General features: G+C 58.0%; 55 protein-coding genes, 3 tRNA genes and 2 pseudogenes (2 of these 60 running past the window's edge). 26 read left to right on the forward strand and 34 right to left on the reverse strand.

Going from position 1 to position 55,473, the window contains the following annotated elements; translation table 11 throughout:
• Positions 1-61 carry the end of a carboxymuconolactone decarboxylase family protein gene (locus tag AC07O1_RS00560; RefSeq protein WP_494994387.1) on the forward strand. It extends 338 nt beyond the left edge of the window, so the window shows 61 of its 399 coding nt (coding positions 339-399); the start codon falls outside the window, past its left edge; its stop codon occupies positions 59-61.
• A gap of 43 nt (positions 62-104) precedes the next feature.
• A complete protein-coding gene (locus tag AC07O1_RS00565; RefSeq protein ID WP_495087610.1) occupies positions 105-383 on the forward strand; it encodes a hypothetical protein in 279 nt (92 codons plus the stop codon).
• A gap of 36 nt (positions 384-419) precedes the next feature.
• On the opposite strand, the gene AC07O1_RS00570 is transcribed toward AC07O1_RS00565, so the two are convergent.
• Positions 420-908: a SixA phosphatase family protein gene (locus tag AC07O1_RS00570; RefSeq protein WP_495087611.1), complete on the reverse strand. Its 489-nt coding sequence runs from the start codon at positions 906-908 to the stop codon at positions 420-422.
• A 904-nt stretch (positions 909-1,812) separates the two neighbouring features.
• Here AC07O1_RS00570 and AC07O1_RS00575 point away from each other — a divergent pair.
• The 8 genes from AC07O1_RS00575 to AC07O1_RS00610 all read left to right on the forward strand — a co-directional run bounded on the left by AC07O1_RS00575 (position 1,813) and on the right by AC07O1_RS00610 (position 10,859).
• On the forward strand, positions 1,813-2,571 hold the full coding sequence (locus AC07O1_RS00575) for a sigma-70 family RNA polymerase sigma factor (RefSeq protein WP_495087612.1): 759 nt from the start codon (positions 1,813-1,815) through the stop codon (positions 2,569-2,571).
• Complete coding sequence (locus AC07O1_RS00580; RefSeq protein ID WP_495087613.1) at positions 2,571-3,140, forward strand: hypothetical protein; 570 nt, start codon at positions 2,571-2,573, stop codon at positions 3,138-3,140. The genes AC07O1_RS00575 and AC07O1_RS00580 overlap by 1 nt, the downstream gene beginning before the upstream one ends.
• Before the next feature lie 2 nt (positions 3,141-3,142).
• Positions 3,143-6,529 (forward strand): UvrD-helicase domain-containing protein, encoded by a 3,387-nt coding sequence (locus tag AC07O1_RS00585; RefSeq protein ID WP_495087614.1) that lies wholly within the window; start codon positions 3,143-3,145, stop codon positions 6,527-6,529.
• Between the two features lie 82 nt (positions 6,530-6,611).
• Positions 6,612-7,361 (forward strand): multiubiquitin domain-containing protein, encoded by a 750-nt coding sequence (locus AC07O1_RS00590; RefSeq protein WP_495087615.1) that lies wholly within the window; start codon positions 6,612-6,614, stop codon positions 7,359-7,361.
• Entirely contained in the window at positions 7,336-8,517 is a 1,182-nt protein-coding gene (locus tag AC07O1_RS00595) for a ThiF family adenylyltransferase (protein ID WP_495087616.1), read from the forward strand. The genes AC07O1_RS00590 and AC07O1_RS00595 overlap by 26 nt, the downstream gene beginning before the upstream one ends.
• Positions 8,514-8,966 (forward strand): ubiquitination-like system serine protease family protein, encoded by a 453-nt coding sequence (locus tag AC07O1_RS00600; protein ID WP_495087617.1) that lies wholly within the window; start codon positions 8,514-8,516, stop codon positions 8,964-8,966. The genes AC07O1_RS00595 and AC07O1_RS00600 overlap by 4 nt, the downstream gene beginning before the upstream one ends.
• A 167-nt stretch (positions 8,967-9,133) precedes the next feature.
• Entirely contained in the window at positions 9,134-9,697 is a 564-nt protein-coding gene (locus tag AC07O1_RS00605) for a hypothetical protein (protein ID WP_495087618.1), read from the forward strand.
• Positions 9,698-9,863: 166 nt separating this feature from the next.
• Complete coding sequence (locus AC07O1_RS00610) at positions 9,864-10,859, forward strand: hypothetical protein (RefSeq protein ID WP_495087619.1); 996 nt, start codon at positions 9,864-9,866, stop codon at positions 10,857-10,859.
• A 353-nt stretch (positions 10,860-11,212) separates the two neighbouring features.
• Here the strand turns inward: AC07O1_RS00610 and AC07O1_RS00615 are convergent, their stop codons facing one another.
• From AC07O1_RS00615 to AC07O1_RS00625, 3 genes and pseudogenes are all read right to left on the reverse strand, one after another.
• The gene (locus AC07O1_RS00615; RefSeq protein WP_495087620.1) at positions 11,213-11,488 is read right to left on the reverse strand and encodes a hypothetical protein; all 276 of its coding nucleotides are present in this window, start codon (positions 11,486-11,488) and stop codon (positions 11,213-11,215) included.
• Positions 11,472-12,464, reverse strand: a complete 993-nt coding sequence (locus AC07O1_RS00620; RefSeq protein ID WP_495087621.1) for an integrase domain-containing protein — start codon at positions 12,462-12,464, stop codon at positions 11,472-11,474. Before AC07O1_RS00620 ends, AC07O1_RS00615 begins: the two co-directional genes overlap by 17 nt.
• Before the next feature lie 904 nt (positions 12,465-13,368).
• Positions 13,369-13,795 (reverse strand): annotated as a pseudogene (locus AC07O1_RS00625) (tyrosine-type recombinase/integrase); the annotation flags it as partial.
• Between the two features lie 136 nt (positions 13,796-13,931).
• Here AC07O1_RS00625 and AC07O1_RS00630 point away from each other — a divergent pair.
• Positions 13,932-14,390: a hypothetical protein gene (locus tag AC07O1_RS00630; RefSeq protein WP_495087622.1), complete on the forward strand. Its 459-nt coding sequence runs from the start codon at positions 13,932-13,934 to the stop codon at positions 14,388-14,390.
• A gap of 460 nt (positions 14,391-14,850) precedes the next feature.
• Here the strand turns inward: AC07O1_RS00630 and AC07O1_RS00635 are convergent.
• The 6 genes from AC07O1_RS00635 to AC07O1_RS00660 all read right to left on the reverse strand — a co-directional run bounded on the left by AC07O1_RS00635 (position 14,851) and on the right by AC07O1_RS00660 (position 21,186).
• Positions 14,851-14,926, reverse strand: a tRNA-Thr gene (locus tag AC07O1_RS00635).
• A 188-nt stretch (positions 14,927-15,114) separates the two neighbouring features.
• A complete protein-coding gene (locus tag AC07O1_RS00640; RefSeq protein WP_494994383.1) occupies positions 15,115-15,336 on the reverse strand; it encodes a formate dehydrogenase subunit delta in 222 nt (73 codons plus the stop codon).
• Positions 15,333-18,221, reverse strand: coding sequence for a formate dehydrogenase subunit alpha (fdhF, locus tag AC07O1_RS00645; protein ID WP_495087623.1), 2,889 nt, complete (start codon positions 18,219-18,221; stop codon positions 15,333-15,335). The genes AC07O1_RS00640 and fdhF overlap by 4 nt, the downstream gene beginning before the upstream one ends.
• Complete coding sequence (locus AC07O1_RS00650) at positions 18,218-19,780, reverse strand: formate dehydrogenase beta subunit (RefSeq protein WP_495087624.1); 1,563 nt, start codon at positions 19,778-19,780, stop codon at positions 18,218-18,220. The genes fdhF and AC07O1_RS00650 overlap by 4 nt, the downstream gene beginning before the upstream one ends.
• The gene (locus tag AC07O1_RS00655; RefSeq protein ID WP_495087625.1) at positions 19,777-20,253 is read right to left on the reverse strand and encodes a formate dehydrogenase subunit gamma; all 477 of its coding nucleotides are present in this window, start codon (positions 20,251-20,253) and stop codon (positions 19,777-19,779) included. Before AC07O1_RS00655 ends, AC07O1_RS00650 begins: the two co-directional genes overlap by 4 nt.
• Before the next feature lie 621 nt (positions 20,254-20,874).
• The gene (locus tag AC07O1_RS00660; protein WP_495087626.1) at positions 20,875-21,186 is read right to left on the reverse strand and encodes a DUF3077 domain-containing protein; all 312 of its coding nucleotides are present in this window, start codon (positions 21,184-21,186) and stop codon (positions 20,875-20,877) included.
• Between the two features lie 737 nt (positions 21,187-21,923).
• Between AC07O1_RS00660 and AC07O1_RS00665 the strand changes: the two genes are divergently transcribed.
• Positions 21,924-23,060, forward strand: a complete 1,137-nt coding sequence (locus AC07O1_RS00665) for an ImmA/IrrE family metallo-endopeptidase (RefSeq protein WP_495087627.1) — start codon at positions 21,924-21,926, stop codon at positions 23,058-23,060.
• A complete protein-coding gene (locus AC07O1_RS00670; protein WP_495087628.1) occupies positions 23,057-23,554 on the forward strand; it encodes a DUF4411 family protein in 498 nt (165 codons plus the stop codon). Before AC07O1_RS00665 ends, AC07O1_RS00670 begins: the two co-directional genes overlap by 4 nt.
• 305 nt (positions 23,555-23,859) lie before the next feature.
• Here the strand turns inward: AC07O1_RS00670 and AC07O1_RS00675 are convergent.
• The 8 genes from AC07O1_RS00675 to AC07O1_RS00710 form a co-directional block, all read right to left on the reverse strand.
• A tRNA-Thr gene (locus AC07O1_RS00675) sits at positions 23,860-23,934 on the reverse strand.
• Positions 23,935-24,006: 72 nt separating this feature from the next.
• The gene (locus AC07O1_RS00680) at positions 24,007-24,834 is read right to left on the reverse strand and encodes an FkbM family methyltransferase (protein WP_495087629.1); all 828 of its coding nucleotides are present in this window, start codon (positions 24,832-24,834) and stop codon (positions 24,007-24,009) included.
• 200 nt (positions 24,835-25,034) lie between these two features.
• Positions 25,035-26,276, reverse strand: coding sequence for a nucleoside deaminase (locus tag AC07O1_RS00685; RefSeq protein ID WP_495011016.1), 1,242 nt, complete (start codon positions 26,274-26,276; stop codon positions 25,035-25,037).
• 306 nt (positions 26,277-26,582) lie between these two features.
• Positions 26,583-27,812, reverse strand: a complete 1,230-nt coding sequence (locus AC07O1_RS00690; protein ID WP_495087630.1) for a methyltransferase — start codon at positions 27,810-27,812, stop codon at positions 26,583-26,585.
• Positions 27,793-28,482: an ABC transporter permease gene (locus AC07O1_RS00695; protein ID WP_495087631.1), complete on the reverse strand. Its 690-nt coding sequence runs from the start codon at positions 28,480-28,482 to the stop codon at positions 27,793-27,795. The genes AC07O1_RS00690 and AC07O1_RS00695 overlap by 20 nt, the downstream gene beginning before the upstream one ends.
• Positions 28,479-29,174, reverse strand: coding sequence for an ABC transporter permease (locus AC07O1_RS00700; protein WP_494994372.1), 696 nt, complete (start codon positions 29,172-29,174; stop codon positions 28,479-28,481). Before AC07O1_RS00700 ends, AC07O1_RS00695 begins: the two co-directional genes overlap by 4 nt.
• 78 nt (positions 29,175-29,252) lie before the next feature.
• Positions 29,253-30,005, reverse strand: a complete 753-nt coding sequence (locus AC07O1_RS00705; protein ID WP_494994371.1) for an ABC transporter substrate-binding protein — start codon at positions 30,003-30,005, stop codon at positions 29,253-29,255.
• A 14-nt stretch (positions 30,006-30,019) separates the two neighbouring features.
• Positions 30,020-30,793: an ABC transporter ATP-binding protein gene (locus AC07O1_RS00710; protein WP_494994370.1), complete on the reverse strand. Its 774-nt coding sequence runs from the start codon at positions 30,791-30,793 to the stop codon at positions 30,020-30,022.
• A 555-nt stretch (positions 30,794-31,348) separates the two neighbouring features.
• Between AC07O1_RS00710 and gabP the strand changes: the two genes are divergently transcribed.
• Entirely contained in the window at positions 31,349-32,740 is a 1,392-nt protein-coding gene (gabP, locus tag AC07O1_RS00715) for a GABA permease (RefSeq protein WP_495087632.1), read from the forward strand.
• Between the two features lie 85 nt (positions 32,741-32,825).
• On the opposite strand, the gene AC07O1_RS00720 is transcribed toward gabP, so the two are convergent.
• From AC07O1_RS00720 to AC07O1_RS00740, 5 genes and pseudogenes are all read right to left on the reverse strand, one after another.
• Complete coding sequence (locus AC07O1_RS00720; RefSeq protein WP_495087633.1) at positions 32,826-33,284, reverse strand: hypothetical protein; 459 nt, start codon at positions 33,282-33,284, stop codon at positions 32,826-32,828.
• Positions 33,285-33,509: 225 nt separating this feature from the next.
• Positions 33,510-33,917, reverse strand: coding sequence for a type II toxin-antitoxin system tRNA(fMet)-specific endonuclease VapC (gene vapC / locus AC07O1_RS00725; protein WP_495087634.1), 408 nt, complete (start codon positions 33,915-33,917; stop codon positions 33,510-33,512).
• Positions 33,917-33,994 (reverse strand): annotated as a pseudogene (locus AC07O1_RS00730) (AbrB/MazE/SpoVT family DNA-binding domain-containing protein); the annotation flags it as partial. The pseudogene AC07O1_RS00730 and the gene vapC, both read right to left, overlap by 1 nt.
• Positions 33,995-34,107: 113 nt before the next feature.
• The gene (locus tag AC07O1_RS00735) at positions 34,108-34,509 is read right to left on the reverse strand and encodes a hypothetical protein (protein WP_495087879.1); all 402 of its coding nucleotides are present in this window, start codon (positions 34,507-34,509) and stop codon (positions 34,108-34,110) included.
• 34 nt (positions 34,510-34,543) lie between these two features.
• Positions 34,544-35,530 carry an alpha/beta hydrolase family protein gene (locus AC07O1_RS00740; protein ID WP_495087635.1) on the reverse strand — a complete coding sequence of 329 codons (987 nt, stop codon included), beginning with the start codon at positions 35,528-35,530 and terminating at the stop codon, positions 34,544-34,546.
• 280 nt (positions 35,531-35,810) lie between these two features.
• Here AC07O1_RS00740 and AC07O1_RS00745 point away from each other — a divergent pair, with 280 nt between their 5' ends.
• On the forward strand, positions 35,811-36,266 hold the full coding sequence (locus AC07O1_RS00745) for a carboxypeptidase regulatory-like domain-containing protein (RefSeq protein ID WP_495011025.1): 456 nt from the start codon (positions 35,811-35,813) through the stop codon (positions 36,264-36,266).
• A gap of 119 nt (positions 36,267-36,385) precedes the next feature.
• Here the strand turns inward: AC07O1_RS00745 and AC07O1_RS00750 are convergent.
• From AC07O1_RS00750 to AC07O1_RS00770, 5 genes are all read right to left on the reverse strand, one after another.
• A tRNA-Phe gene (locus AC07O1_RS00750) sits at positions 36,386-36,461 on the reverse strand.
• Between the two features lie 102 nt (positions 36,462-36,563).
• A complete protein-coding gene (locus tag AC07O1_RS00755) occupies positions 36,564-36,836 on the reverse strand; it encodes an oxidative damage protection protein (RefSeq protein WP_494994362.1) in 273 nt (90 codons plus the stop codon).
• On the reverse strand, positions 36,833-37,900 hold the full coding sequence (gene mutY / locus AC07O1_RS00760) for an A/G-specific adenine glycosylase (RefSeq protein WP_495087636.1): 1,068 nt from the start codon (positions 37,898-37,900) through the stop codon (positions 36,833-36,835). Before mutY ends, AC07O1_RS00755 begins: the two co-directional genes overlap by 4 nt.
• The gene (locus AC07O1_RS00765) at positions 37,897-40,119 is read right to left on the reverse strand and encodes an AsmA family protein (RefSeq protein WP_495087637.1); all 2,223 of its coding nucleotides are present in this window, start codon (positions 40,117-40,119) and stop codon (positions 37,897-37,899) included. Before AC07O1_RS00765 ends, mutY begins: the two co-directional genes overlap by 4 nt.
• An 85-nt stretch (positions 40,120-40,204) precedes the next feature.
• On the reverse strand, positions 40,205-40,603 hold the full coding sequence (locus AC07O1_RS00770; RefSeq protein WP_495087638.1) for an acetyl-CoA sensor PanZ family protein: 399 nt from the start codon (positions 40,601-40,603) through the stop codon (positions 40,205-40,207).
• A 223-nt stretch (positions 40,604-40,826) separates the two neighbouring features.
• Between AC07O1_RS00770 and AC07O1_RS00775 the strand changes: the two genes are divergently transcribed.
• From AC07O1_RS00775 to AC07O1_RS00805, 7 genes are all read left to right on the forward strand, one after another.
• A complete protein-coding gene (locus AC07O1_RS00775) occupies positions 40,827-42,488 on the forward strand; it encodes an OFA family MFS transporter (protein ID WP_495087639.1) in 1,662 nt (553 codons plus the stop codon).
• A gap of 247 nt (positions 42,489-42,735) precedes the next feature.
• On the forward strand, positions 42,736-43,329 hold the full coding sequence (hisB, locus tag AC07O1_RS00780) for an imidazoleglycerol-phosphate dehydratase HisB (RefSeq protein WP_494994357.1): 594 nt from the start codon (positions 42,736-42,738) through the stop codon (positions 43,327-43,329).
• On the forward strand, positions 43,329-43,967 hold the full coding sequence (gene hisH / locus AC07O1_RS00785; RefSeq protein WP_495087640.1) for an imidazole glycerol phosphate synthase subunit HisH: 639 nt from the start codon (positions 43,329-43,331) through the stop codon (positions 43,965-43,967). Before hisB ends, hisH begins: the two co-directional genes overlap by 1 nt.
• Positions 43,968-44,225, forward strand: a complete 258-nt coding sequence (locus AC07O1_RS00790; RefSeq protein WP_494994355.1) for a DUF2164 domain-containing protein — start codon at positions 43,968-43,970, stop codon at positions 44,223-44,225.
• A 42-nt stretch (positions 44,226-44,267) separates the two neighbouring features.
• Positions 44,268-45,005 (forward strand): 1-(5-phosphoribosyl)-5-[(5-phosphoribosylamino)methylideneamino]imidazole-4-carboxamide isomerase, encoded by a 738-nt coding sequence (hisA, locus tag AC07O1_RS00795; protein WP_495087641.1) that lies wholly within the window; start codon positions 44,268-44,270, stop codon positions 45,003-45,005.
• Positions 45,006-45,014: 9 nt separating this feature from the next.
• On the forward strand, positions 45,015-45,785 hold the full coding sequence (gene hisF / locus AC07O1_RS00800) for an imidazole glycerol phosphate synthase subunit HisF (protein WP_494994353.1): 771 nt from the start codon (positions 45,015-45,017) through the stop codon (positions 45,783-45,785).
• A 61-nt stretch (positions 45,786-45,846) separates the two neighbouring features.
• Positions 45,847-46,602 carry a substrate-binding periplasmic protein gene (locus tag AC07O1_RS00805; protein ID WP_495087642.1) on the forward strand — a complete coding sequence of 252 codons (756 nt, stop codon included), beginning with the start codon at positions 45,847-45,849 and terminating at the stop codon, positions 46,600-46,602.
• 80 nt (positions 46,603-46,682) lie between these two features.
• Here the strand turns inward: AC07O1_RS00805 and AC07O1_RS00810 are convergent, their stop codons facing one another.
• The 4 genes from AC07O1_RS00810 to gpmI form a co-directional block, all read right to left on the reverse strand.
• Positions 46,683-47,465, reverse strand: a complete 783-nt coding sequence (locus AC07O1_RS00810) for a divergent polysaccharide deacetylase family protein (RefSeq protein ID WP_495011030.1) — start codon at positions 47,463-47,465, stop codon at positions 46,683-46,685.
• 1 nt (position 47,466) lies between these two features.
• Positions 47,467-48,777, reverse strand: a complete 1,311-nt coding sequence (locus tag AC07O1_RS00815; protein ID WP_494994350.1) for a S41 family peptidase — start codon at positions 48,775-48,777, stop codon at positions 47,467-47,469.
• A 32-nt stretch (positions 48,778-48,809) separates the two neighbouring features.
• Positions 48,810-50,096 carry a murein hydrolase activator EnvC family protein gene (locus tag AC07O1_RS00820; protein ID WP_495087643.1) on the reverse strand — a complete coding sequence of 429 codons (1,287 nt, stop codon included), beginning with the start codon at positions 50,094-50,096 and terminating at the stop codon, positions 48,810-48,812.
• 136 nt (positions 50,097-50,232) lie between these two features.
• Positions 50,233-51,762, reverse strand: a complete 1,530-nt coding sequence (gene gpmI / locus AC07O1_RS00825) for a 2,3-bisphosphoglycerate-independent phosphoglycerate mutase (protein WP_495011031.1) — start codon at positions 51,760-51,762, stop codon at positions 50,233-50,235.
• A gap of 152 nt (positions 51,763-51,914) precedes the next feature.
• Here gpmI and AC07O1_RS00830 point away from each other — a divergent pair, with 152 nt between their 5' ends.
• From AC07O1_RS00830 to secB, 3 genes are read left to right on the forward strand one after another with little or no spacing between them, the layout of a single operon-like run.
• On the forward strand, positions 51,915-52,328 hold the full coding sequence (locus tag AC07O1_RS00830; RefSeq protein ID WP_494994347.1) for a rhodanese-like domain-containing protein: 414 nt from the start codon (positions 51,915-51,917) through the stop codon (positions 52,326-52,328).
• 1 nt (position 52,329) lies between these two features.
• Entirely contained in the window at positions 52,330-52,584 is a 255-nt protein-coding gene (gene grxC / locus AC07O1_RS00835; RefSeq protein ID WP_007939440.1) for a glutaredoxin 3, read from the forward strand.
• A gap of 41 nt (positions 52,585-52,625) precedes the next feature.
• Positions 52,626-53,111, forward strand: a complete 486-nt coding sequence (gene secB, locus AC07O1_RS00840; RefSeq protein WP_494994346.1) for a protein-export chaperone SecB — start codon at positions 52,626-52,628, stop codon at positions 53,109-53,111.
• Positions 53,112-53,293: 182 nt separating this feature from the next.
• On the opposite strand, the gene trmL is transcribed toward secB, so the two are convergent.
• A complete protein-coding gene (gene trmL, locus AC07O1_RS00845) occupies positions 53,294-53,749 on the reverse strand; it encodes a tRNA (uridine(34)/cytosine(34)/5-carboxymethylaminomethyluridine(34)-2'-O)-methyltransferase TrmL (RefSeq protein ID WP_495087644.1) in 456 nt (151 codons plus the stop codon).
• On the opposite strand from trmL, the gene AC07O1_RS00850 reads away from it, so the two are divergent.
• On the forward strand, positions 53,748-54,188 hold the full coding sequence (locus AC07O1_RS00850) for a hypothetical protein (protein WP_495087645.1): 441 nt from the start codon (positions 53,748-53,750) through the stop codon (positions 54,186-54,188). The genes trmL and AC07O1_RS00850 overlap by 2 nt on opposite strands.
• A gap of 698 nt (positions 54,189-54,886) precedes the next feature.
• Here AC07O1_RS00850 and ntrC read toward each other — a convergent pair.
• Positions 54,887-55,473: the final stretch of a nitrogen regulation protein NR(I) gene (ntrC, locus tag AC07O1_RS00855; protein WP_495087646.1), read on the reverse strand. The gene runs 850 nt beyond the window's last position; 587 of the gene's 1,437 nt are visible here — the last part of the coding sequence; the start codon falls outside the window, past its right edge; it ends in the stop codon at positions 54,887-54,889.

Genomic DNA, 55,473 nt, shown 5'->3' on the forward strand with positions numbered 1-55,473 from the left:
GCAGGAAACGCTGAGTATCGTCCGGTATGTCAAAGATCACTCGCAAGCCAAGGCCGCTTAAGCCGTTGCGCGAACCTGCCCTTCGGCAGCTGACGAAGGATAAGTTGATTGCAATCACCAGCGATGGTCCAAGGACCACCGCTCGGTGGCAAGGGGCTGTGCTGCGAGCCATCGGCGAACTAATGCAATACAGCGATACCGCCCGCGAAGAAAACCAGGACCTGCGCATTCCCTTCGCCAAAGCACTTCATGACCTCTATGTGGGACAGAAGTCCGACGCCGAGTTGACGGAAATGGTGTTGCTGATGCTGGAAGTGGAAACCGCCCCCTTTCTCGGCAAAGGGCCCCAGGCGGGAGCAGCATCTGGGAGCAATGACCTCTGAGAAAACCTCTGAGAAGTGGACTTTTCCAGAATTTCCCTAGGATTTTTTTGGATAGTCGAGCGCCACTTGTGCGGGCTCGATCTCGCCGATTTCTGACCATGACTTGGCTTTGAACCTGAACTCGGCGACGGCGCACGTTGGCATGACGATGATCTCGCTGGAGAGCCGCTGCGCGAGTTCGACCAACGCGGGGTTATGACCAAAGATCATCACTGACTTCAGCCGGTCGCCCAGCGTGCGGATGACCTCGAGCAAGTCATTCGCCTCGGCGGTATACAGCCGATCGTCCACGACGATGTCCTTGCGCCGGTAATCGAGCTTCCTGGCGATGATCTCCGCCGTCTCAAGCGCACGCACGGCCGGGCTCGACAGGATCAGATCGGGCCTCAGATCGCGTTTGGCCAAGCGCTCACCGATCTTGGGCGCGTCGCGTCTGCCGCGATCATTCAATGGGCGGTCTTTGTCGGGCTGCGCAGCGTCATCCCAACTCGACTTGGCATGGCGAATGAGAAATAACATTTTCATACCGCCTCCGGTATCTGCGGAAAGTCCGACCAAAGGGGTCGTAGTGATTAATCTAAATTAAATCACCACATAGCCTTATCGGGGCGTTCCCTCTAGAGAAAAGGGGACTAAGAGAAGAGGGGACTGATTCTGGCTGCAATGAGTACACCCGGTCGACGTAGCAGCGGGCGCAGCCTGCGATCTTTTCCAGGTAGGCAACCGCATCCGCGTTGGGGTCGAAATCTGAAGATCAAAAGATCGCAGCCTTCAGCGCCTCTTACGGGGGGGCAGTTGGATTTCTGAATGCCAGAAACAACAAAGGCCCGCATTTCTGCGGGCCTTCGTTTTGTATGGTGGCACCAGACGAACGGTTTGTTGCTGTGAGGGCAGGGGATTCGCGGGGCTGGAATTTGGTGGATTTTGCGGCGTACCTCTAAGGGTAGCTATAAATAAATCAGCTAGTTATGGCGTTTGGTGGAATCGAATCGGGGAGTTGCTGTTTGGCAACACTTACACGGCATGGCAGTGCGATAACCACCGCTTCATCAGCGTGCCGCTTGGGCATCAGCTACAGCGGCACATACGCTGGCACTGGCGCGGGAGACTTGTCGAGGTAGATCGGCAGCCTCCTGAGAATGATGTTGGCGTTGATGCCATGGCTGATGGCGATACTGGACATCGTGGCGCCTGGTAGCAGGAATTCCTGCACGCCTTGGAGCTTGAGGGAAGTAAGAGCTTCGTTTGCTCATGAAAAATCTAGCTCTAAAGGTGGTCGCGTCTGCGGAACTGGCGGGCACAACTGCCCTTAATGCTGAAGTTCGAAAGATGTACTCGCCATCCGCTGATACAGCTGTGATCAAACACTGCTCCGATGCTACATTCAGGGCCGAACAGAAGGTCTTGGGCACGGGAAAAAGGAGTAGTCGTGGCACGTCCCCTTCGTAAGGTCAAACTTGATGGAACGCTGTATTCCCGACGTCCGGCCGTCGAAGCTGAAATCCAAGAGCTCGAGGTCATAGGCGCTGCTGAGCTTGAGCGTAGAGTGCCCGACTGCTCACGGACCTCTCCCGATTTTGTCTCGCCGGAAGCGTTAGTGCATTTTGTGCGAAATGTAGAACCCGGAATTCATCGCGAAACACTCACCGAGCGCTTGCTTGAGCGCCTCCACCTTCTCCTGCCGCGCGCTGATGACGCTTCGCTTACGAACGCAAACATCCGAGATGATGTGGCTGACCATTTCATTGATCTGCTACTTAGCGACCGAGTTGCTTATGACGACCGTCTGGACTACTACGAGATCAATTTCAACTCGGCTGTCGCCAGGGACCGAAAGGATGCGCGTGATCGTCATTGGAAGCATGAGAATCGCTTTGACGAGCTAGAGGTGGACGAGGACGAGGGGGCCCTCCCTATAGCTGCTATCGGTGGCTACGAACCCTTTGATCCAACCGAGCTCGATCAAAAATCTTACCGGCTTCAGCTCGATGATGCGATTGATGGTCTACCTGAAATCCAAAAAAGAATCATCGAGATGATCCGCCATGACATTCCTATCGACTCGAAAGATCCCTCTGCCGTTACCATCAGTAAAACGCTGGGTAAGAGTGAAAAGACTATCCGTACGTACCGTGACAAAGCTTTCGCAAGCCTGCGGTCGCGCCTTGAACTCAAGGGGAAACTGTAATGACTATTCGTTCGCCAATTGCTAGCGAAGACGTTATGAACGCTTTCGCAATGGACTACGAGCCAGGAACTGACGTACTTAGACGATACCTGTCAGATTATCCTCAATTCGCTATCGAACTCGTGGATCTTGCAAGGGAGCTGTCCCGCGAGGTCGATGAGGATCTTCCTCTCAGTGCCAACGAGCTGGCTGCTGTGAGCGCTAAGATGGGGCGGCTTCGCGACTCCGTTGTGACTGTGGAGCTCTTGCAGTCGGCACCGCCGAAGGTTTTTGCTAAAGCAGCGAGGGAGCTCGGGTTGCCTATCCAAGTTGGCGTAGCTATTCGCGAGCGACGAATAGATTCGGTGGTATTGCCAGAGAGGTTTCTTGCGCGATTAGCTAGAGCATTGAATGCATCAGTTTCCGTTGTTCAGTCATTTCTCGTTTTGCCAGCCCAAGCATCGGCGCTTCGTGCAAACAAATCTGATGACAAGCCACTCGCAGCCGAAAAAGTTCCGCTTGAGCGTCTGCTCAAGGAATCAGGACTGGATGAGGAAAGCATTTCACGGATCCTCCAGGGCGATGACTAACCATGGATCATATAGAACTCGCTCGCCAGTGCGCCGAGCGTCTGCATGATGAAGCTGTTGAGCAAGGCAGCGATCCTTGGTCTCCCTATCAGTTCGCGAAAGAGATTGCGGAGAGGCGCGGCATCACGGTTGAGACGTGTGTTCCCGGCGCGTCGATTCTTGATGGAGCTCGAGCGACTTTCGACGCTGAGCTACTACTGATCGTTCATGAAAACTCAGGAACACCGTTTGAACAAGCCTTCCTGGTCGCCCATGAAATTGGGCACGCAGTTTTAGGCGACGGTGAAGATGGGGATGGATTTGTGTTTCAAATCGAACCCGCGCGAACCTCTGAGATTTCGCCAGTCGGCATAGAGCGGGTCGTCGATTACAGCCGCCGGCAACGTCGGGAGGTTCAGATGGACCTCTTCGCAAGAGAGCTGTTACTGCCAAGGAGTCGAGTCGTCGAGCTGCACGTCACTCGACGCCAAACGTGTTCGGAGATCGCAAATCGGTTGGGGGCCCCCTTCGACGTGATTGCGCAGCAAATGCTTGATGCGCTTCTGCTTCCCCCTGTACCAACAGTTGCTTCTGAAGCTCCTACTGAAATTCCTCTTAATGATAAACAACGAATTGCGGCCTCTCATCGGGGAGAGGCATTTCTTCTCCAAGCTGGGCCAGGTACTGGGAAAACCCGTACGCTCGTGGCGCGGGTTGAGAGCTTACTCGACGATGGCGTTGATCCAAGACGCATCCTTCTCCTGACGTTCTCAAACAAAGCCGCTGCCGAAATGGCCGAGCGGATTGCGCTAAAGCGACCCAAAGAGGCAGCGGCTCTTTGCATTGGAACCTTCCATAGTTTTGGCCTCGATATTCTCAGGCGATTCAACGACCGCTGTGGCCTTCCGGCTGATCCTCGTCTGATGGATCGAACCGAAGCCGTAGAGCTGCTTGAGAATGAATTTCCTAGGCTAGGCCTGACGCACTATCGGAACCTCTACGATCCATCCCAAACTGCTGCTGACATCCTGACCGCGGTATCACGTGCTAAGGACGAAGTTGTCGATCCGGCAGGGTACCTTGGCCTGGCCAAAGCGATGGCAGAAACCGCAGGTGATCCAGCCGCGGTAGAGGCTGCGGAAAAAGCTACGGAGGTTGCCGAGGTTTACGCTCGCTATGAAGAGCTCAAAGCACTCGCAGGTTGTGTCGACTTTGGCGATTTGGTCATGCGCCCAGTCCAGTTGTTAGAGGGGGATGCAGCAGTACGGACGCAGTTACAGAGTGACTACGATCATATCCTAGTCGACGAATACCAAGACGTGAACCACAGCAGCGTTCGACTCATCAAAGCACTCAAGCCGTCAGGTACAAACCTTTGGGTGGTGGGGGACGCCAAGCAGTCGATCTATCGCTTCCGCGGTGCCTCGTCCTTCAACATGGCCCGGTTTGGGCGCGAAGATTTTCCAGATGCGGTGCGAGACCGACTGAAGATCAATTACCGTTCTGCAGGTGAGATAGTTGGTGCCTGCTCTGCTTTTGCCGCAGGAATGTCGACGGCCGATGGAGACGAAAGTCTTGTAGCAGATTGCGGGCGGTCAGGAAATCTGCCCGAAGTCATCACGGTGGATAACGGTTCTTTCCTAACTCCTGCGATCGCTGATCGCATTCAAGAGCTTCTGAAATCGGGCTACAGTTATAGCGACCAGGCGGTTCTCTGCCGCGGCAATGATCGACTTTCGGACGTTGGGCGTGAGCTTGAGCGGGCTGGCATTCCAGTGCTGTTCCTTGGAAGCCTCTTCGAACGTCCAGAGGTTAAGGACCTGGTTTCGATACTCTCGCTGCTTGTGGATCGACGCGCAATGGGGTTGATCCGAACCGCTTGCTGGCCCGAATTTGCGATGTGTTTAGAGGACGCTGTTCGAGTTTTTGAAAGTCTGCGAGAGGCTGATTCGGAGGTCGGAGCCTGGCGCGTTATCTCTCCAGTGGAGCTGACGTCTGCTGGCCAAGCAGCCCTTTCTGAGCTCAACTCCGCCTTGGCGGGCTTTGATGCTCGCTCTCAACCTTGGAAGGTACTGACAACCATTTTGCTCGACCGTACGAGATTTGCAGCTCGTATCGCATCTTCGTCAGGGGTTTCCGACCAGGCGAAAGGTATCGCGATTTGGCAATTTATGAACTTCGTGCGTGCGCAGCCCAACGGGCAGGGGCTTCCTATCCAGCGGCTTTCTGATCGTATAAGGAGGCTGGTACGACTGCGGGATGATAGAGATTTGAGGCAGCTTCCTTCAGCAGCCCAGGGGATTGATGCTGTCCGTTTGATGACAATCCATGGTTCTAAAGGATTGGAGTTCCCGGCGGTTCACATTGCTGGCGTTAACAAAGACTCCATCCCGGGAGCGTATCGGACATCAAAATGCCCCCCACCTTCGAGCATGGTCGCTGGTGCTCAAGGGGGCGCGGATGACATTACGCGGGCTGCCCACAATGAGGAGCAGGAGTGCTTGTTTTATGTCGCCATGTCCCGTGCGAAAACCTCTCTGTCGTTCTATGGCGCGACCGGAGCATCGAATGGGCGCACGCGCGCGCTCTCGCCGTTCCTCGATCGGATGGGCCCCATTAAGCAACTTGCAGTCACACCTAAGACCGTATTGCCTCCCGCCCCAGACTCCGTGGCAATACCCGTCGTGTTCTCAGGAATTCCGCGTTTTAGTTCCGACGCGGTATCGCTTTACGATTCTTGCGCGCGGCGCTTCTTCTATACGCACCTGCTTCAGGTTGGCGGCAGACGTAAGATGAGTTCATTCATGCAAATGCATGAGGCCATCCGCGAGGTCTATCGCAAGCTTGTCGCCCAGGGCAACCTCCCAGTGGGCGATTGGGACGAGCAGCTTTCTCAAGCTTTCGTAACTCACGGGCTTGCGGAGCACGGCTATGTCGATGACTACCGTGCGATGGCCTCCAGCATGCTCCAGTACTTCATGGCATCAAGGGCTGGGGCTCAAGTGGAAACATCGGCTGCGCTCCGGATTGTGCTGGACGGCCATGAGATTGAGGTAACGCCAGATGACGTACTGTTGAGAAATGGAAAGCGAGTTGTACGCCGAGTTAGAACCGGTCATGCGCCTAGCAGTGATGGTAAGGATGTAGGCTCCGCTGCATTCATACTCGCAGTCCAGTCGGGTTTCCCAAACGCCGAGCTGGAACTGGTTTATCTCGCGGATGCTGAGAGCAAACCATTGAAACTCACGCCAAGAGAACTGAGTAACCGAAGGGTAAAAATCGCCGAGATTTTTCGCGAAATCCGAGGTGGCCAATTCCGAACCAACGCGTCGGATGCTACCTGCCCGAACTGTCCAGCCTTCTTCGTATGCGGTGAAGTCCCTGCAGGTACGCTCTCCAAACTTTTTTGAAAATAGTTTACCGGCGACAGCCAGTCGGTCCGATTAGTGGGATGTAGGCGAAATGATTCGCCACATCACGCTAGAGGACTGTATGAAAAACACACATTTTGAAGACGTTGGCGACGCAATCCGTGAGGGTCGTCCATTGCGAGAAGCTTCCGCCTATCGCATTCGTTTTGGCTTGGAAGGGCTCAACTTCCGCGACATTGACGTACCCGATCCCGTTCCGACTGGTCGGCAGATTCTGGACAGCGCCGGCCTTGACCGTCGCAGCGATTACGTCCTCTACGCCTTGCTTGTTTCAGGCGACTTCGAGGACGTACGTCTTGACGAAACGGTGGATTTGCGCGGCAAGGGCGCAGAACGCTTCATCGCGTTCAAATCCGATCGTGACTTCAAATTCGTCCTGAATGACCGGCAAATGGCGTGGGGGCACCCAACCTTGGACGCCAGTGTTCTCTATGGCCTGGTCGACGTCCTGCCCGAGGAGGCGATCTTTCTGGAAGTTCGGGGCGGTGAAGACCGTCTCATTGAACCCGAAGAGCAGATCAATTTGGACGCTCCAGGAATCGAGCGATTCGTGACTGCCCTGCGCCCGCAAAAAGGCTACGTCATCGTGGTCAACGCTGTCGAAGAGGTCGTACCGGACAAGCGTGTCACCTTCGAGCAGGTGGTCAAGTTGTCGCATCCGAACGCGCCGGCAGAAGCCAACGTAAAGTTTTCGATGACGTACCGCAATGCTGCCTCGCACCCACACGCTGGTGAGCTCGCTGAAGGCGGTTCCGTTGAAGTCAAAAAACAAGGGACGATCTTCAATGTCACACGCACTGTTCAGTCTTAACGCGGATTTGGCTCGGTTGCGAACTGAGGGGTATTTCGTACGTATACATGGAAACCTCCTTGTAATGCGGGAAGTACCATATGTCGACTCTCAATGCCGCGTACGCACAGGAACGTTGGTGTCTAACCTGGATTTGGCTGGAGACCGGACCCGTAAGCCGGAGACCCATGTAATCCACTGGGATGGTGACTTCCCTTGCAGCGCAGTTGGGACGCCATTGCCAGGCATCTCGCACGCAGCGCCCAACACGGATCTCGGGTACGGACTTACTGCTAAGCACAGTTTTTCCAGTAAGCCCGACGCCGAGGGATACCCGGACTACTACACCAAGATGGCTACATACGCGACCATCTTGGCGGGGCCTGCGGCGGTTCTACAGCCGGGTATCAGCCCGCGGTTGATCCGTGGAACGGATGAGGAAGATGAGGTCAGCGTCTTCAACTATCTCGATACCGCATCTAGCCGTGTAGGTTTAGGTGCGCTCGCCAGTAAGCTTGAAGGCGAGGTGGTAGGGATTCTGGGAACGGGAGGAACTGGTGGATACATCCTCGATCTAGTTGCGAAAACGCCGGTTAAGGAAATCCGGCTTTTCGATGATGATGATTTTCTGTCCCACAACGCATTTCGCGCCCCTGGGGCGCCATCCCTCGAGGAGCTGCGTGATGCCCCCAAAAAGGTGTTCTACCTGAAGAGCATCTACGAACGGATGCATCGCGGGATAGTTGCTCACCCAGTGAAGATGAAACCGGAGACCTTAGGACTACTTGACGGCATTACGTTTGCTTTCATCAGCATGGATGCTGGGGAGGAAAAGAGGGCGGTGGTTGCGAAGCTCGAGGCTCTTGGCGTCGCATTCATTGATGTCGGGATGGGCCTCGAACTCAACAACGGTAGTCTGGGTGGGATCCTGCGCGTCACGACGAGTACGCCGGCACAACGCGAGCATGTCCATGCGGGACGTATCTCTTTCGCAGGAGGTGGAGGCGAAGACCTGTACGCGTCAAATATCCAGGTGGCCGACCTTAATGCCTTGAATGCATGCCTTGCGGTTGTGAAATGGAAAAAGTTGCGCGGATTCTATCGAGATCTGGAGTGCGAGCATCACAGCACCTACACGACTGATGGGAGCATGCTGCTCAACGGAGATCAATCATGATCCGGCATCTTAGCCTTGAGCACCGTTTCGTGCGAAATGTTCCTCGTGAGTTGGAACCCGGCATCTTGTATATCTCGATGGACTACGCAACCGCAGTACATTCGTGCTGCTGCGGTTGTGGCGAGCGCGTTGTGACTCCTTTCAGCCCGACCGACTGGAAGATGACGTTTGATGGGGAGTCCATCTCGCTTCACCCTTCAGTAGGCAACTGGAATCAGAGTTGTCGATCGCATTACATCGTTCAACGCGGACGCGTCTTGGAGGCCGGCCCTTGGTCGCAAGCCAGGATCGAGGCGGAGCGGGTGCGCGACAAGGCTGCCAAAGCTGCACATTATGGCTCCGAAACGAAGGTTGGCTCCGATACTAAGGATCTCTCCAATGAGCGGAAACCGGGTACAACACCAACGCATCGAATCTGGTCCCGATTTAAATCGTGGCTTGGGCTTTGAGTGTGGGGGGGCGGTCTGGCAATGCTCGGTCAGTAAAATGAATTACAAGCAGCCTAGGGCGGATATCTGTTTTAGGCTGAGCCACGCCGACCCTGGTCGTCGTTTCAAGGTCTTTGGATTGACGACGAGCTGAGAAGGTAATTCGAACGTCGTGAGGAAAAATTAGCATGACGCTACCTGCAACGCAGTATTGCATTGAAAAGCACAAGCACCATTACGGTAAATGGTGCGCCGCCGCTGCATATGGCCGAGGCTTGGCTGGAGGAGGTAATGCCCTGGCATTCAAGCTAATAGAGCTGAGCGGCTTGGACCAGGTTACTGGGCCAGAGGACATCGGCCAGAACGTCGACAAATGGCAGGTCAGCTTCATGAAGAAGATTGAGGTGGAGGCGAAGAGCCTCGGTGTAACCGATTTCACCTTCGGCCGTGCACAGAAACTGGTAAACATTTATTTGAAGACGGTCTTGGTCTGCGGCGGTCACCACCAGCACCCACGCGTCGTGTTGCTCCACCCGCCACTGGATTTTGAACTGTTCAAAGGGCTGCGCAGTTTTTTATCGAAGAATCGATCCAATATGAGCAGAGCGCGCTCAGCATTCATAGCTGCCCAAAAGCGTAATCCGCGATGGACAAAATTTTCTGAGGATGATTACGAGGCACATATAGCGGCTATTAAACTGATAATGGCAGGCAGGCCCCTCTATCAAGTCGAAGAGTACTGGAAGCTTTGAATATGTCAGGCGCTGCAGCGATAAATAAGCGAGCCATTAAATAGTTTTGTCAGCATGGATAAGTGTCCAGGTATCAGCTTGATCCCCTACCTAGCTATGGCTTTATAGCGGTTTGGGACATCTGCGCTTGGCAACAATCAGGCTGATTAGTATTCGAGAAAATCAAATGGATAAAAATATTAGTCAAGAAATTAAGCAGCACCTTGAGAAAATACGACATGAAGTGCAGGGTGGGGAGCAGGATCTGGTCCATGGGCGTCAAAGGTCGCTGAAGTATTACGTACGAGATATCCACCAGCATCTCAGGGAGTGGCTTTCCCTTCAGGGCTACGCAGAGGGCCGACGACGTTACGAGCTTAGCTGGGCGCTTGGGCTCATTGGCATTTTAGGTGTCATACTTGCTACTACACGGTCGGCCACCAGTGATTTCGACTGGGTGCGAGAACACACTGTTGCGTTTCGCTTATGGGCTGTCGTCTTTTGCACAATCTTCATCGGCGTATCTTTGGAGCGATCAAATGTTATCCGAGCGCTTTGGGGTTTTGCCAGTACCAAGTTCTTGGTGTCTGTCATACTTTCGGGAGTGGTGCTGTACTCAAGAGGAAGCGCAGCGACTTACGTGAATGGTGTCTTTCATGTGGATGCCTCCGCATTACCCATCACGCTGGTGTTTACTACCGGCCTGCTAATCATAAAGCTGGTGCTGCCGTTCATTCTCACCGTCGCACTGATTCTTTCTCTGGTACATGGATTTATTGGTCTAGGCTGGGTCAGAGGTAAGTTGGCAGGTGTAGAAGCGCACGAGCCTCCTTTGTACTCGGTGCTCTCTTTTTTTGTGTCCTGTGTAATTCTGTACTTCGGCTGGAGCTGGTCCCATGCCCAAATAGCAGATTCCAGGGTGTCGGAGAAGGTTTATCTCATGGCTCATGCACTTGACTTCAACTACTCGCATGAGTGCAGCAATGTCGCTCCTAATCGGCCCGTGATATTTTTGGGCGCCGGCCAAGAGGCAGTTCTTGTTGCCCCTTACAAGCTTCAAAGCTTCGACTTTGCTGAATTCTTTGAAGGGGGGGAACCGATTCCGACCGATTTCATACGTCTTCGGTGCGAGTACAAGTCTGCGCCTGGGGCCGAGCAATCGAGCTTGAATTCCGGACTTTGAGATCAGTGAGATCGACAGCTGCTAGGATGAGGGTTCGAGCCACGGGGCACGCGAACCAGCGAAGAATTCCGCCATCTTGGCGGTTTTTTCGTTTCTAGGTTTCTAGGTTATATCCAGGCGAGCGTGCAGGCAGATGAAAGACTGACCTAGCGCAGGTGGAGTAGCTTGCCGGGATGGGGCAAAGCCAAAGCTGTGGAAGTGTGCGGAGGATTTATGATCTGGGTCCTGTAGAGTTCCTCATGTCCCGCGCAGCCTGGCAACAGCGGCTACGAACAAGTTTGGTCGATTTCTGCATGCGATGAAAGGCCCTTCCGCGTCGATTGCAGCCGGTCTCTTTGGGGAGCTGTCTCTGCTCAAAGATCGAAGACCCATGAGGCCTCTAAGCGTCGAACGATTACTCTGACAGTGAGCAGATAATAATATCGCGTGTCCTCACTACGCTGTTCCAAGCGATGCTTTAGAAACCAATCCAGATGCTTCCGCTTCCAACCCCAAGGTGTTTCCCGCTGCCACCGCTCAGCTATAGCAGCCTGGATAACTCTCGCCTGCCGCAAGTGCCGCTGTCGAGTCGTATGTGACCCAGTCAGCACGCCGGCCAAGAACACCTCCATATCAAACGCTTTGGTCATACCGGCCCCCAATGTAGGTAGCGACCACATCAATCCGACCATGCCCCAGTTCTTGACTGATCTGCATGCGAGCCTCACGGTCAAGATTCCGGTCGATGACGTGGCACCGGCCACCATTAACAGGTGCGCGATGCCGGGTGATCTGCTCGTAGCGTTCGCATGCAAATGCCGCCCTCAGCTCGTGAAATCCTTTGAGGTTGTGGGCGTGCAGGACTTCTCGTGCGGGCCCGGCAACTCCTTGTAGAACGGTCTGGTAACTCTCGCTCGGCGCAACCAGATTGCGGCTGCCGGCTGGCGTGACCTGCGCAGCGAAGCCCAGCGCATCACGAACATGTTCATCCACCACAATCCACCGAGGCGCCGAAGCACCAGCCCGGCCACCCTTGGTGCCATCCTGGATGTTGATCCTTCCGAGGTCGTTGGCCTCTCGGCTAAGGCGTGGCAGATCAGCGAGGATCGCCTCGCGCAATCTCATGCCCGTGGACCGCGCCAACTGAACAATCGCGGCCGCCCGCCATTGACCGCAGCTGCATAGCGCATCGACGATCTGTTTCACCTGCGCGTGGTTCTGGCCTTGCGGCACTGACTTACGTACCCCGCAGCGCTGGATGCCCAACGCCTTGCTAGGGTTGGGCACCGTCACATACTGATCGCCGCGAAGCGCAGCCATAGTCCGGTTCACACTGGACAGGCGGTTCTGCGCAGTACTGACGGCAAGTTCACCGCGTGCGACTTGGCCACGGACGTAAATCGCGTAATCGGCCAAGGCCTGTCGATCAATCTGCCGCGCATCATTCACCTTGGGCCCGTCCTCAGACCGGCACCACTTCACGAACGCCTGCCATCGATCGCTATGTGCCTTGACCGTGCCGTAGTGCCCACCGCCGAACATGTCCTTCAGCGCTTGCGGACCGGCATAGCTCAATTGCCTGCCATACCCGAAATTTCGCCCATCGCGTTTTCCTACCAGTGCCATACCCATTACCTCTTGGCTGATCTCCCGTTTCCGCCCCACGTCATCCCGCCAAGAATGCTGAGTGTTATCAGGGATCAAGGCCCCTGCGACCTGTGGGGATGTCCTCTAACGCGGGACTGGTGGCTCCTTACGGCCAAGAGCTTGGGCATCTCATGATCTGGCCCCCTGAGCACCGTTACCGGTGGGCGGGTGGAGGCTGCACTGGCTGACGAGACCAGCGCCGCGAGATCCTGAGTCGGGTGAAGGCAGTGATGCGATGACCGGGGCATGCCTGACTGTCAGTCAGGTGCAGTCCTTCCGTGGGCTGCGGCACCATCATCTGCATCGCTGTTGCGGGTGACTTTTCGGTGTTTGTCACGCCGATTGTCACGAGGGGGAATGCCGCAAAGCCTTGTACGAGTTGGGCTGCAGCAGTGGTAGGAGCGCCCGTCTCTTTCCGGGAGAAAGAGACGGGCGCAGGTTGGCGCAAGGAAATGGCCACGCGGATAGGTTGCTGCAGGGCAGCTATGAAAGGGGATGAGTTGCCGCAGTGGGCACACTGATAAAAGTAGGCATCCATCACATCGCTGTGACCGTGCGAGCCGCCGGACGCTAATCGCACTTTGGGAGAACCACCACGGTGTGGCGTAGCCTTAAAGGTTCTGGCTACCTGGGTTGCTGTCAACGACAGCGCTTTGCCCGATTTTTTCTACGCCTGTGGATAATTCGGGTCAAGGATCGAATTTTCGGGCGTTCTGCGGCTGTGGATGAAATTATCCACCGGTGGAAATCAGTGGTTTTCCACAGATAGTTGCATGGGCTTTAGATTTTTTAAGTGAGGTCCATCCAAACAGGGCGGCTTTGCAGCCCTGTTTGGATGGACCCGCTTGGACAAGCGGATCACTCAGATATGAATACCGAGTGCTTATTCAGTTGCGCCACGTTTTGCTTTTAGGCGAGTGACGTTCGCTCCGGTCTGGTTCGCGAATTCGTGTGGAGTGACATGCTCCTGCCGGTTGGCCTCCAGGTACCGGCTCCACCAGTTCATGATCAGCCTGCGCTCCTCGATGAACTCTGCTTTGTGGATGTAAGCGGCGCGGACGTTGTTGCGTTCCTTGTGGCTCATTTGCCGGCTCAATCGAGATCTCTGACCACAACCCAGACTCTATCAGTGCGTTACGGGCCATCGAATGGAAGCCGTGACTGCAAATTTCCCTCTTGGTGTCGAACCCCATCGTACGCAGTGCTTTGTTCACGGTGTTCTCGGACATAGGTTCCCAGGACTTGGCATCGCCTGTGAGCACCAATTCGAATTTACCGGTGAGCACATGGATCTGTTCGAGGAAGGTCACCTTTGGTTCAGCACTACCTGGACAAATAGCCTTACACAATCCCAACCCGTAACAGCGCCTAGGAACTTGGTTGTACCTCACAATGCCGGCTACTTGTGATCACCCCATTCCGTTCTCGCTGGCTGTGGATTGCTTCTTGTCTGAATTGTTCAAGCTCAAAGAAAATGCGCTGGTCTCTCATCCCTCCGGTTCGCTCAGCTTCGGCACTATTCCTGAAATGCCGGCGTTCGCTTTGCCGGGTGGTGAGATTTACCTCCGGGTGGGGGTACACAAGGGTGAGAACAGAGGATTTGGGATCAGGCATATCTGGGCGGCGCATCGTTCAGATTTGCTCAAGCATGGCTGTGATGGAATCGACGGCGTAGCCACACATGTGGCCCGAATGATTGTTCGTGGTGCTCCGATTTATTGCGAGTTTCGTGATTTGCGCGGGAATCACCGTTTGGCGGTGATGAAGACGCCTGCTGGCTCTCTGGTGTTGGAGCCAAGAAATGAGCGTCGCGGTTTTGGGTATTACGTGATCACATGGTATCCGAAGCGACGTTTGGACGGGACCTTGGTCGGTCGAGTTGTCAGGTCTGCGGGAGCCCCATAAAAAAGGCGCCCTGCAGGGCGCCTTTAATGATTCATGAGGAGTAGTCGCAGCGATTCTTTAGCTCCGGGTCATAACTGACCTTGGGTTCAGGATCCGATGAGCCAGCTCATCGTCACTACTTCAGAGAGTGCCAGTATCTCTGCTGCCGAAATTCCGGGGGGGCGTTACTGGAGCCCATGCCCAGAGATGCGCAATTGCAGTCCTCAACGCTTATTTTCGATCCGGACTGCGAGAGTGTCAATCACACAAACATTTCCGGTTACGAGGTTATCCGGTGGACGATCTTTCCAGGTAGGCAACCGGATTCGCGTTGGGGTCGAAATCTGAAGATCAAAAGATTGTCCGAACACGGCCCAAACCTTCGGCAGCTCCGGGGGGGGGGCGGGATGTTTTTAGGCGTTGGACTTTCTGAATGCCAGAAACAACAAAGGCCCGCATTTCTGCGAGCCTTCGTTTTGTATGGTGCCGGCACCAGGAGTCGAACCCGGGACCTACTGATTACAAGTCAGTTGCTCTACCAACTGAGCTATACCGGCGTGTTGGGCGACGATTATAGCGATTGGTTTGGTTCTGTAAACCCCTGAAATCTGACTATTTTTGCGTGGGGCGTGCTGACGCTTTGTGCTTGGGTGTGTGTGGGTTCTCCGCGCCCTCGAATAGTCGACTTTAAAAGCCTCTGGAACGCCCCTTGGCCTGTCTTCACAGGCCAGGGGATCGTGTGAATCTAAGCCTCCCAGCCCGCCCCACTGACCGCCGCCTGTGCCAGTGGGTGCAAGTCTGCCCCCTGATGCTCCGTCTGCCAGGCCAGCAACTCCTTGCGCATGCCGGGCGTCCAGTACATCTGCAGGTGATTACGCACGCCGAGCACGGCCTGTTGCTGGTCCGGTTCGCCGGCGAAGTACTGGGCGATCTGGTTGGCCATTTTGATCAGGTTGGCGGTGCTCATCGGCGTACCTCGGCTTTTGTTCCGGCGGTGCGTGCCTGGCGGCGTTCGTCGAGCAAGCGTTGTTGATCGTCACTGAATGCCTGGTAGCGTTTTTGCCACTCGGAAGGGTGGTAGACGCGGCTGACTTCCACGGCGGTGACCTTGTACTCCGGACAGTTGGTGGCCCAGTCGGAGTTGTCGGTGGTGATGACGTTGGCCCCCGATTCAGGGAAGTGGAAGGTGGTGTACACCACGCCTGGGGCTACCCGTTCGCTGACCCGCGCACGCAGTACGGTCTGTCCGGCGCGGCTGCCGATGCCGACCCAGTCACCTTCGTTGATGCCACGGCTCTCGGCGTCGGTCGGGTGGATTTCCAGGCGGTCTTCGTCGTGCCAGGCGACGTTCTCGGTACGCCGGGTCTGGGCGCCGACGTTGTACTGGCTGAGGATGCGTCCGGTGGTCAGCAGAAGGGGATAGCGACTGTTGACCTTTTCCTCGGTGGGCACGTAGCCGGTGAGCATGAAGCGCCCCTTGCCGCGCACGAACTCCTCGATGTGCATGGTCGGTGTGCCGTCCGGTGCCGCGGCGTTGCACGGCCATTGCAGGCTGCCGTGGCGCTCCAGTGAGGCGTAGCTGACGTTGCTGAAGGTTGGCGTCAGGCTGGCGATTTCATCCATGATGTCGGACGGGTGCTTGTAGTTCATCGGGTAACCGAGCGCGTTGGCCAGGGCCACTGTGCCTTCCCAGTCGGCCTTGCCGCCCAGCGGTTCCATGACTTTGCGCACTCGGGAGATGCGCCGCTCGGCGTTGGTGAAGGTGCCGTCTTTCTCCAGGAACGAGGCGCCCGGCAGGAACACGTGGGCGAACTTGGCGGTTTCGTTGAGGAAAATGTCTTGCACCACGATGCATTCCATGGCCGACAGGGCCGCGGTGACGTGCTGGGTATTCGGGTCGCTCTGGGCGATGTCTTCGCCCTGGCAATACAGACCCTTGAAGCTGCCGCCCAAGGCTGCCTCGAACATGTTGGGAATGCGCAGGCCCGGATCGGGTTGCAGCGTAACGTTCCAGGCCTGTTCGAACTGCGCTCGTATCACCTCGTTGGAAATGTGCCGGTAGCCGGGCAACTCGTGCGGGAAGGAGCCCATGTCGCAGGAGCCTTGAACGTTGTTCTGCCCACGCAGCGGGTTCACGCCCACGCCTTCGCGGCCGATGTTGCCGGTGGCCATGGCCAGGTTGGCGATGCCCATGACCGCGGTGCTGCCCTGGCTGTGCTCGGTGACGCCCAGGCCGTAGTAGATCGCCGCATTGCCGCCGGTGGCATACAGACGGGCGGCGGCACGGATGTCGGCAGCGGCTACGCCGCAGATGGCGCCAAGGACTTCTGGCGAGTTTTCCGCGCGGCTGACGAACTCGCGCCAGTGGGCGAAATCGCTGCCCTCGCAACGGGCGTCGATAAAGGCCTGGTTGAGCAGGCCTTCGGTGACGATGACGTGGGCCAGGGCGTTGAGCATGGCGACGTTGGTGCCCGGGCGCAGGGCCAGGTGCAGTTCGGCGCGGGCATGCACCGTGTCCACCAGATCAATGCGTCGTGGGTCGATGACGATCAGCCGCGCGCCTTCACGCAGGCGGCGCTTGAGCTGGGAGGCAAACACCGGGTGGGCGTCGCTGGGGTTGGCGCCCATTACCAGGATCACGTCGGCCTGCATCACCGAGTCGAAACTCTGGGTGCCGGCGGACTCGCCCAGGGTTTGTTTCAGGCCATAGCCGGTAGGCGAGTGGCAGACCCGCGCACAGGTGTCGACGTTGTTGTTGCCGAAGGCGGCGCGCACCAGCTTTTGCACCAGGTAGGTTTCTTCGTTGGTGCAGCGGCTGGAGGTGATGCCACCAATGGAGTCGCGGCCGTATTTTTGCTGCAGCCGGCGGAATTCGCTGGCGGCGTAGGTCACCGCTTCATCCCAGCTGACTTCCTGCCAAGGGTCGTTGATGTGCTTGCGGATCATCGGCTTGGTGATGCGATCCGGGTGGGTGGCGTAGCCCCAGGCAAAGCGCCCTTTGACGCAGGAGTGGCCGTGGTTGGCCTGGCCGTTCTTGTCTGGAACCATGCGCACCAGCTGGTCGCCTTTCATCTCGGCGCGGAACGAGCAGCCCACACCGCAATAGGCACAGGTAGTGATCACGCTGCGTTCGGGCTGACCCAGTTCGACCACGCTTTTTTCCATCAGGGTCGCGGTCGGGCAGGCTTGCACACAGGCGCCGCAGGACACGCATTCGGAGTCGAGGAAGTCCTCGCCACCGGCGGCCGCGACCCGGGATTCGAAACCGCGCCCGGTAATGGTCAGGGCAAAGGTGCCCTGGGTTTCTTCGCAGGCACGCACGCAGCGGTTGCAGACGATGCACTTGCTCGGGTCGTAGTCGAAGTAGGGGTTGGAGGTGTCCTTCTGGTCGGCCAGATGGTTGTCGCCTTCATAGCCGTAACGCACCTCCCGCAGGCCGACCTGGCCGGCGACGGTTTGCAGCTCGCAGTTGCCGTTGGCCGAGCAGGTCAGGCAGTCCAGCGGGTGATCGGAGATGTACAGCTCCATGACGTTGCGGCGCAGGGTGGCGAGCTTCGGCGTCTGGGTGTGCACGCTCATGCCTTCGCTGACCGGCGTGGTGCAGGACGCCGGGTAGCCGCGCATACCGTCGATCTCCACCAGGCACATGCGGCAGGAGCCGAAGGCTTCCAGGCTATCGGTGGCACACAGTTTGGGAATGGTGGTGCCCAGCAGCGCGGCGGCGCGCATCACCGAGGTCCCTTCGGGCACGCTGATACTGCGGCCGTCGATGTTCAGGGTGACTTGCACCTCGCTGTTGCGAGCAGGGGTGCCCAGATCGATATCGGTGTTCGGGTCGAAGAGAGTGATCATTGCTCAGCCTCCGAAGGCTGCAGACCGAAGTCGGCGGGGAAGTGCTTGAGGGCGCTGGCTACCGGATAGGAGACCATGCCGCCCAACGCGCACAGCGAACCGTATTGCAGGGTGTCGCACAGATCCTTGAGAATGATCACCTGTTCATCACGACCGCTCTGGTCAGGCGCGGCCAGCAGGCGGTCGATCACCTCCACGCCCCGGGTCGAGCCGATGCGGCATGGGGTGCATTTGCCACAGGATTCCTCGGCGCAGAACTGCATGGCGAAGCGCGCCATGCGGGCCATGTCCAGGCTGTCGTCAGCCACCACTACACCACCGTGACCAAGCATGGCGCCGATGGCGGCGAAGGCTTCGTAATCCAGCGGCGTGTCGAATTGCCCTGGTGGCACCCAGGCGCCGAGGGGGCCGCCAACCTGCGCGGCTTTCAGCGGTCGGCCACTGGCGGTACCGCCGCCGTAGTCTTCCACCAGTTCCCGCAGGGTCAGGCCAAAGGCCCGTTCCACCAGGCCGCCGTGACGAACATTGCCCGCCAGTTGAAAGGGCATGGTGCCCAGCGAGCGGCCCATGCCGTAATCGCGATAGAACTGCGCGCCCTTGGCCAGAATCAGCGGCACCGAGGCCAGCGTCAGCACGTTGTGCACCAGGGTCGGCAGGCCGAACAGGCCCTGCAAGGCCGGGATGGGCGGCTTGGCGCGGACGATCCCGCGCTTGCCTTCGAGAGAGTCCAGCAGCGCGGTTTCCTCACCGCAGATATAAGCGCCGGCACCGACTCGCACTTCCATGTCGAAGGCCTGGCCGCTGCCGCCGACATTGGCGCCGAGGTAACCGGCGGACCGGGCGATTTCCAGCGCCTCGCGCAGGGTGGCCACGGCCTGTGGATATTCCGAGCGCACATAGATGTAGCCGTAGCTGGCCCCGACGGTGATTCCGGCAATGGCCATGCCTTCGATCAGCAGGAAGGGGTCGCCTTCCATCAACATGCGGTCGGCGAAAGTGCCGGAGTCGCCTTCGTCGGCGTTGCACACAATGTATTTCTGCGCTGCCTGAGTGCCGCGCACCGTGCGCCATTTGATCCCGGCCGGGAAGGCCGCGCCGCCACGGCCACGCAGGCCCGAATCGAACACGGCAGTCGCAGTCTGCTCGCCGCCCAGGGCGATGGCCCGGGTCAAGCCCTCGAAGCCGCCATGGGCCCGGTAATCCTCCAGGGACAGCGGCCGGGTAATGCCGGCGCGGGCGAACAGCAGGCGTTGTTGCGTCTTCAGATAAGGCAGCTGCTCCACCAGGCCCAAGGCCAGTGGATGAGCGGACGGCTCGCCTTGCAACGCATCGAGCAGCGACGGCACATCGGCAGCGGTCAGCGGGCCGAAACCGATACGGCCTTGCGGGCTGTCCACTTCCAGTAGCGGTTCCAGCCAGTACAGGCCGCGAGAGCTGGTGCGTTGCAGGTCCAGCGGCAGATTGCGTTCCCGGGCCTGAGTGGCAAGGGCCACGGCCACCTCATCGGCACCCACGGCACGGGCAAGAGAATCACAGGGCAGATAGATACTCGGCATCATGCATCCTCCAGGCAAGCGTCGAGCAGGGCATCCAGACGCTCGGCGCTGAGCCGCGCATGCACCTGACCATCCAGCTCCAGGGCGGGCGAACAGGCGCAGGCGCCGAGGCAACACACCGGGCGCAGACTGATGTTGCCGTCGGCACTGCTGCCGTGGTCGTCCAGTTGCAGGCGTTCACGCAATTGCGCCGCGAGCTGCTCGGCGCCGCGGCTCTGGCAGGACTCGGCCCGGCACAGACGCAGGATATGCCGCGCCGGGGGCGCGGTGCGGAAGTCATGGTAGAAGCTGATCACCCCGCGAACCTCGGCCTGACTCAGGTTGAGGGCATGGGCAATCTCGGGGACGGCGGCATCGGGGATGTACCCGATGCCCTCCTGAATCTCATGAAGGATCGGCAACAGTGCGCCGGGGGAGCCCTTGTGGCGCTCCAGCAGGCTGTTGACCATAGGCAGGTGCAACATCTCATCAGGCATACAGCATTCCTCACGGTCACGGGCAAACCAGGCGGTTGTCGGTTGTCCGAAAGTGTCGGCTGCGGCACTCACACCACGTCACGGTATCGTGGCATTTTCAGGCCGTTGGCCAGGCACCCTGAGCGGGCATCTTGTTGGGCCCGGTGCGATCTTCGCCGCACCTGTTCAGGGCATAACAGGCAGCTTGCCACGCTGCCTTTGATTCATCTGCACCAAAGCGACGTGTTTGGTTCTTTCTGCGACTACCGGTTGAGTCTAGAAGAGTGGAGCCCAGGGTGTCGTCGCTGAATGGTTGTTATGCCTTTTCGCTTGAGGGTTTATGCACAACGGATTGCCGTCGGGGAAGGTGACGGTTGACTTCACCGGGAGGACGTCGATGGTGGAGATTTCGAAACGGGTGTCTCGGCATTTGCGTTGAACTGAGTAATTAAAAGCCCCGAAAACCTCGGGGCTAATCCAAAATTCCAGTCAGCACGCACAACCCCTGTGGGAGCGAGCCTGCTCGCGAAAGCGCCAGGTCAGCCAACATCAATGCTGAATGTACCGCCGCCGTCGCAAGCAGTTCGCTCCCACAGGCTTCATTCCTTACCGACTGGCATCAGAACCACAATTTCCCAGCCACTACCCTTCAGACTTCGCCGCCGCCCGCTTAGGTGTCGGTGCTGAAGTACGATCCCGCGTAAGCACCTTCACCGCATCATCAACCACTGCCTTACTCATCGTCGTCAAATAATGCGCGGCCCAGGCGTGGCGGTCGGTGTCTTTGGCGTAGGCAGCATCTTCGGTAAGCGCCTTGGCGAGAAACAGAAAATCAGAAGCCATGGCTAACGCATCGCCGAGGGGGACGCCGTGAGTGACGTGGAATAGCGGTTGATCTGAACAATAGATGGCAGGTGTTAAGCCGATGGTTTTCAGCTCTGATTTTTCGGTCATTGGCCACCTCCGATGATGGAGAGGCGGTGGGAGAGGGCGGACGGTGGGGTGTTATGCGATTGGGAGTTGCATTGAGGGAAAAGCCACGTTTTGAACGGATTGATGCTGCGCATTATCAGACTCCTTGATATGAGGAGCTGCCACGTTCGTTTCCACACGAATGGGTGACAGCTGTGCGCAGGGTGGAAAACCGGGAATCAAGGAAACCGGTACGCCCGAAGACGTCCCACGCACAGCCGCCATAACTCACGCCGCAGGCACAAAAAAAGCGCCGGCAATCGTGATGGGGGCGCTGTTGCGCCTTGAATTACACGGGTTTCCACACCCGGTCGCTGAATTGGCAGCGACGCCGGAAGGGTATCGCGCAGACCCTTTTCCTGCAACCTTCGGAAGCGCAGGGTGATTATATGGTCAGTCACTGCGGATATTCGGGTGATGAAGGCGGGGCGGCAGGCTGCAAAAAAGGTGTACTTGCGTCATGAAGCGTATTGAAACAGGGCAATGCCATCTGTCTGCGGGTTACATATTTGCGCTTAGGGTCATTGCGAATTTACCTCATAATCGCGCTTCTACCGTCGGTAGCTCTGCTTCTCTACTAATCTGTAGTCGCTGCAACCAGACCTTTAATAGCCAAGGAGAAAGGCAATGCCAGATAACTGGAACCAGCGTCAGACGGATGCATCTGCCAAGGATGCTCTCGAACGTTTACTGGCCCCATCTGATTTGCCTGCGACCCTATGAGCCAAGCCGCCTTCGTCAATCCAAGCCTGCTCACATGGTCTCGTGAGCGCGCGGGTCTCTCCACTGAGCAGGTTGCTAAAAAGCTGCCAGTGAAACCTGATCGAGTAGAGGAATGGGAGGCTGGCGAGACCAAACCAACATTCCTTCAGGCTCAAAAGTGGGCGAATGTCGCTCACATCCCTTTTGGCTTCTTGTTTCTTCAGCACCCTCCAGTCGAACAACTGCCTTTACCTGATCTGCGGACAGTGGGAGGGATTGCTCCTCAACGCCCCAGCCTGGAACTGTTGGACACCGTAAGGGATGCCATACGTAAGCAGGACTGGTACTTGGAGTATCTGCAACACCAGGAGCATCAGCCGCTGGCATTTGTAGGTCGTTTCAATAGCCGATCTCAAGTCAGAGAGGTGGTGGACGATATCCGCCGTATCCTCGGCGTGAACCCTGACATTGCTCGATTGGATTACGAAAAATACAGCCGTGCCTTGATTGAGGCTGCAGAAGCGGCTGGCATTTTGGTTATGCGCAGTGGCATTGCTCTAGGGAATACTCATCGCAAACTTGAAGTGAGCGAGTTTCGGGGTTTTGCCATCAGTAATGCCTATGCCCCCGTTGTATTTATCAACAGTTCCGACGCACCCACCGCCAGGCTGTTCACCTTACTTCACGAGCTGGCTCATATCTGGATCGGTCGCAGTGGAGTGTCTGACGGAAATACCGCAAATGGTCGAGACGAGGAACGTTTCTGCAATGCAGTTGCAGGTGAGTTTCTGGCTCCCGAAGCCCAATTCCGCGCCCTATGGAACGCAGATGTTAACTGGGAAGACAATTTAACTCCGCTAGCCACTCGGTTTCACATCAGTAAATTAGCTATCGGTCGCCGCGCACTGGATCTTGGTTATATAAGCCAAGCGCATTACAGCGCTTACTATCGAATGATCCTCAAGGCTTTCCAGGATGAAAAAGGTGGCGCTGGTGACTATTACCGTAACGCCACCGCGAAAAACAGCCCTCGCCTAAGCAAGGTAGTGCTGACCGAAGCAATGAGTGGCCGGATGCTGCTGCGAGATGCGGGACACTTGCTCGGTGTGCAACCTGCCAAATTAAGGACTCTTGCCAGCAAGATTACGGAATGAATCATTTACTCGACGCTAACACACTGATCGAAGCAAAGAACCGTTACTACGGGATGGCTATCTGTCCCGGATTTTGGCAATGGTTATTACTTGAAAATAAAGCATTAGCTTTAGCCAGTATTACACCTGTAATGGATGAGCTAACAAAAGGGCATGACGATCTGGCGGGTTGGGCGAAGGATAATTCTGATTTCTTTCACGCCATCGCCGATCAGGATACGCAACTGGCATTCGCCCAGGTTGCGGGGCTTGTGGCTGGTCAAGCGCCTAAGATGAGAATAGGTGCTATGGAAGAGTTTTTAGCGGGTGCTGACCCTTGGTTAATTGCGAAATCGATGACTACAGGGGCTACAGTCGTTACTCATGAAGTGCTGAATCTCGACGCTAAACGAAAATTCATAATTCCCAATATTTGCCAGGAACTTAATGTTCCTTTTTTGAATACGTTTGAGTTGTTGCATAGACTTGAAGCACGATTTGTGTTGCCCGAATGAAAATAAGATGGCTTGCTCAAATCGCCCGGGGGTTGGAGTTTTTAGCAGAGTGCACTATGCGCTTTCCGTCTGATTTTCAACGGGTTTCTTCAAGTGTTCTTTAATGAACAAAAATGGGGACACCGTTTTTCCTGAGCAGGCATTGGCTCTGGAAAGGGGGCAGATTTATTTTCGATCTCTCAGAAAGACACCAGGGGAAGCTGCACGGCAAGCTCAATCAGGGCGAGGCCTCTGGGGCACAAGTGCAATCACATCAAACCCCAGAAACAACAAAGGCCCGCATTTCTGCGAGCCTTCGTTTTGTATGGTGCGGCACCAGGAGTCGACCCCGGGACCTACTGATTACAAGTCAGTTGCTCTACCAACTGAGCTATACCGGCATGTCAGGGCGACGATTGTAACGATTGGTTTGGCTCTGTAACCCCTGAAAGCAGGCTATTTTTACACGAGGCTCAAGCGCGGCTGCGAACCAGCACATTCTTGAGTTTTTGAATGGCTCGCCATGACCGGCTGTTTCTCATGGCGTGCAGTTCTGCCTCGGCTTTTTCGGCCCGGCGCCGTTCGGCGATCAGGTCTTTTTCGGTGCCGGATACGGGGTGGCTGAATTTATGCCCGTAGCAAAACTGGAAGTCGTCCAGGTTGCATGGCGGGATGTCGAATGCCGGTTTGAGGTCCAGGTGTTCTTCGGCCAGGTAGAAGGTGTTGATGCCGTCGAACTGCACGGGGTGGTAGCGGGCGTCGGTGACGATTTTTTCCCAGGTCTGGTCGCGGTTCCATGGGGTTTCGATGAGGATGATCCAAGGCCGCCATTTGTTGAAGTCCATGCCGCGCAGGACGGTTTCTTCATGGCCTTCGACGTCGATTTTCAGAAAGTGGATCGGGCCGTTTACGTGTTCTTTGCAGATCGAGGCCAAGGTCCGCGACTGGACGGTTTGGCTGCGCACGTCCATGCCGGCGTCTTTGTGTTGCCTGGCGATGTTTGCATCCAGGGTCGAAAGCCCGGTGCCGGCGATCCCGTAGAAGGTGAGGTCTTGTACGGTTTCTCCGGCCACGCATTGAAGGTTTGTGTCCAAGGGCCGTTGCTGGCAAAGGGCGTCATAGTAGCCCTGGAGCGGCTCGATGTTGATGCCGTTCCAGCCGTGGTCGTAGAACGCCCGGGTGACCGAGTCCAGGGTGGGATCATTGGCCCCGACGTCAATGTAGAAACCGTTTTCGATGTACTTCAGCGCGCGCCACAACCGTATATCTTCGAAATTTTGTGCGTAAGAAATGAACGTCACTGTCTCTTCCTGATAGTCCGAACTGAGTTGGAATGGTGGCGCGCGCGCCAATCGTTTCAGTGCCTGTGTTGCAGGCCCGATGTCAGAGTTTAGCTATCTTGAGGCGGAACGTGTGGTGGCGAAGCGGCCAAATACGGGTGCGGGGCCGCAGGCCCGTTGATCGCTCAACGGGCCTGGCCTTTGCAGGTTACTTCAGCGTGCTACACGCCGTTCTTGACCGCATTGATCAAGTCCTGGCTCAGGACCTGGGCCGGAGCCACTTGCACGCTTTGGGTGTAGAACGGTGGAAGGTCCTGGGCCAGTATCGACAGCGCCTGAGGCGTGACATTACCTGGCAGCAATACGTATTGCAGGTTTGACGGGTAACTCTGGGGAACCGGGCCTTCCATGGTCGAACCGTAGGCACCGAGGGTCATCACCGCTTGCGCGGTGGTGGGGTCGGGAGCGTAGAGGAACACGAAGGTGCCGTATTTTGGGTGCGTCAGGTATTGCTCGGCTTGTTCGCGTACCAGTGGGTCCGGGTCATTCATCAAGGTCCAGCGCATGACGGCGTAGCCGCGGGTGGTTTCCATGAACGCGGTTCTAATCGGTGACTCGTTCTCTACCCCGCCCAGGCACACCAGCAAGTTGCCGAAGGGGTCGAGCAGGGCCACGGAGTTGAAGACGTCGGCTTGCTGTGCGGTCTTGAGCAGTGGCGGCGCCAGTTCGGCACCGGGGTCTCGCGGGTTGGCCGATTGAACGGTCAAGGCGTACGGGCTCAGCCTGGACAGCGCCTTGCGCACCGGGCTGTTGGCCGGGAGTGTCGCGGGGTTCTTCAGCTTTGAAGGTTCCACGCCACTGTTGTTGCTCGCTTCGCGCACTGTGTTGACGCTGGCGTCGAAGATCGAGCCGGTGAGGTAATAGGCTCGCGAATTGATGGTCTGGCCGGCAAACACCGGGCTTTTTGATCCTTGATAGGCACGATTGACCGGATCGCCGACGGCGTAATAGCCCCAGGTGTCTTGCGCCTGCTGACGAATCTGCGGCGGCAGGGACGGGAAGTTGAACTCGCTGTTGTAGTTGACCCCGGCATAGGTATCGATCGCGCTGACGGCGACGTTGAAACCGGCAGTGAGCAGGGCGCCGGCACACATGGCGCAAGGGTCCAGCGTGGTGACGATGGTCAGTTGGCCGGGCGTGGGAAGGTTCAGCGCCGCGACGTTTTCGTAGTACCAGTCGACCAGCTGCCGCTCGCCGTGGGCGGTCGGGTCGTGAGGCAGGAAGTAGGTTGTGCCGCTGCCCGGGAAAGGCATCAGCACGTTGTTGTGTAGTGCGGCGATGACCTCGCCGGTGGCGTTATCGATGATGGCGCCACCGACGGCGAAGGTTTTCTGCATGGCGGCGAGAATGGCCTGATCGGCGACGGTATCTACAGCTTCCTGCGCACTGTTCACTGTGCTCATGGTGTGTGAGCTCCTTGCTGTCCTCTCGCCAGACCATTCTGGCGTTTGAAGACGATAGCTCAGCTTTTCGAGCGCGTTTATGCCCTTTGGCTTGAACGTTTATGCACAACTGAGTGGTTGCAAGTCTGGACAATGCGCCATTTTGTGATCCGGTTCTCATTTGTGCGCAACTGGCTGTTTTTTCGGTTTTTTATTGGCTGAACGAAAATTGAACAGTTGTTGTTTCAGCTCTGAAATGGCTCTGGAATTGGATCCGCGAAAGTTTCATCAACAGAGTTATCCACAGGCTGGGGAGTAAAAAGGGGGCTATTTGCGTTCGGCCAGCAGCATCAGGTTGCGGGGTGTCAGTGGGGTTTGGCAGAACACTCCGAGGCGCACGCGGTAGTTTTGCTCTTGCAGAAAAAGTGCCCGATCAAGCACCAGCCAGAGTTCCAGTGGCCGACGAAACAGGCCGCGCAGCAACTCCAGGTTGCGCACCTGCGCCAGGCGTTGCCAGCCAGCGGTTTCCAGTGCCGGCCAATCCTGCTCGACGGTGGACAAGTCTTTGAGTGCGGCGAGATCACGGCAGTAGTTGGCGAACGGCTTGTCCAGCCAGGCACTGGGCAATGAGGGTGTTGGCAGATACTCGTCGCACCCGCGCAGTTGCCGTTGCAGCAGGTCGAAGGCCAGCCGTCGGGCCATCGAGGTGTCACGCTGGCGCCGTACGCGAGCGCCAGCGGTGACGGTTTCGCTGAGGGGCAGCGCCAGATCATCGAGCGATAGCTGTAGGCCGGATGCCTTGGCCGCGCCTGAAAGTGCCTGGTACTCGCTGCTCTGGATGCGGTTGTAGCAGCAAGGCGCGATTGCCAGTTGCTTGCAGCCCGCTCCGCTGGCCAGTTGCATCAGACGCACGTGCAGGTCACCGCAGGCATGCAGCGCGACCGGGGTGTGTTCGGCGGTCAGGCGAGCAGCAGCGTCCGTTGCCAGGACGTCTTGCTGGACATGGGTAACCGGTAGCTGATGACGCTGGCTGAGCTGTTCACCGGCATCGATCAACGCCGGGTCGTATTCCAGACAGGTCAGCTGTTGTCCGGCGTGCAGCAGGCGGCGCCCCAAATGGCCTTTACCCGAGCACCAGTCGAGCCAGTGTCTGGGCTCCTCGGCAAATTGCAGGCACTGGGCAAAGGCCTCGATCTGCTGCCACTTGCGTCCGGGAACATCGACGTTCAAGCGTCGGGCGGCAGGATCGAGCGGATGGCTGGGCAGTTCGCCGACAGCGCTGAGTGCGGCGGACGTGGCGGCTAACGCTGAAAACGGAGCGGGGGCATCGAGGTGTTGTGGCTGGTTGTGGCTGGCTTCGGCGTCGTCCAGCGAACGTTGCCGTAGCCAGTTGGCCAGCTCGGGATGCTGCGCTTCCCACGGCAGCTGCCGATGGGTAAAAGGACGCGGCCACCACAGCGCCTGATGCTCTATCAGAAACGCGTCCAGTGCCTTGAAACGGGCGAGCAGTTGCTCGCCCGTAAGCACCGGCGGCAGATCAGCGTCCCTGAGAGGCATCGACGCGCAACCAGCGCTCCAGCAGCTTGAAGCCGCGCACCAGCACATAGGCCATCAGCAGGTAGAACATCCCAGCAGCGAAGAAAATCTCCACTGGCAGATAAGTCCGCGCAATGATGGTTCGGGCCATGCCGGTCAGTTCCAGCAAGGTCACGGTGCTGGCCAGCGCGCTGGCCTTGAGCATCAGGATCACTTCGTTGCTGTAGGCCGGTAAACCGATCCGCGCTGCACGCGGCAGCATGATGTAGAACAGCGCCTCTGGGCGCGACATGCCCAGAGCACGCGCCGCTTCGATTTCGCCGGGTGGAATGGCCTGGATCGCGCCGCGCAGGATCTCGGCGATGTAGGCCGCCGTGTGCAGGGTCATGGTGGCGGTGGCGCACCAGAATGGATTGCGCAGGTAAGGCCACATGGCGCTTTCACGCACCGCGTCGAACTGCGCCAGGCCGTAGTAGACCAGGAACAACTGCACCAGCAGCGGCGTACCACGGAAGAAGAAAATGTAGGCGTAAGGCAGGGCGCGTACGTACCTGCTCCGCGACGAGCGGGCGATACCCAGCGGAATAGCCAGCAGCAACCCGAGGATGACGGCGATAGCGACCAGTTCCAGGGTCAGGGTCGCGCCCTGCGCCAGTTTCGGCAGCCATTTGATGATCACGTCCCAGTTCATTGCGTGCTCCTGGCGAAGCCGCGAGCGGCGCGTTTTTCCAAAAAGTGCATGCCGGTCATGGCAAGAATCGTCAGGCCCAGGTACATGAAGGCGGCAACCATATAGAAGGTGAACGGCTGCTTGGACACGGTTACGCCGATTTGCGCGTGGCGCATGATTTCTTCCAGGCCGATGACCGACACCAGCGCGGTGTCCTTCATCAGGATCATGAACAGGTTGCCCAGCCCTGGCAGGGCAATGCGCCACATTTGCGGCATGATCAGCCGGGTGAAAATCCGAAACTTCGACAGGCCCAGGGCCACGCCGGCTTCACGATGGCCTTTGGGGATTGCCAGAATCGCACCGCGAAAGACTTCGGTGGCATAGGCGCCAAAGCACAAGCCAAGGGCGATCACGCCGGCAGCGAAGGCATTGAGTTCCAGATCGGGGTTGCCGAAAAACTCACCCAGCGCCCGCATCAGGTTGACCGTGCCGAAGTAAATCAGCAGCACCCAAAGCAGTTCCGGGATGCCTCGAACCAGCGTCGAGTAAGTACCGCCAAGCCATTGCAACGGCTTGTACGGGGAAGTCTTGGCCAAGGCGCCGAGCAGACCGAGAACCAGCCCCAGGCACAATGCCGAGAGAGCCAGTTTGACGGTCATCAGCGCGCCGGCGGCGAGCGCCGGGCCGAATCCGTAGAGATCGATATTCATGGATTTTTATTCAAATCGCAGCAGGCTTTGCTAAGGACCGGCAACCGCCTGAGGCGGTGCCGGTCGGGCGCGTCAGTATCAATAGATGCTGAACGGGAAGTACTTGTCGTTGATCTTCTTGTAGGTGCCGTCAGCCACGATTTCTTTCAGCGCAGCGTTCAGCTTCTCGCGAATCGGGTCGCCTTTGCGTACAGCGATACCGATCTTGTCGCTTTCTTCCACCGGGTCGCCCTTGAACTCATAAGGCTTGCCGGCATCGCTTTTGAGCCACTCATAGTTGACGTACTTGTCTGCCAGGATCGCGTCGACGCGGCCGGAAGTCAGGTCCAGGTAGGCGTTTTCCTGGGTGTCGTAGAGTTTGATCTCGACCGCGTCACCCAGGTGGTCTTCCAGCCAGGTACCGGCCAGGGTCGCGCGCTGGGCACCGATGACTTTGCCTTTCAGAGAGTCTTTGTCGGTCTTGAAGTCGGTTTTGTCTTTGGCCGCGATGAATTGCAGCTTGTTCGAGTAGTACGGATCGCTGAAGTCGACGGCTTGCTTGCGTTCTTCAGTGATCGACATCGAAGAGATCAGGAAGTCGAACTTCTTTGCGTTCAAGGCCGGGATGATGCCGTCCCAATCGGAGGTGACGATGGTGCACTCGGCTTTCATCTTGGCGCACAGGGCGTTGCCGATTTCGACGTCGAAACCGACGACCTGGCCGCTGGCATCTTTATTGTTGAACGGCGGGTAGGCCGCTTCGATGCCCATCTTCAAGGTTTCAGCAGCGGCGGTGGCGCTGAAAGCCAGGGTAACGGCAGCGGCCAGGAGGAATTTTTTATAGCTCTGCATTGGGTGTTGCTCCGTTAGCGGTTGCTGGACATGAATTGTTTGCAGCGCGCCGAAAGCGGGTTTTCGAACACCTGCTGTGGCGATCCTTGCTCCTCGATCAGGCCTTGGTGAAGGAATACCACTTCACTGGAAACCTGTCGGGCAAAGCCCATTTCATGCGTGACCAGAAGCATGGTGCGGCCTTCTTCGGCCAGCGCGCGGATCACATTAAGTACTTCCTGGACCATTTCCGGGTCAAGGGCCGAAGTCGGCTCATCGAACAGAATGACTTTGGGTTGCATCGCCAGGGTGCGGGCGATGGCCGCGCGTTGTTGCTGACCGCCGGAGAGTTGCGCGGGGTAGGCGTGGCGTTTGTCGGCGATGCCGACCTTGGCCAACAGGGCTTCAGCGATTTCGGTGGCTTCGGCCTTGCTCTGCCCGAGTACGCGGCGCGGCGCTTCGATGATGTTGTCAAGCACGCTCATGTGTGGCCAGAGGTTGAAGTTCTGGAACACGAAACCGATTTCGCTGCGCATGCGGTTGATCTGCCGGCCATCGGCAGCGATCAGCTCGCCGTTTTTCGCGGCTTTGAGCTTGAGCTCTTCGCCAGCCACCAGAATCTGGCCCTGGTGCGGGTTTTCCAGCAGGTTGATGCAACGAAGGAACGTGGACTTGCCGGAACCGGAGGAACCCAGGATCGAGATCACATCGCCGTCGCGTGCGGTCAGCGAGATACCTTTGAGTACCTCAAGCGTACCGTAGCGTTTATGCAAGTTACGGATTTCAAGCGCGGGCGTGGCCTCAGCCATGTGCGGTCCTCATGTGTTCTATTGCGCTCCTGCTGTAGGCGGCCGTCCTGGCGAGGCGGCCAAGCTAGCATAGCGTTTGAATGACAGCCAACAGCGCTACGGGGCGCAAACGGGGGGCGTGTGGGGGGTTGTCGCATCGGTGCAGCAGACTGTCGCGCCATCAACAACCGAACACTCGTTTGAACCTTCATCCCGGCGGGTGTCGCGTAAAAAAGGGCGCGATGGTGCCAGCTTTGGCCGGGTGTTGGAAGCGCTATGCAACCAAACGGCCCCACATCCGCCCCTTAATTGTGCGTGGCGTGCTTTGAGGGTGTGTTTTTGGTGCGCCCATTCATTCTTTAAGTGGGTGGACAGGTAACGTTCTGGCTAAATGCCATTAATCTCAATGGGTTGTGATGATTGTCCGATTGCTCTACAGCCCCCGGAAACTGGCGCAATGAAACATTTTGGCGCAGAACTTGCGTAAAAAATAAGGAACGCTCCGTTGGATTCTTTTTACGAGAAAGTCTGCAGACGGAGTGGACTGAATCGCTCTTCATCGCAAAGGTAGTTTCAATGAGCAATACCCAAAGCTCTAATGGCCTCGAACAGGGGCTTAAACCGCGGCATGTGACCATGCTGTCGATCGCCGGAGTCATCGGCGCCGGCCTGTTTGTCGGCTCCGGACACGCCATCGCAGCCGCCGGTCCTGCGGTACTGCTGGCTTATGCAGCCGCCGGTACTCTGGTGGTATTGGTAATGCGCATGCTGGCCGAAATGGCCATTGCTTCGCCGGACACCGGCTCGTTCTCGACATATGCCGATCGGGCGATCGGTCACTGGGCCGGCTTCACTATCGGCTGGCTGTACTGGTGGTTCTGGGTGTTGGTGATCCCGCTGGAAGCCAACGCTGCGGCAACTATTCTGCACGCCTGGTTTCCCGGCATGGCGATCTGGGCTTTCACCCTGGTCATTACGCTGCTGCTGACGGCGACCAACCTGTGCAGCGTGAAGAATTATGGCGAGTTCGAATTCTGGTTCGCACTGGTCAAGGTCGTAGCGATCATCGGCTTTATCATCCTAGGCGTGCTGGCGATTTTCGGCCTGCTGCCAGGCAGCCAGGTCAGCGGCGTCTCGCACCTGTTCGATACCCAAGGCTTCCTGCCTAACGGCATGGGTGCGGTTTTGGCCGCGATTCTGACCACGATGTTCTCGTTCATGGGCACCGAAATCGTCACCATCGCCGCCGCCGAATCGAAAAACCCGGGTCAGCAAATCTCCAAGGCCACCAACTCGGTGATCTGGCGGATTGGCTTGTTCTACCTGGTGTCGATCTTCATCGTCGTGGCGCTGGTGCCATGGAATGACGCAAGCCTGGCGCAGGTCGGTTCCTACCAGACCGTGCTCGACCGCATGGGTATTCCTAACGCCAAGCTGATCGTTGATCTGGTGGTATTGGTTGCTGTAACCAGCTGCCTGAACTCGGCGCTGTACACCGCTTCGCGCATGCTCTTCTCTCTGGGCAAGCGCGGCGATGCGCCGGCAGTCTCCAAACGCACCAACAACAGCGGCACGCCTTACTGGGCGGTCATGCTGTCCACCGCAGCAGCGTTCCTCGCGGTATTCGCCAACTATGTGGCCCCGGCTGCAGTGTTCGAATTCCTGCTCGCCAGCTCCGGTGCCATCGCTTTGCTGGTGTACCTGGTTATCGCCGTATCCCAGCTGCGTATGCGCCAGAAGCGCATGGCCGCCGGTGAGAAGATTGCCTTCAAGATGTGGCTATTCCCGGGGCTGACCTACGCGGTGATCGTGTTTATCGTCGGCGTGCTGACCCTCATGCTGTTCCAGGAAGAGCATCGCGTGGAAATCCTCGCCACGGGTCTGCTGAGCGTTCTGGTGGTCGCAGCGGGTCTGCTGGTGGCGCGTCGTCGCAAGCTCGAGAAGCGTGGGGCGGCGGTGTTGAATTGATGGTTGATTCAGTCGCGTAACAAAAACGGCCGCTGTCAGGGATGACAGCGGCCGTTTTTGTTTCCGGGTGCTTTAACGAATGGGTTTACTCGTTCGCTTCCAGAAGCACATCGAGTGCCTTTTTGTAGCTGTCCAGCGCAGTCCCGAAATCTGTTATGACTTCAGGGTCTTCAAGCCAGCGCTGGGCTTGCTCACGATCAATACCGTCGGCCCAGATGCGGTAATCAATCAGCATGTCCGCGGCCAGGTGAGTGGCGGCCATTGCCTCGTTCTCGGCATTTTCCATATCCAGCAGCTCAGGCTGCTCGTCGATAATCTTGCTGAGCGAGATGAGCATTCCTATCAGCATCTCTACGCGACTGGTGGTCTCTTCCGCGTCCTGCATGAGGATGAACATATTCAGGATGTCTTCCGGAATTTGCTCATCGTCCATGCTGGTTGGATCGTCGTACATTGCTATGGGTTTTCTGGTTCCCATGCGCAGTTGCTTGGCTTTGGCCTTCGCGCGTTTGGCGCGTTTCTGTTGTTTGTTCAGGGATGCCATTGGTTTCGGTCGTTTTAAGGAGGGGAAGGAGGGATCTGTGGCTATTAAAACGCAGGAGTAAAACCCGATAAACCGTATTTTTTGATGGCTGGCTTCTGAGTTGCGGCAACGCATGTCAGTTCAATACGTGACGCAGTGCGTCACAGTTTGAGCGCCCAGGAAAAACGATGACCCGCAAGTTACGGTGAAGGGTTGGCGTCACGCCGCTTACCCTGCAGCCTGGTTTCAGTAGGCGTTTACCCAGTCTTCAACGCGCAAGCCGCGAACATGTTCAAACTCTCGAAGGTTGTTCGTCACTACAATCAGGCCCTTTGAGCGGGCATGGCCAGCGATCATGTGGTCATACGGACCTATCGGTGTTCCCGCTTCAGCAAGTTCGGACCTGATCATGCCGGTATGCGCAGCTGCTTCATAGTCATAGGGCAGTACGTCAAGCCGGGCGGAGAAACCTTCGATTACCGCCAGATTCTTTTCCGGTGCTGCTGACTTTTCGGCACCGTAGATCAGCTCCATTAGCGTGACAGCGCTGATGCACAGTTGACCATGGTGACGATTGAAAGCCTCGCGCACGATTTGTGGTTTGTTCTTGATGGTGAAGATGCAGATGTTGGTATCGAGCATGAACTTGATCATTAGAACGACTCGCGCTCCTGATCGGCTGGTTGTTCACGACCGGCCATAAAGTCGGGGCTCACACTTTCTCCGTCGAAGGATATACGTAGTGGCTGGCGAAGAATGGAGGGCATCGTGACACCTTCATAACGAAAACGGCCGCCGTCAGTGCAGACGGCGGCCGTTTTTTGTCGATTTGAAAGCGTTAGCGTTACGGCTTCAGCAATGCGTCTGATGCAGCAACGTAATCGGCCTGGAATTGCGGGCTCTCGATCCAGGCAAGCGCCGCTGTTTCGTCCGCCTCGGTGGACCACTGGCGATACTCGATGAGTGCGGCGAGGATGAAGTCGGTCGCGCCTTCTTCACCTTCTTGCTCAAACACCAGCTCAAGCAGCGGATCCCCCAGGAAAACCGCGCACATCGCTTGCTGGCTGGTGGTTTCGGCGGCGCGCATTTTTTTGAACAGTTCGGTCAAGTCAACCGATTCAAAGTCGATGCGATCGTCATTCGGATCCAGCGCTTCGACTGAGGCGCCCGCGCGTTGAGTCCGGTTCTGTTTGGCCTTGGCTTTGGCGCGGGAGGTGCGTTTGTGTTGTTTGTTCGCGGATGCCATGGGCTTCGTTCCGTAATTCGTTGAAAAGGGCAGGTCAAGCGGGTGCATGACGTGGCATTAGCCGCCCGTGTGTACCGGGGGCAAGCTCGCCGTTCTGCAACCAGGACAATGCAATGGGCCATAGTGTGGCTTGGTAAGGGCTGCGAAAAAAGGCGAAATGTCCGACTTCCACTTCGCCGATGTCTTCCGGGGCGATTCGCAGGTGCGTTTTCGTGCTGGCAGTGAAGTAGCCAAGCAGTCGCTCGATGGCTGCGACAGTGCCATAGGGATCGTCGCTGAGGCTGATGGCGAGTGTCTGGGCTGTCACCGTAGAGAATGGCAGTTCGTCGAACATGCGCCCGCTGGGGCGCCTCTCGTACTGTGCGGTCGGGGTGCTCCAGTCCCGGACTACGCCGGCGGGGGTATCTTCCAGCCAGCCCAGGCGCTTGCCGGGAAAGTAGCCGCAGAACATCGTCACCAGCGGCATCAGCAGATGCCACTTGCAGAACATCTGCCAACGGCTGGCGGGGGCATAGTCGCGCCAGTAGGCGAATTGCGCGCCTACGGTCACCAGGCGCCGGATCAGGTGTCCCGAAGCGCCCAGCCCGGCTGCGCAGCCGCCGAAGCTATGGCCGACCACATCAATGGGTTGGCCGGGGAATTCCCTGCGTGCGCGTTGCAATATGGCTTCGAAATCGAGCGCGCCCCAATCCGACCATGACGCGTTGAAGCCACGTAACGATGCCGGTCGTGACTCGCCGATCCCGCGATAGTCGTAGGCGATGACATCGAAGCCGTGGCCAAACAGGTAATCGGCGAAGCGAAAGTAATGCCGGCAGCGCACCGAGGTGGCCGCGTTGATAATCACCACCGGGCGCTCGGCGTTTGCATGAAGATGGCGCCAGGTGAATCCGCCAAGCACGAAGCCATCGGCGGCGGGCTCCTTGAAGGAGTCGCTGGGCCCGGTTGTGACCGACGGTCCCGGTGCCTTGGCAACTGGCGACTGCGACGCTGAAGGCGAGGCTGGACTCTGCAGATTCATGGGCACTGGCTCTTTTTCAGGAGAGACGAAAGAACGATCAAGTTGCTCACTATAGGATCGGCTGAAAACATCGGCAGTCTTTTTTCAGCGGCGCCATTGTCCGGTTCATCGACTCCGGCGTTGTGAAGTCTCACACCCAATAAGCCGAATTTAAACTTTTTAGAATCAGGCGAATCAACAATACAGGGGGAGACCAAACCGGGATGCTGCCGTTTCATGGCATAGCGCGTAGTGGTGGCATCGCATTCATGGGTTCTGTAAGAACCCGGGAGTCGTCGTCATGAAGTCCTTGCGCATACTTGCGTTTTCTGGAGCTGCTGCGGTCATGCTATCGGGATTGCCTGCAACGGTATTGCTGGCTGCCAGCGCAGAGCCGATCGATAGTTCGGCAGTGCAACTTGAGCAACAACAGCAAAACGGTATTGCCTACCTGTCAGGCGGTATTGGTCTGGACGAGTCACGGGCCATTCAGCAGGCCAAGGGATACAACCTGCACATGACCTTTTCCACCGGCCCGGGCAATGAATATATCCCTGATGTCGATGTCGCGATTCAGAACATGCAGGGACATTCAATGCTGACGCTGAGTCAGGTCGGCCCTATCGTTTATGTTCAGTTATCACCCGGTAAATATGTCATCGTCGGCACTCGCAATGGTCAAGAACAACGAAGCACCGTTGAAATCAAAGGCGGGGCTGTTCGTGATCTGGTTTTCCACTGGAAAGATGCCAAATAATCGCTGATGCCTGAAGGTCATTAGTAATTCTTCAAAAACTGCAGACAACAAAAAACCCGCACTGGGCGGGTTTTTTGTGGGCTTTCACGTGGTTTTAGACACCACATGAAAGCTGAATGTGGTGCCCAGAGACGGAATCGAACCGCCGACACGGGGATTTTCAATCCCCTGCTCTACCGACTGAGCTATCTGGGCAACGGGGCGCATTAAACGGGTTTTTCAGGGGGTCGTCAAGCACGATTTGAAAAAATGTTTAATTATTACCGTCGCTTACGGCCTAAACCTTCTGCGACGGGTTTATTCAGCGGGTGGAACGTAGCCTTCGGCCTTGGCGTAATCCTCGCCGGAAAAGAACTTGTCCATTTCGCCCTGCAGATATTTGCGGTCTTCGGCGTTCATCATGTTCAGGCGTTTTTCATTGATCAGCAGGGTCTGGTGCTTCTGCCAGTCGGCCCAGGCTTTCTGGGAAACGTGGTTGAAAATGTCTTCGCCTTTGGCGCCTGGAAACGGAGCGCGTTCGAGGGCGGGCAGTTCTTCTTTGTACTTGCGGCACATGATGGTGCGGGTCATGACAACTCTCCTGCGTTCAATACATCGGCCGCGCGTTTCAGCAGTTTTTTCACCGGGGCGGCAAGGCCCAGGCGCGGCGGGTTGGCGAGGTTATACCAGAGCCAGTCGGCCTCGGCCACGTGATGGCCGAACGTATGGACCTGAACCAGCCAGGGTTCGATAGCCAACTGGAAATGGCTGAAGGTGTGAATCAGGCTCTGCAGTTCGTGATGCTTGCCCAGTTCCAGCGAGTGTTGCAGCGCCAGATGTTCCAGGTCGCCGAGGTCATCCAGCTCCGGCAAGCTCCAGAGACCGCCCCACAGGCCCGTGGAGGGGCGCCGATAAAGCAGAATGGCACCTTCGCGGTTGGCCAGCATCGGCATCAGGGTGCGCTTCTGAGGGACGCTCTTGCGCGGCTTGGGGACCGGGTAGCGAGTCTCCAGGCCAAGCATGTGCGCTTGGCAGCCGCTTTCCAGCGGGCAAAGCAGGCAACTGGGCTTGCTGCGGGTACAGAGCGTCGCGCCAAGGTCCATCATTGCCTGGGTGTAGTTGTTGACCCGGGTGTGGGGTGTAAAGCGCTCAGCGTTGGCCCACAGCTGTTTGGCGACCTTGGGTTCGCCCGGGTAGCCCTCTTGCGCGGTAAAGCGCGCCAGCACCCGTTTGACGTTGCCGTCGAGGATCGGCGCGCGCAGGCCCATGCTCAGGCTGGCGATGGCGCCAGCAGTAGACAAACCGATACCGGGCAGCGCGACGAGCTTTTCGACGTCGCGCGGAAACTCTCCAGCGTAGTCGGCAACGATGATTTTCGCGGTCTTCTGCAGATTACGGGCGCGGGTGTAGTAACCCAGGCCGGTCCACAGGTGCAGCACTTCGTCTTCGGGGGCGGCGGCCAGGGCTTCGACCGTTGGCAAGGACGCCATGAAACGGTCGAAGTAGTTCAGCACGGTGCTGACCTGAGTCTGCTGCAACATGATTTCCGAGACCCACACCCGATACGGGGTGATGCCTTGCTGCCAAGGCAAATCGTGGCGGCCGTGGCGGTCGTACCAGTCCAGTACCGCCGTTGAAAATTGCTCGGATTTCATCGTTTGAATAGCCCCTTGAGGGCGTCTTTCAGTTCTGGACTGACTTTATCGCCGAATTTCTCTTCAAGTTTTTCGTTGAGCTTGTCGCCGGCCAGTTTGCTCGCGACCTGGCCCAGGCGATCGTTGTCCAGGCGGCAGGCTTTGGCACCGAGCTCCAGCGGACCACGGCAGCGCAGTGGCCACTCGATGCCGGCGTAGCGTTGATTGACTTCGCAGGCAGGGTCCGGCATGTCGCTCTTGTCGCCTTCGATGATGACGCCGACGCGGTAATCCATGCCGAGTACCCGCAGATCGATGTCACCGTTACCGTTGACGGTCAGGCCGGGGATGCGCACTTTCAGGTCCGGGTTGCTGGCCACGCCGTTATGCAAGGTCAGGCTGCCCTGGAACTCCCGGAACGGTGTGTCCTTGCCCCGCGGTGCACTGCTGAGGGTTTTGTGATTGAGCGTGGCAATGCCGTGGCAGAGCTGTTGCTCGAGGTTGGCGTTGAGCAGTACGCCATTGTTGATGAGGAAGCTGGTGGTGCCGTTGAGGCTGTCGATCAGCGCCTTCTGGCTGTTACCGCTGCCAGTCAGGTTGCTGTTCAACGTGACCAGACCTTTGACCGGTGTTGTTTTTCCCTGGCTTTCGAGGAGGCGTTCGACCGGTATTTTGTTGATGCGTGTCTGCATGCTCAACAGCGGCACTGGCTGACGTACGTCAAGGTTGCCATCGGCTTCGAAGTTGCCGTTGTAGAGGTCGCCGCGCAGGTTCTCGAGTTTGAGCAGACCGCTCTGGCCGGAAGCCTTCAGCGCTGCGTTCTGGATCGGCAATTTGTCGAGAGTCAACAGGCCGAAGTTCAGGTCAGCGTCGATATCCAGTTTGCTCAGGCGTTCGACCGGCAGCAGTTTTTCAGTGCTCCAGGCGTCTTTGGTCGGTGCGGCGGGCAGTGGTGAGTTACCAGCCATGGCGGCGGCTTCGCTGCTTTTCACTTCGGCCTGGCGGGTCACCGCGGCGCTATTGGCCTCTGCGGATTTCGGCGGCAGGTAGCGATCGGCGTCGAAGGTATCGCCCTTGAGCTGTACGCGCAGCGACTGTTTGGCGAAATCGTCGACCGCGATGCGCCCGGTGAAGGTGCTGCCGTCGAGTTTCAGGCTCAGGTCTTCGAGGGCGATACTGGTCGGCGTGCCAGTTAGACGGCTGACCAGTTCGACTTTGCTCAGGCTGCCGTCTGCCATGGCTGGAAGCTTCTGGTCGATGCTGTCGACAAATTTTGCCAGGTCGAACTGGGCAATCGACAGTCCGCCGCTGATTTGCGGGGTCTTGTCCAGATCATTGACCTTGAGCTCGCCCAGTGCACGCAGTTGGTTGGCCGACAGCTTCAGGCCGTTCCATTCGGCAATGTTCGCCGCCATGTCCACCAGCAACTGGCCCTGGGCGGCGAAAGTCACGATCTTGCCTTGCAGTGGATCGCCAGAAGCTTCGCCGGACAGTTTCATGTCTTCAAACTGATAACGCTTGAGCGCGCGGTCGAAGCGCAGGTCACCATTGAGTTCGGTCCTGACCCGCAACACAGGTTGGTTGCTGCCCAGAAATGCGGTCAGCTTGACCGGGATGTTCGTCCCATCGTGGATCGCGCCGGTGCTCAGCTGAATACTTTCGGCACTGAATTGTTTGCCACTCTGCTCATCAACGTACTCAACGCGAGCGTTGTTCATGGTCAGGCTGTCGATATCCAGGCGAGCCGGCTGGGCAGACTTGTCGGGCGTTGCAGACTTGGCTTGCGCGGGCTCGCTGGCTGTCGTTGCGCCAGCGTCCGCCGGTGTGGCGACCGGCACGGTCTTGCCAATATCTTCCCAATTGCCGTGGCCGTTCTTGTCGCGACTCAGGCGCAGGTTCAGACCTTCGACGCGGACATCGCTCATTTGCACTTCGCGGCGCAACAGCGGCAACACTCGCACCGACAGACCGAGCATCTGCAGATCGGCGAAAGGTTTGCTCGGGTTGGCCAGAGTCGCGACGCCGGCTTCGTGCAGTTCCAGACCCAGCCAGGGGAACAGGCTCCAGCCGATATCGCCATTGAGTGTCAGCTCAATATGGGCCTTATCGCGGGCAATCTGGCGAATCTCGTCTTTGTAGTCGTTGGGATCGAAGAAATGGGTCAGAGCGAAGCCCAGAGCCACAATGATCAGCAACAGCCCGAGAATTACCAGACCCAGGATTTTGCCAAACGCTTTCATGGGCGAGTCCTTGTAGTGTGTCGAAATTCGTAAATTAGCCGGGGAGTATAGCGCTCCGATTCTGACGACTGGTCATGGATCGCGACTAGAGCACATCCAGCGGCAGGTGCAGCTTGGCCGCCAGCGCTTGCGCTTGCAGATGCCCGGCAGGTGCCAGTAGACGCAGTTTCGCACCGGTTTGTTCAGCCATTCGTTGTGCTTCGCTCACCAGGCGTTCGGCCACACCGCGACGTCGGGTGATTTTTCGTACGCACAATTGAGATAAATGCCAGACATCTTGCTGTCGTTGCAGGCGCGCGGCCCCCAGCAGCCGGTCATTGAAGCGCCCGACGATCAGGGTGCCATCGCGCAAGTTGCTTTCGATCAGTTGCAGGTCGTCCTGGAACGGCGCCAACAGCCAGTCCGGGGCGTCGCGATAGATCTTCTGCAGGTCCTGTTGATCCTGATAGGTGGCTTCGTTCAGCGACTCGACAATGATGGGCATGGGATTTCCTTGAGCAGTACAGGAACAGATGACGCAGAAAAGGTGATGTCAGTTTGGTTTTTCTGTCATGGGCAAATGGTAACCTTTCGCAGTTCGTCCGTCCTTCTGCGACTTGATGTCGCGTTCTAGAAGTTTCACCCGATAAAACGGTCATGCCTGCGTGCACCAAGGCTGTGGGTGAAGGGTGGCTGACGGACCCTATTAATCATTGGGGGAAATATAAATGAGCTCCAGCTCCGAGGCGGGCATTCTCGCCGCCCAGCCAGCGTTTCTGTCTAAAGAACGCATCATTGCCAGGCCCGGTTTCAACCGCTGGCTGGTACCACCGGCTGCGTTGGCCATCCACTTGTGCATCGGTATGGCCTACGGCTTCTCGGTGTTCTGGTTGCCGCTGTCCAAAGCCTTGGGCATCAGCGCTGCGGTGGCGTGCGCGCCGGACATGAGTTTTATCGCACAGGTCTTTTCGGCCAAGTGTGACTGGCCGATCTCTATGCTGGGCTGGATTTTCACGTTGTTCTTCATCTTCCTCGGCTGTTCCGCGGCTATTTGGGGCGGTTGGCTGGAACACGCCGGCCCGCGCAAGGCTGGCGTCGTTTCGGCGTTGTGCTGGTGCGGCGGTCTGATGATTTCTGCGTTGGGTATCTATACCCACCAGATATGGCTGATGTGGATCGGCTCCGGGGTCATTGGCGGTATCGGGTTGGGATTGGGTTATATCTCGCCTGTCTCGACGCTGATCAAGTGGTTCCCGGACAAGCGCGGCATGGCGACTGGCATGGCGATCATGGGTTTCGGTGGCGGCGCGATGGTGGGGGCTCCGCTGGCGGCAGCCTTGATGAGTCATTTCGCTTCGTCAACGGGCGTCGGCGTGTGGCAGAGCTTTCTGGTGATGGCCGCGATTTACTTCGTATTCATGATCGGCGGTGCGCTGTCCTATCGCGTTCCGCCAACCGGCTGGAAACCTGAAGGCTGGACCGCGCCGGCGAAAAAAACGGCCAACGCGATGATTACCCATCGCCATGTGCACGTTAGCGTCGCGTGGAAAACCCCGCAGTTCATTCTGGTCTGGCTGGTGCTGTGCCTGAACGTATCCGCCGGTATCGGCATCCTTGGCATGGCTTCGCCGCTGCTGCAGGAAGTTTTCGCCGGTCAGCTGCTCGGCAATGGCCTGGTATTCGGCCAGCTGGACGCCGCTCAGTTGGGGCAAATCGCGGTCATCGCGGCTGGTTTTACCGGATTGCTGAGCCTGTTCAACATCGGTGGCCGTTTCTTCTGGGCGACCTTCTCGGACTATCTGGGTCGTAAAAACACTTACTTTGTGTTCTTCGCTCTGGGTTTTGCACTGTACGCGTTGATCCCGAACCTCGGTCATCTGGGCAATATTGCGCTGTTTGTGGCGGCGTTCTGTATCATCCTGTCGATGTATGGCGGCGGTTTTGCGACGGTTCCGGCTTATCTGGCGGACCTGTTCGGCACGCAAATGGTCGGCGCAATCCATGGTCGTCTGCTCACCGCCTGGGCAGCAGCCGGCGTACTCGGTCCGGTCCTGGTGAACTACCTGCGTGAGTATCAGCTGAGCATTGGCGTTGAGCGCGCGGCGGCTTACGACATCACCTTGTACATTCTCGCGGGCCTGCTGGTGCTGGGTTTGCTCTGCAACCTGCTGGTGCGTCCGGTGGCCGACAAGCACTTCATGACCGACGCCGAGCTTGCCGCGGAACAGGCGCTGGGTCATGACAAGGGCGCAAACAGCACCACCGTGCTGGAGTGGAAAGCGTCGCCGGGCAGCGTACCGTTGGCAGTTGCCGCGTGGCTGATGGTGGGCATCCCATTGGCGTGGGGTGTCTGGGTAACTCTGCAAAAGACCGCGGCTCTCTTCCACTAACGCCAACCTGTAGGAGCCGAGCTTGCTCGCGATGAACGATGACGGGGTGTGTCAGACGCGTCGCCTCGCGGGCAAGCCTCGCTCCTACAAAAGCTCGCTCAGCGATGAGTGATAGCTTGTCCTGACATGTATATCCCCGGTGGCGTTGGGTTCAGCCCGTCAGGGATATCACCTCGTGTGTTTCTGTTTGGCGTCCGCAAGCCTATAATGACTGCCTTTTTCGCCCAATGATTTTGCGGAGCTGGTGATGGCCGAACGTAAGGCGTCCGTCGAGCGCGACACTCTGGAAACCCAGATCAAAGCCTCGATCAACCTGGATGGCACCGGAAAGGCCCGATTTGATATCGGTGTTCCTTTTCTTGAGCACATGCTTGATCAGATCGCCCGTCACGGGTTGATCGACATTGATATCGAAAGCAAGGGCGACCTGCATATCGACGACCACCACACAGTGGAGGACGTTGGTATCACTCTGGGTCAGGCCTTCAGCAAAGCCATCGGCGACAAAAAAGGCATCCGTCGTTACGGCCATGCCTACGTGCCGCTCGATGAAGCGCTGTCGCGCGTGGTGATCGACTTCTCCGGCCGTCCAGGCCTGCAGATGCACGTGCCCTATACCCGCGCTACCGTCGGCGGCTTCGATGTCGACCTGTTCCAGGAATTCTTCCAGGGCTTCGTCAACCACGCCAATGTCTCCTTGCACATCGACAATCTGCGTGGGCACAACACCCACCACCAGATCGAGACCGTGTTCAAGGCGTTCGGTCGCGCGCTGCGCATGGCCGTCGAGCTGGATGAGCGCATGGCCGGGCAAATGCCTTCGACCAAGGGCGTGCTCTGATGCAGACGGTCGCGGTTATCGATTACGGCATGGGCAACCTGCACTCGGTGGCCAAGGCCCTCGAGCACGTTGGTGCCGGCAAGGTGCTGATCACCAGCGATGCCAGCGTGATTCGCGAAGCCGACCGGGTGGTATTCCCCGGCGTGGGCGCGATTCGCGATTGCATGGCGGAAATCCGTCGCCTGGGCTTCGACTCGCTGGTGCGCGAAGTCAGCCAGGACCGTCCGTTTCTCGGCATCTGTGTCGGCATGCAAGCCTTGCTCGAGCATAGCGAAGAGAACGATGGCGTTGACTGCATCGGTCTGTTTCCAGGCCAGGTGAAGTTCTTCGGCAAAGGCCTGCACGAAGATGGCGAACACCTGAAAGTCCCGCACATGGGCTGGAACGAAGTGCAGCAGACGGTGGATCACCCGCTGTGGCACAACATTCCCGACCTGGCGCGGTTCTACTTCGTGCACAGCTACTACATCGCTGCCGGCAATCCGCGGCAGGTGGTGGGTGGCGGTCACTACAGCGTCGACTTCGCCGCAGCGCTGGCTGATGGCTCGCGTTTCGCCGTGCAGTTCCACCCGGAGAAGAGCCATACTCATGGCCTGCAACTGCTGCAGAACTTCGCTGCGTGGGATGGTCGCTGGTAAATGGCCGTCAAGAAGAAGCCGCCGATCCTGACCCTCACTCCCGAACAGGAGAACGAGGCAAATCACAAGATCAAGCGCTTCATGGAAGATCGCTTCGAACTGAATCTGGGTTCGTTCGAAGCGGCTGAAATCCTTGAGCTGTTTACCCGCGAAATTGCGCCACACTATTACAACAGGGCGATTTTCGATGTGCAGGCGCACCTCAAAGAGAGGTTCGAAAGCATCGAAAGCGACTTGTGGGCGCTCGAGAAAAGCTGATTTCCGAGCGAAGCTGAAAAATCGAATTTTAAGGTTTGCCAGATGCTGATTATTCCCGCTATCGATCTCAAAGACGGTGCTTGTGTACGTCTGCGCCAGGGCCGCATGGAAGACTCCACGGTGTTCTCCAATGATCCGGTGAGCATGGCTGCCAAGTGGGTGGAGGGTGGTTGCCGCCGTCTGCATCTGGTCGATCTGAACGGCGCTTTCGAAGGCCAGCCGGTCAACGGCGAAGTGGTCACCGCGATTGCCAAGCGTTACCCGAACCTGCCGATCCAGATCGGCGGCGGTATCCGCTCGCTGGAAACCATCGAGCACTACGTCAAGGCCGGCGTCAGCTACGTGATCATCGGCACAAAAGCCGTGAAAGATCCGGCGTTCGTTGCCCAGGCTTGCCGCGCCTTCCCGGGCAAGGTGATCGTCGGTCTGGACGCCAAAGACGGCTTCGTGGCCACCGACGGCTGGGCTGAAATCAGCACCGTGCAGGTCATCGACCTGGCCAGGCAGTTCGAAGCCGATGGCGTATCTGCCATCGTTTACACCGACATCGCCAAAGACGGCATGATGCAGGGTTGCAACGTGTCGTACACCGCAGCGCTGGCCGCGGCCACGCGGATCCCGGTGATCGCCTCCGGCGGTATCCACAATCTGGGCGACATCAAGTCGCTGCTCGATGCCAAGGCGCCGGGGATCATCGGCGCCATCACCGGCCGGGCGATCTACGAAGGCACTCTCGACGTTGCCGAGGCGCAAGCCTTCTGCGACAGCTACCAAGGCTGAGGACTTACCATGGCGCTGGCCAAACGCATTATCCCTTGCCTGGACGTCGACAACGGTCGTGTGGTCAAGGGCGTCAAGTTCGAGAACATCCGTGATGCCGGCGACCCGGTGGAAATCGCCCGTCGCTATGATGAGCAGGGTGCTGACGAGATTACCTTTCTCGACATCACCGCCAGCGTCGATGGTCGCGACACCACGTTGCATACCGTCGAGCGTATGGCCAGCCAGGTGTTTATCCCGCTGACCGTCGGTGGCGGTGTGCGTACCGTGCAGGACATCCGCAACCTGCTGAATGCCGGCGCGGACAAAGTCTCGATCAACACTGCAGCGGTATTCAATCCTGAGTTTGTGGGCGAGGCGGCGCAGCATTTCGGCTCGCAATGCATCGTCGTCGCTATCGACGCGAAGAAGGTGTCAAAGCCTGGCGAAACCCCGCGCTGGGAAATCTTCACCCACGGTGGGCGCAAGCCGACAGGCCTGGATGCGGTGGAGTGGGCGAAGAAAATGGAAGGCCTCGGTGCCGGTGAAATCCTGCTGACCAGCATGGATCAGGACGGCATGAAAAACGGCTTCGATCTGGGCGTCACCCGGGCCATCAGCGATGCCTTGGGGATCCCGGTGATTGCGTCCGGCGGTGTCGGTAACCTGCAGCATCTGGCGGATGGCATTCTTGAAGGCCACGCCAGCGCGGTACTGGCGGCGAGTATCTTCCACTTTGGTGAATACACCGTACCGGAAGCCAAGGCCTACATGGCGCATCGCGGCATCGTGGTTCGATAAGCTGGACAGCATGGCGGGCTCACGGCACTCTTGGGCACGCCATGGATTCCGGTAGCTCGTCATGTTTAAACGTCTTTTCCTCGTACTCGCCAGCGCTTGGGTGTTGCTCACTGGCGCCGCTCACGCAGCAGACAATACCGACACCTCTCTGGTGTTGCTGACGGAAAACTTCCCACCGTACAACATGGCGAAGAACGGTAAAAACTTCGCTCAGGACGAGAACATTAACGGTATCGCGGTGGATATCGTCCGCGAAATGTTCAAGCGCGCCGGAATCAACTACAGCCTGACCCTGCGCTTCCCCTGGGAGCGAATCTACAAGCTCGCTCTGGAAAAGCCGGGATACGGCGTGTTCGTCATGGCGCGTCTGCCGGATCGCGAAAAACTCTTCAAATGGGTTGGCCCCATCGGCCCGGACGACTGGATCATGCTGGCCAGGGCCGACAGCAAGATCACCCTGGAGTCGCTCAGCCAGGCGCGCAAATACAAGATTGGCGCCTATAAGGGTGACGCGATTGCCGAGACCCTGACCAAGCAAGGTATAGCTCCCGTGTTGGTCCTGCGCGATCAGGACAACGCGAAGAAGCTGGTTCACGGCCAGATCGACCTCTGGGCCACCGGCGACCCGGCCGGTCGCTACCTCGCGCGACAAGACGGGGTGACCGGGCTCAAGACCGTGTTGCGCTTTAACAGTGCCGAGCTTTATCTGGCGTTGAACAAGAATGTGCCGGATGAGGTGGTGGCGAAGTTGCAGGCCGCGTTGGACCAGCTGCGCAAGGAAGGCGTGGTCGACGACATCATGGCGCGGTATCTCTAACTTCACGCTGATCGTTCCCACGCTCTGCGTGGGCATGCATCCCATGGCTGCGTTACCACGCGGAGCGTGGGAACGATCTATTAGCGATACACCCCATCTTTCCCATGCCCCACCGTCGCCTTGTTCCCGCGCAGGCTGATCATCAACTTGATATCGATCCACTCGATGCCCTGGGCTTTGAGCTTGGGCAATTCACGCTCAAGCACCGCCAGAGTCTGCGGATAGGGGTGGCCGATCATCACCGCCGAGCCCTGTTTGCGGGCCAGGCTGATTGCTGTCTGCAACTGGGTAGTGATGGCTTGTTCGGTGCGCTCATCGTCGAGAAACACGTCTCGTGAAACGCTCGCCAGTCCAATCTTCTGCGCCTCGGCGGCGGCCACGGTTTTAGCGCTGGTGCGGCTGTCGACGAAGAATTTGTGCCGACGCTGCAATTCGGCCATCAGCCAGGCCATGGCCTTGGTTTCTGCGGTCATGCGGCTGCCCATGTGGTTATTGATACCACTGGTATAGGGAACGGCCTTGAACGCGGCATTCAGGCGCTTTTCAAGCTCTTCTATGGGGAGGTCGGGATGCCAGGCAAACGGGCCGGTGGCCGGGTCCATGGGCATGTGCAACATGACGATCTTGCCAGCGCGGTGAGCTTCGCGGGCAAATTCGGCAGCATGGGGAGTGTCGGGCATGATCGCAGTGGTCACCGGCCCTGGAAGCGCCAGCACTCGGCGATCCCGTGGCAGGTTTTGCCCGAGGTCGTCGATGATCAGGCTCAGGTAAGCCTTGTGCGGGGCTGCCGTCGTCTCGGCGGTTGCTGCATGAGCAGCACCCGCCAGACCCCACAGCAGACTGAGGATGAGCGCAAAGCGCATCTCAATGGCCGCGAGTGATGCTCAGGCCTTTGAGCAGGCTCAGGGCCTGGGCCAACTGGTAGTCATCGTCCTGCAGCGATGGCTGCTTGGCTTTTGCGGAGGCGCGGGTTGGCTTGTCGGCGCCGCCGTTGCCATTGCCCAGGTGACCTTGCAGATCAGCTTCCTTGAAGTATTCGCCGTCTTGCTCGTTGGTGATTTTGGCTTTGCGCACTTCGATGTCCGGCACGATGCCTTGAGCCTGAATCGAACGACCGTTCGGGGTGTAGTACAGCGCGGTGGTGATTTTCAGCGCGCGGTCATTGTTCAGCGGCAGTACGGTTTGCACCGAGCCTTTACCGAAGCTGGTGGTGCCCATCAACACAGCACGTTTTTGATCTTGCAGGGCGCCGGCGACAATTTCCGAAGCCGAGGCGCTGCCACCGTTGATCAACACCACCATTGGCACGGCTTCGCTTTCGTCTTTGCCGGTCGCGGAGAAGCGCAGTTCGGAGTTGGCGATGCGGCCCTTGGTGTAGACAATCAGGCCCTTGGTGATGAAGTGGTCGACCACTTCAACAGCCGATTGCAGCACGCCGCCCGGGTTGTTGCGCAGGTCCAGGACGATACCGCTGAGCCGCTTGCCGTTATCCTTGCGCAGCTTGGCCAGGGCCTTGGAGACCTCCTCGCCGGTTTTTACCTGGAACTGGGTGATGCGAATGTAACCGTAGCCGGACTCGAGCAATTGGCTCTTCACGCTTTTGACCTGAATGGTGGCGCGAGTCAGCGTCACGTCGAACGGTGTGCCGCCGTCGCGAACCAGGGTCAGGGTGATTTTCTGGCCGATCTTGCCACGCATTTTGTCGACCGCTTCGGTCATGCTCTGGCCGCGAGTCGGCTGGCCGTTGATCTTGACGATAAAGTCGCCGGCCTGAATGCCTGCTTTGGACGCTGGAGTATCGTCGATCGGCGAAACGACCTTGATGAAGCCGTCTTCGGCGCCGACTTCGATGCCCAGGCCACCGAATTCGCCGCTGGTGCTTTCCTGCAAATCAGCGAAGTCTTCCGGGCCGAGATAGGCCGAGTGCGGGTCGAGGTTGCTGAGCATGCCCTTGATGGCGTTTTCCAGCAGGGTCTTGTCGTCTACGGGTTCGACATAGGCGGCCTTGATCCGGTCCATGACCTCGGCGAAAGTGCGCAGCTCATCGAGTGGCAATGGAGCCTTGGTGGTCGCGGCCGTTGCCACCGCAGCGGCTTGGGCGGCAAACGCGTGAGGCGCACCGATCACAATGGCGATCGTCAGGGCCAGCGAGGTTAGGCGGGACAAATGCAGCATGTCGAACAAACTCCTGAGATTAGGTAACGCGCTTATCCTTGCGCACGGCACCATTGTGCCGGATCACTCGGGTGACCCTGCTGACGAATAGCGAAATACAGCGCTGGCGTGTCTTGCCCGCCACTGTTGCCGACAGTGGAGATCGACTCACCGGCTTTTACAACATCACCAGCGGCTTTAAGCAGCGTCTGGTTGTGACCATAAAGGCTCAGAAACCCATTGCCATGGTCGAGAATGACCAGCAACCCGGCCCCTCGCAACCAGTCGGCGAATACCACGCGACCGCCATGTACTGCGTGCACCTGGCTGCCGGCGGAGGCGCTGATCATCACGCCATCCCATTTGGTGCGGGCATCATCGCCACGGGTTTCACCAAAACGCGCAAGCAGTCGACCATCAACCGGCCATGGAAGTTTGCCGCGCGCTGACGCAAAAGGGCCGCCGTAGGAGGCTCCAGCACTGGAAACCAAGGGGCCGGGCGCGGCTTTAGCCGGTTTGTGCGGGCTCTCGTCGGCAGCCGCCTGGGCCTCACGCAAGCGCTTTTTTTCGGCTTCTTGCTGGGCGATCAACGCTTTTTGCCGCGCTTCTTCTGCCTCGCGGGCCTGACGGGCCAGAGTTTCTTCGATGGTTTTGAGTACTTTAGACAGGTCCGCTTGATCCTGCTCGCGGGCTTGGAGCTTCTGGTCTCGAGCCTTCACATCGTCGTTGAGTCTGGCCAATGCCAATTGGCGTTCTTTGCGGACTTTGTCGAGTTCGTCGCGCTGGCTGTCGAGGCTGCTTTTCTGCACCAGCAGCTGGGCTTGCTGCATGGCGATGTCTTGCTCGACGTTGGCCAGTTGGCGCAGGGTTTCGTTGAAATTCTTCAGCTGCTCCAGGCGTGCCTGGCTCAGGTAGTCGTAATAGGTCAGGGTCCGGGCGAACTTTTCCGGGTTTTGTTGATTCAGCAGCAGCTTCAAGTATTCCTGACGGCCGTTCTGGTAGGCGGCTCGGGCCTGAATAGCGATCAGTCGTTGCTGTTCAATGCGCGCGCTCTGGAGTTTTTTTTTCTCTTCATCGAGTCGCTGCAGCTCGGATTCGCTTTTTTTCAGCTCTTTGTGCAGGGTTTCGACCTGTTTTTCCAGTTTGCCCATCTCGGTTTCGGTGCCGCGCAGTTCTTTCTGCACGCCGGATTTTTCCTCCTGCAGTTTGCCGAGGAGTTTTTTCAGCTCAGTAATATCCTGACGCGTGGCGTCCAACTGTTGTTGGGTTTGTGCGCGCTCATCGGCAAAGGCCGGTTGGAGCAGGCAGGTCAGAGCTAGGGCAATCAGGGCGCGAAGCATAGAGGCGGGCGACACCAGGGAAAGGGACAGCCTAGTATGCCCGCCGCGGACCGCAAAAAAAACGCCCCGAAGCTAACTGCTTTGAGGCGTTCGTCATAAAAAGCCGTTTATGGCCTTTGATTGAGTCGTTTTACTATCAGACTAGTATCGAAGTGCCAGTCATTTCTTCAGGTTGCTTGAGACCCAGCAGTTTGAGCATGGTCGGCGCCACGTCGGCCAGTACGCCGCCTTCGCGGACTTTAAGGTCGCGTTTGCCGACATAGATGAACGGTACTGGCTCAGTCGTATGAGCGGTATGGGCTTGACCGGTGGTCTCGTCCGACATTTGCTCGACGTTGCCGTGGTCAGCTGTGATCAGTGCTTCGCCGCCGACTTTCTCCAGTGCCTCGACAATCCGCCCAACACACAGATCCAGGCATTCAACGGCCTTCACTGCTGCCTCGAACACGCCGCTGTGACCGACCATGTCGCCGTTGGCATAGTTGACGATGATGACGTCGTAACGCTGGTTTTCGATGGCGTCGACGATTTTGTCGGTGACTTGCGGCGCGCTCATTTCTGGCTGCAGGTCATAAGTCGCGACTTTCGGCGACGGGATCAGGATGCGCTCTTCGCCCGGGAAAGGTTCTTCACGGCCGCCGGAGAAGAAGAAGGTCACGTGGGCGTACTTCTCGGTCTCGGCAATGCGCAGCTGAGTCTTGCCGTTTTTTGCCAGGTAATCGCCCAGCACGTTTTCCAGGCTGCCCGGCGCAAACGCCGACGGTGCTGGAATGCTTGCCGCGTATTGAGTGAGCATGACGAAACCGGCCAGTTTCGGCTGGCGGGCGCGTTCGAAGTCGTTGAAGCCGTCTTCGACGAACACCCGGGTGAGCTCGCGGGCGCGGTCGGCGCGGAAGTTCATGAAGACCACGGCATCGCCGTCTTCGACCTTGACCGGCGTACCAATGGTCGTGGCTTTGACGAATTCGTCGCTCTCGCCGCGTTCGTACGCAGCTTGCAGGCCTTGCTGAGCAGTGGCCGCGTTGAATTCACCCTTGCCGTCGACGATCAGGTCGTAGGCCTGGGACACACGGTCCCAACGGTTGTCGCGGTCCATGGCGAAGTAGCGGCCAATGATGCTGGCGATCCGGCCCTTACCAAGGGTTCTGAAGGTTTCATCAAGCAGTTCGATTGACGATTGGGCGCTTTTTGGCGGCGTGTCACGGCCGTCGAGAAAGGCGTGCAGGTAGATTTTCTCCGCGCCACGCTTGAACGCCAGCTCGGCCATGGCCACCAGGTGGTCCTGATGGCTATGCACGCCGCCTTCGGACAAGAGGCCGAGCAGATGCACCGCTTTGCCAGCGGCCACGGCTTTATCTACCGCAGCGCAGATGGTCGGATTTTCGAAAAACTCGCCGTCGCGGATCGATTTGGTCACTCGGGTGAAGTCCTGGTACACCACGCGGCCGGCGCCAAGGTTCATGTGGCCGACTTCCGAGTTGCCCATTTGGCCGTCCGGCAGGCCGACGTCCATGCCTGAGCCCGAGATCAAACCGTTCGGGACAGTGGCGCACAGACGGTCAAGGACTGGCTTTTTGGCCGAATAGACGGCGTTGTGTTCTTGGCTTTCACTGTAACCGAAGCCATCCAGAATCATCAGGACCAAAGGTTTAGGCGTGGTAGTCATAGATTCCACTCGTGGCTGGATTGAAAGAGGCGATGGAAAAGGGAGTGGCAGTTTAAAGCTAAGTTCCGACCGCGTCACCGCCGGGCGGGGTGTGGTCGGCCAAGGCGGCTGTGTATACTGGCCGACATTTTAACGCCCTGGAACCTCCTTCGATGGTTGCTCACCTGATTGAATTTGCCACTAACCACTATCTGCTCGTCGGTATCTTCGTCGTACTGCTGGCGTTGCTGATCGCTTATCAGATGCAAGGCGGCGGCCGCAGCCTGAGCACCGGTGAACTGACCGGGCTAGTCAACAAAGACGCCGGCGTGGTAATTGACATTCGTCCGACCAAGGATTTCGCCGCCGGTCACATCGTAGGCGCGTTGAACATTCCTCAGGACAAACTGACCGCTCGCGTCGGTGAACTGGAAAAACACAAGGCCAAGACCATTATTCTGGTCGACGCCATGGGCCAGACTGCCGGCACTCATGCCCGCGAACTGATAAAGGCCGGCTTCACCGCCGCCAAGCTGTCCGGTGGTATTTCCAGCTGGAAAGCCGACAATCTGCCGCTGGTGAAGTGATATGAACAACGTCGTCGTCTATTCCAGCGATTACTGCCCTTATTGTTCGCGAGCCAAGTACCTGCTCGAGAACAAAGGCGTAGCCTTCGAAGAGATCAAGGTCGATGGCAAGCCGCAGGTGCGTGCCGCGATGGCTCAGAAGGCCGGGCGTACGTCCGTGCCGCAGATCTGGATCGGCAGCACCCACGTTGGCGGCTGTGATGATTTGTTTGCCCTGGAGCGCGCCGGCAAGCTCGACGCCATGCTCAAGGCTTGAATTCCTTACCCTACAAGACCCGAGATCAGAAAGGATCCGAGATGACTGACCAACAGAACACTGCAGCTAGCGAAGAAGAAACCGCACCGCAATTCTCCCTGCAGCGCATCTACGTGCGTGACCTGTCCTTCGAAGCCCCGAAAAGCCCGGCGATCTTCCGCCAGCAGTGGGAGCCGACCGTCGGTCTGGATCTGAACACCCGTCAGAAGGCTCTGGAAGGTGACTTCCACGAAGTCGTGCTGACCCTGTCGGTTACTGTGAAGAACGGTGAAGAGGTCGCGTTCATCGCTGAAGTGCAACAGGCCGGGATCTTCCTGATCAAGAACCTGGACGACGCTTCGATGAGCCACACCCTGGGCGCGTTCTGCCCGAACATCCTGTTCCCGTACGCTCGCGAAACCCTGGACAGCCTGGTGACTCGCGGTTCGTTCCCGGCGCTGATGCTGGCTCCGGTGAACTTCGACGCACTGTACGCGCAAGAACTGCAACGCATGCAGGCCGCCGGCGAATCGCCGACTGTGCAATAAGCGTTCGATGTTGACGAAAAAAGCGCCGTTACAGGCGCTTTTTTCATGGGGCGGGAATACGTGGCTCGATCGTTCCCATGCTTTGCGTGGGAATGCCTCAAGGGACGCTCCGCGTCCAGTGACGCAGAGCGTCACGGGCTGCATTCCCACGCAGGAGCGTGGGAACGATCAGGATGTGTGGGTTATTTGAAGCCGAGCTGCCGCCAGCCTTCGTAAACCGCCACGGCGACGGTGTTCGACAGGTTGAGACTGCGGCAGCCTTCACGCATCGGCAGGCGCAGTCGTTGATCGGCCGGTAGGGCGTCCAGTACGTCGGCGGGCAGGCCACGGCTTTCCGGGCCAAAGAGAAAAGCATCACCTTCGGCAAAGCTGGCATCGTGAAACGGCCGCGAACCTTTGGTGGTAAAGGCGAACAAGCGCGGCTGGCCGAGGCTTTCCAGGCAGCTGGCGAGGTCGGCATGGCGTTGCAGGGTGGCGTACTCGTGATAATCGAGACCGGCCCGGCGCAGGCGCTTGTCGTCCATCTCGAAGCCCAGGGGCTCGATCAAATGCAGGTGGCAGCCACTGTTGGCGCACAGCCTGATAACGTTGCCGGTATTCGGCGGAATTTCTGGTTGAAATAGGATGACGTGAAACATGCACGGCTCCGAAGGTAAAGATGGGCTGCATTCTACGCCTGAAGCAGACCCGCGGCCGAAGCTATTACTGCGGGTGCTCGGCTCTTTGGCGATTGTCGGCGTGATGGTCGGGCTGATGATCGGTCGCCTGACGGCGCCTGACCCCACTGAGTTGCAGCAGGTGGAGGTTGTCGCTGACGGCCTGGTGGTGTGGTTCAACAATGAGCCGAAGATCCACGGTGAACATATCGACGGGACCGTCGCGCTATTGTTCGACGCGACGGGCAGGGCTCAGAACGGCCGTCTGAAGGTCAACGACAGGAGTGTGAACTGGCGGGTAAGGGTTGCGGATGCGGGGTTGTTACTGAATCTGGTGGCGGCCCGACCGTTGCGTGGTGAGTGGGCTGGTGCCGAGGTGGACGGGCGCTGGCGGCTGGAGATCCATCTCCGGGAGGAATAAAAGAGGGAATCCCCGGCCTGCCTGTACCAAGGTTCCCGAAACCGGGTGGGGCTCGTCGCTGTCTGCGTCATGAGCCCCAGGTGTAAAGAGGGGAATCCCCGGCCTGCCTGTACCAAGGTCCCCGAAACCGGGCGGGGCTCGTCGCTGTTTGCGTCGTGAGCCCCAAGTGTAAAGAGGGGAATCCCCGGCCTGCCTGTACCAAGGTCCCCGAAACTGGGTTGTGCTTGGGCTATTGCAGGGGGCGTGCCAGTTTTTGATAAGACGAGTTGAAAACCCTTTGGATTCCCCTGAAAGCCCCGTATTTCGGGGCTTTTGCGTTTTAGGGGATTTTGTTTTCAGAGAGAAAAACTGAGTTTTTCAGGTTTTTGTTTCTGCTCGATTGCAGCTCACAATGCGTTGAGGCAGTGCACGCACACCATTGCGGTGCACGAAAGCCCAAAAGCATCGCGGGCAGATGTACATTGATCGTGCCCACGCTCCGCGTGGGCATGCATCCCGTGGCGCTCTGCGTCACAGTGGGCGCGGAGCGCCCATAGAGGCGTTACCACGCAGAGCGTGGGAACGATCGGGGATCAGGACTTCATCGTGCCCACGCTCCGCGTGGGCATGCATCCCGTGACGCTCTGCGTCACAGTGGGTGCGGAGCGCCCATAGAGGCGTTACCACGCAGAGCGTGGGAACGATCGGGGGGGCAGGACTTAACCCTCATCTCCCTCGTCATCATCACTGGCATCGACCTTCATCCCCAGTTCCTTGATCTTGCGGGTCAAGGTGTTGCGGCCCCAGCCCAGCAGCACGGCGGCGTCGCGGCGGCGGCCGGCGGTGTGTTTGAGGGCGGTTTCGATCATGATCCGCTCGAAGCTCGGCACTGCGCTGTCGAGCAGGCTCGATTGACCGCGTGCCAGCGCCTGATCGGCCCATTGGCGTAACGCCTGCTCCCAGTTGGTCACTGGTGCAGAGTCTTGTGGCAGGTTCAGCAGTTCTGGTGGCAGGTCGCTGATATGCACTTCGCGACCCGAAGCCATCACCGTGATCCAGCGGCACGTGTTCTCCAGTTGACGCACGTTGCCGGGCCACGGCAGGTTTTTCAGGTATTCCTCTGTTTCGCTCTTCAGCAGTTTTGGCTCGACTGCCAGCTCTTGCGCGGCGCGGCTGAGGAAGTGCTTGGCCAGGGTCGGAATGTCTTCGCGGCGGTCCGACATGCGCGGGATGTGGATACGAATCACATTGAGGCGGTGGAACAAGTCTTCACGGAATTTCCCGGCATGAACCAGGGTTTCCAGAT

The organism is Pseudomonas sp. GW821-FHT07G10 (genome assembly GCF_059418545.1).

Bases quoted from the DNA above. Each gene is read 5' to 3' on its own strand.
- hisH (WP_495087640.1), top strand. From the start codon at position 43,329: ATGCAGACGGTCGCGGTTATCGATTACGGCATGGGCAACCTGCACTCG.
- AC07O1_RS00850 (WP_495087645.1), top strand. From the start codon at position 53,748: ATGCACGGCTCCGAAGGTAAAGATGGGCTGCATTCTACGCCTGAAGCA.
- gpmI (WP_495011031.1), bottom strand. From the start codon at position 51,762: ATGACTACCACGCCTAAACCTTTGGTCCTGATGATTCTGGATGGCTTC.
- AC07O1_RS00580 (WP_495087613.1), top strand. From the start codon at position 2,571: ATGACTATTCGTTCGCCAATTGCTAGCGAAGACGTTATGAACGCTTTC.
- AC07O1_RS00685 (WP_495011016.1), bottom strand. From the start codon at position 26,276: ATGAGCACAGTGAACAGTGCGCAGGAAGCTGTAGATACCGTCGCCGAT.
- AC07O1_RS00595 (WP_495087616.1), top strand. From the start codon at position 7,336: ATGTCACACGCACTGTTCAGTCTTAACGCGGATTTGGCTCGGTTGCGA.
- AC07O1_RS00620 (WP_495087621.1), bottom strand. From the start codon at position 12,464: ATGGCACTGGTAGGAAAACGCGATGGGCGAAATTTCGGGTATGGCAGG.
- vapC (WP_495087634.1), bottom strand. From the start codon at position 33,917: ATGATCAAGTTCATGCTCGATACCAACATCTGCATCTTCACCATCAAG.
- hisA (WP_495087641.1), top strand. From the start codon at position 44,268: ATGCTGATTATTCCCGCTATCGATCTCAAAGACGGTGCTTGTGTACGT.
- AC07O1_RS00640 (WP_494994383.1), bottom strand. From the start codon at position 15,336: ATGAGCACCGCCAACCTGATCAAAATGGCCAACCAGATCGCCCAGTAC.
- AC07O1_RS00745 (WP_495011025.1), top strand. From the start codon at position 35,811: ATGAAGTCCTTGCGCATACTTGCGTTTTCTGGAGCTGCTGCGGTCATG.
- AC07O1_RS00660 (WP_495087626.1), bottom strand. From the start codon at position 21,186: ATGACCGAAAAATCAGAGCTGAAAACCATCGGCTTAACACCTGCCATC.
- AC07O1_RS00830 (WP_494994347.1), top strand. From the start codon at position 51,915: ATGGTTGCTCACCTGATTGAATTTGCCACTAACCACTATCTGCTCGTC.
- AC07O1_RS00615 (WP_495087620.1), bottom strand. From the start codon at position 11,488: ATGACCAAAGCGTTTGATATGGAGGTGTTCTTGGCCGGCGTGCTGACT.
- AC07O1_RS00740 (WP_495087635.1), bottom strand. From the start codon at position 35,530: ATGAATCTGCAGAGTCCAGCCTCGCCTTCAGCGTCGCAGTCGCCAGTT.
- trmL (WP_495087644.1), bottom strand. From the start codon at position 53,749: ATGTTTCACGTCATCCTATTTCAACCAGAAATTCCGCCGAATACCGGC.
- AC07O1_RS00650 (WP_495087624.1), bottom strand. From the start codon at position 19,780: ATGATGCCGAGTATCTATCTGCCCTGTGATTCTCTTGCCCGTGCCGTG.
- AC07O1_RS00605 (WP_495087618.1), top strand. From the start codon at position 9,134: ATGACGCTACCTGCAACGCAGTATTGCATTGAAAAGCACAAGCACCAT.
- gabP (WP_495087632.1), top strand. From the start codon at position 31,349: ATGAGCAATACCCAAAGCTCTAATGGCCTCGAACAGGGGCTTAAACCG.
- AC07O1_RS00755 (WP_494994362.1), bottom strand. From the start codon at position 36,836: ATGACCCGCACCATCATGTGCCGCAAGTACAAAGAAGAACTGCCCGCC.
- AC07O1_RS00790 (WP_494994355.1), top strand. From the start codon at position 43,968: ATGGCCGTCAAGAAGAAGCCGCCGATCCTGACCCTCACTCCCGAACAG.
- AC07O1_RS00695 (WP_495087631.1), bottom strand. From the start codon at position 28,482: ATGAACTGGGACGTGATCATCAAATGGCTGCCGAAACTGGCGCAGGGC.
- AC07O1_RS00720 (WP_495087633.1), bottom strand. From the start codon at position 33,284: ATGGCATCCCTGAACAAACAACAGAAACGCGCCAAACGCGCGAAGGCC.
- AC07O1_RS00570 (WP_495087611.1), bottom strand. From the start codon at position 908: ATGAAAATGTTATTTCTCATTCGCCATGCCAAGTCGAGTTGGGATGAC.
- AC07O1_RS00770 (WP_495087638.1), bottom strand. From the start codon at position 40,603: ATGCCCATCATTGTCGAGTCGCTGAACGAAGCCACCTATCAGGATCAA.
- AC07O1_RS00810 (WP_495011030.1), bottom strand. From the start codon at position 47,465: ATGCGCTTTGCGCTCATCCTCAGTCTGCTGTGGGGTCTGGCGGGTGCT.
- mutY (WP_495087636.1), bottom strand. From the start codon at position 37,900: ATGAAATCCGAGCAATTTTCAACGGCGGTACTGGACTGGTACGACCGC.
- AC07O1_RS00690 (WP_495087630.1), bottom strand. From the start codon at position 27,812: ATGCCTCTCAGGGACGCTGATCTGCCGCCGGTGCTTACGGGCGAGCAA.
- AC07O1_RS00820 (WP_495087643.1), bottom strand. From the start codon at position 50,096: ATGCTTCGCGCCCTGATTGCCCTAGCTCTGACCTGCCTGCTCCAACCG.
- AC07O1_RS00805 (WP_495087642.1), top strand. From the start codon at position 45,847: ATGTTTAAACGTCTTTTCCTCGTACTCGCCAGCGCTTGGGTGTTGCTC.
- AC07O1_RS00775 (WP_495087639.1), top strand. From the start codon at position 40,827: ATGAGCTCCAGCTCCGAGGCGGGCATTCTCGCCGCCCAGCCAGCGTTT.
- AC07O1_RS00665 (WP_495087627.1), top strand. From the start codon at position 21,924: ATGAGCCAAGCCGCCTTCGTCAATCCAAGCCTGCTCACATGGTCTCGT.
- grxC (WP_007939440.1), top strand. From the start codon at position 52,330: ATGAACAACGTCGTCGTCTATTCCAGCGATTACTGCCCTTATTGTTCG.
- AC07O1_RS00710 (WP_494994370.1), bottom strand. From the start codon at position 30,793: ATGGCTGAGGCCACGCCCGCGCTTGAAATCCGTAACTTGCATAAACGC.
- hisF (WP_494994353.1), top strand. From the start codon at position 45,015: ATGGCGCTGGCCAAACGCATTATCCCTTGCCTGGACGTCGACAACGGT.
- AC07O1_RS00700 (WP_494994372.1), bottom strand. From the start codon at position 29,174: ATGAATATCGATCTCTACGGATTCGGCCCGGCGCTCGCCGCCGGCGCG.
- hisB (WP_494994357.1), top strand. From the start codon at position 42,736: ATGGCCGAACGTAAGGCGTCCGTCGAGCGCGACACTCTGGAAACCCAG.
- AC07O1_RS00765 (WP_495087637.1), bottom strand. From the start codon at position 40,119: ATGAAAGCGTTTGGCAAAATCCTGGGTCTGGTAATTCTCGGGCTGTTG.
- AC07O1_RS00590 (WP_495087615.1), top strand. From the start codon at position 6,612: ATGAAAAACACACATTTTGAAGACGTTGGCGACGCAATCCGTGAGGGT.
- secB (WP_494994346.1), top strand. From the start codon at position 52,626: ATGACTGACCAACAGAACACTGCAGCTAGCGAAGAAGAAACCGCACCG.
- AC07O1_RS00610 (WP_495087619.1), top strand. From the start codon at position 9,864: ATGGATAAAAATATTAGTCAAGAAATTAAGCAGCACCTTGAGAAAATA.
- AC07O1_RS00585 (WP_495087614.1), top strand. From the start codon at position 3,143: ATGGATCATATAGAACTCGCTCGCCAGTGCGCCGAGCGTCTGCATGAT.
- AC07O1_RS00735 (WP_495087879.1), bottom strand. From the start codon at position 34,509: ATGGCATCCGCGAACAAACAACACAAACGCACCTCCCGCGCCAAAGCC.
- fdhF (WP_495087623.1), bottom strand. From the start codon at position 18,221: ATGATCACTCTCTTCGACCCGAACACCGATATCGATCTGGGCACCCCT.
- AC07O1_RS00815 (WP_494994350.1), bottom strand. From the start codon at position 48,777: ATGCTGCATTTGTCCCGCCTAACCTCGCTGGCCCTGACGATCGCCATT.
- AC07O1_RS00600 (WP_495087617.1), top strand. From the start codon at position 8,514: ATGATCCGGCATCTTAGCCTTGAGCACCGTTTCGTGCGAAATGTTCCT.
- AC07O1_RS00705 (WP_494994371.1), bottom strand. From the start codon at position 30,005: ATGCAGAGCTATAAAAAATTCCTCCTGGCCGCTGCCGTTACCCTGGCT.
- AC07O1_RS00655 (WP_495087625.1), bottom strand. From the start codon at position 20,253: ATGCCTGATGAGATGTTGCACCTGCCTATGGTCAACAGCCTGCTGGAG.
- AC07O1_RS00670 (WP_495087628.1), top strand. From the start codon at position 23,057: ATGAATCATTTACTCGACGCTAACACACTGATCGAAGCAAAGAACCGT.